The sequence below is a fragment of the Nitrospirota bacterium genome (assembly GCA_035873375.1).
Lineage (GTDB): Bacteria > Nitrospirota > Thermodesulfovibrionia > Thermodesulfovibrionales > JdFR-85 > BMS3Bbin07.
The window spans coordinates 1-57671 of sequence record JAYWMQ010000013.1 but is presented as its reverse complement, the minus strand read 5'-3'; the positions used below and the strand labels follow the sequence as shown (position 1 = coordinate 57671).

Sequence of the window (57671 nt, the reverse complement as noted above, 5' to 3'; positions counted from 1 at the left end):
GTCGGATAGGCAGAGCCGATCTCTATCTTGATCTGCTCGGAAGATCTTTCGCCGATCATAAGGTTGTATCTTCTTTTTATATAAGCCAGGATCGTTTCATCCATCCTGTCTCCACCAACCCTTACCACCTTGCTGTAAACAATTCCGTCAAGGGAGATTACGGCAACATCAGTGGTTCCGCCTCCAAGATCGACAATCATGTTGCCTGTAGGCTCGCCCACAGGCAGGCCTACGCCAATTGCAGCAGCCATGGGTTCTGATATGAGATAGACCTCCCTTGCACCGGAGGCCTGGGATGCATCTTTAACTGCCCTCTGTTCGACCTGTGTTATCCCTGAGGGCACTCCAATGATGACCCTTGGGGAGACAAAGCTCTTCCTGTTATGCACCTTTGTTATAAAGTACTTGAGCATTTCCCCTGTGGCATCAAAGTCTGCAATCACACCGTCTTTCATCGGCCTTATCGTAGTTATGTTTGCCGGGGTTTTGCCAAGCATTCTCTTTGCCTCAATTCCAACGGCAATCGTCTTCTTATTGTCTTTCCTTATTACAACCACCGATGGTTCGTTACAGACAATTCCGCCTTTCTTTACATAGACCAGGGTGTTGGCTGTCCCAAGATCTATGGCAAGGTCGTTTGAAAATAATCCAAGTATTTTCTGTATAAACATCTATCCTCCTGTTGCGGAAGCTTTAATTATCCCCCTGAATTCATTTCAGGGTCTCGCAACCTTTTTAGTAATTTTAGTGAGCATCTTGCAGCAAGCAGCTATTTTTCACTGTCTGCTACATGTTCCTTGTTGGCTGATACTTCTATAACATTGGTTTTCGCAATCTCGTCGCCAAGACGTCTGTTTGTATCACTTCCGAAAAGCACGATAAATTCAAAGGCCAGCACGCAGAGAAAGAGAAGCCAACCTATCAAGGGTATTCTCCATAACAAAAACCCGAAGGCGATAGTCATGTTTCTCAGTATGGATTCCTTGACAGTACAAGGCCCTCCGTCCACCCTGACCACACTTAACCCAAGGAGCATTTTGCCGGGACTTCTGCCGTTAAAGAAACCATCGGCTACCAGAATGTATACAATTCCTGCAAAAAAACCGGTCTTCTGTAATATCTCAACAGCTATAGTTGCCACTATAAGGTCTATTACCTTTGCAACTACACGGGAGAGAAGTCCTGCAGGGGTTACCATTTAAAATACTACCAGATAGGTATTAAGATTTTCAAGGAAGGGGATGCCCTCGCCTGCTTTCCGGCGTGATATCAATGCTTTCGGGCCGCACCCTTTTTCTCAAAGGGTGCGGCCTGTTTTTAAATAAGGTTATATGAGAGCAGAGTCTCCCGCAAACTTTTTTTGTTTGCCTCTGAGATTTCGCACAGCGGGAGGCGGAGATCCCCTCCTATCCTGCCCATCATTGAGAGGGCGGTTTTAACAGGTATGGGGTTGGTTTCCAGGAACATCGCAGCATTGAGTGGTTCGAGCTTGAAATGGAGCTTTCGGGCATCGTCATAAAGCCCCTTTTCATAGCTTGCACACATCCGGGAAACCATCCCGGGCATCACGTTGGCAGTGACGGAAATCACGCCCCTGCCGCCGAGGGCAAGAAGGGGAAACGTGGTGAAGTCATCTCCTGAAAGAACGGTAATCCTGTCGCCACACCGCCTCATAACCTCACTCACCTGCCTCATATCACCGGAGGCTTCCTTTATGGCGACAATGTTTTTAATTTCGGCAAGCCTTGCAACCGTTTGAGGCAGTATGTTAACAGCCGTGCGTCCAGGCACATTATAAAGCACAAGCGGAAGGTCAACAGCCTCTGCCACTGCCCTGTAATGTCTGTATAGCCCCTCCTGGGTGGGCTTGTTGTAGTAGGGTGCGACAAGCAGGGCTGCATCCGCCCCGAGTTTCCTGGCCTCCTGCGTCATTGTAATCGTCTCATCAGTGGAATTGGCACCGGTACCTGCAATGACCGGGACCCTTTTGTTTACCGCCTCTATGGTACTCTTTATCACCCTGTAATGTTCCTCATAGGTCAGGGTTGCCGACTCTCCTGTAGTGCCGCAGGGCACTATACCGTTTGTGCCCTCTGATATATGCCACTCGATCAGCTCTGACAGGGCCTTTTCATCCACACCCCCATCACTGAAAGGGGTAACCAGGGCTACTATTGAACCTTTAAGCATGACGTCCTCCTTAAGAACTTTATCCCCGCCCTTTCCGTCTGTCCGGAAAGGGCAATCTGAAAAGAGTCTATATATTTACCGGAAACATGTGCCAGAGACCGGCCCTGTAAGTAGAGCCCGCCTTTTCTATCCACTTGACAAGCCCATAGCCCGGCATCTTTTCGTTTCCCCTCTCCCTTATTGTTATCGCATGACCTTTCTGCAAGGGATAGGTAGTTATCATACCAAACCCCTGCTCTGAAATATCCACAATTGAGCCCTTTGCCTCAACCCTTGTGGCATCTCTTCCCCCCACCTCTGTTACAGCAAACTTGATATTAAGGCTCGTTGGTTGTCTGGAAACACTTCTCTTTTCTGTTATCATTTTTCTCACCCATCGACTTCAATATTGATAGATCCATCAAATACAGTAACGGCAGGACCTGCCATGTAGATATGTCCATCCTCGGCCCATTCAATAAAAAGGTCTCCACCCAGGAGGTGAACCGTCACGGCTCTTCCTGTAATCCCGATTAATGATGTTGCAACAGCAGCAGCAGAGGCACCGGTTCCGCAGGCCATTGTCTCACCCGCACCCCTTTCCCAAACCCTCATCTTTATCTCTTTATCATTGAGTATCTCTACAAACTCCACGTTTGTCTTGCGGGGGAATATCTGATGGTTTTCAATCATCGGGCCGTAATAGCTTACAGGAAAGGTTCCTACATCATCAACGACTATAACGCAATGGGGATTACCCATGGAAAGGCATGTGATATCAAAAACCTGCCCCTCAACCTCAAAGGGATATTTTATAAAGACGGCTTTTTCCGGCAGGACGGCACTGTCTGTTTCCTGGATATCTATCGGTATCTTTTCCGGCGAAAACTCCGGCATTCCCATATCAACCCTGACCAATCCATCGCACATCTCCGGCTTGATAATGCCCGCCGGCGTCTCTATCTCAAGCACCTTTCTTTCACTCAAACCCCTGTCCCAGATGTACTTGGCGAGACAGCGGATGCCGTTGCCGCACATCTCAACTTCCGAACCGTCGGCATTGAATATTCTCATCCTGAAATCGGCCTCCTGAGATGGACAGAGCAGGAGAAGCTGGTCTGCACCGATGGTAAACCTTCTGTTGCACAGATGTGCTGCCAGCATAGAGAGTTCATCAGTGCCGAGATTGGCCAGGGACGACTCTTTAATAGCGTTAACGACAATAAAGTCATTTCCAAGGCCGTGCATCTTTGTGAATTCGATTTTCATAATATCAAAAAGTTATAAACATGCCTAATTTTTAATTTTTCACTTGTCCAGAAAATCAGGTATCATCTCACCACGGACAAGGTCCCTGTATGTCTCCCTCTTTCTTATAATATGATGTTCACCGTCCTTTACAAGCACCTCTGCCGGTCTTGGACGGCTGTTGTAATTGGAGCTCATCGAAAACCCATAGGCCCCGGCACTCATAACAGCAAGACAGTCCCCGTGCTCAACCCTGTTGATTTCCCTCTCCCTTGCAAGAAAATCCCCTGATTCGCATACAGGGCCGACAATATCTGCAGTGATCAGTTTGCGCCTGTTCTTCCTGACAGGGACGATATGATGATATGCGTCGTACAGGGTGGGCCTCATAAGGTCGTTCATCCCTGCATCCACTATCACAAACTCCCTGTCCTCACCCCTCTTCAGGTAAAGCACCCTTGTGAGGAGTATACCTGCGTTCCCTGCGATTGAACGTCCGGGTTCCATAACTATTGTTATGTCCAGTCCCTTCAGAAGCGGCAGGAGTTTTTGGGCAAGCTCCTTTGGGTGGGGTGGGGATTCGTCCTTATATTGTATGCCAAGCCCGCCACCTATGTCCAGATATCGCAAATTGATTCCCTCTGCCTTCAGGCTCTCAATGAGGACCAGTATCCTCTGGAGTGCATCTACAAAGGGGGTTACCTTTGTTATCTGTGAGCCGATATGCTTATGAACCCCTATCAGCTCAATATTTTCAAGTCCCTTTGCCAGTCTGTAGTACTCGAGGGCATTTTCTATCGGGATGCCAAACTTGTGCATTCTAAGCCCTGTTGATATATATGGATGTGTTTCAGGGTCAATATCAGGATTTATTCTCAGAGCTATCGGAGCAGTGACATTCATCCGGCCTGCTATATCGTTAATCCTTTCAAGCTCCTGCTCGGATTCCACATTAAACATCAATATCCTCTTGCTGAGGGCATATCGAATCTCGTCATCGGTCTTTCCCACCCCTGCATAAACAATCTTCTCCGGGGGTATCCCCACCCGTAAGGCCCTGTAAAGCTCCCCTCCGGAGACAATATCAGCGCCACCACCATGATTTGCAATCAGACGGAGGATGGCACTGTTGGAATTGGCCTTCATTGCAAAGCATATTATATGTGGAATTTCCCTGAAGGCGTCATTATATGCCTTCAGGTGCCGGGTCAGGGTTTTATGGCTATAAACATAAAGGGGGGTGCCATACTCTTCAATAAGGCTCCTGACCGGAACATCTTCGGCGTAGAGCTCTCCTTTTAGATATCTGAAATAATACATACTCCTCCCATAAATACGCTTGATATTAAATCCTATATTTTTAACACAGGGGGCCACTTAAAGTCAAAGTTTTACAGTGGCGAAACCGGAAACGGAAACGTCTCATCCGGTAAAAAGAGGACGCTTTTTTATTGCCTGACGGACACAATATTTCGTATTGACTATTTACTCTCAAGTATGCTATTCTTTATATAGAGTTTCTGAAGTTTTTGTAACGCGTAAGACCACAAAGACTTTTAGCTTAGTGGTCTTTTTTTATTTAGATGCGGAGTAATTCTGAGACTTTAGTTTTTAAGTAAGGAGGTACGTAGAGAAATGGCTAATGGAACAGTAAAATGGTTCAACGAGTCCAAGGGTTTTGGTTTTATCACAAGTGAAGACGGCAGCGATGTGTTCGTCCACTATTCCTCAATCCAGGACGATGGGTTTAAGTCACTTGCCGAGGGCGAGTCGGTCAGCTTCGATATCGAAGAGGGTCCAAAGGGTCCCAAAGCAGTAAATGTGGTTAGACAGTAATCGACTCTGTAATTGACCAAAGAAAGTCCCTCTGTTTAACATTTTTTCAACAAAGGTTAACAAAGGGACTTTCTATAAATTCTCTTCTTTTTTAAACCCAACCAACAGCAAAAACCGATCCTTTCCTTCTTTGCTCTCTTTTTTTATAGTATTTTAGTTTCTTCCAATCCCCTGAATTTCCCATGCTGCGATTCCGGTGCCTGTGACTGTCAAGACAAGGCAACTCCGGATAGCCACGCCGATGGATTTCTCGCCAAAGTCACAGTGGCCCATAGCAGGGAAACGGGGTTACGGATTATCGACAATATCAGCTTAAATAAAACAACCTGAAAAAAAATTTCCTGACAAAAACTGACAGGATCAGAACGTTGATTGACAATATTTATGTATTCTTATACAATAAGTGCAATGGAAAAGACATTATATGAGTTACAGGCAGAGGTCTGTAAGACACTTGCAAGTCCAAAAAGGCTTGAGATAATAAATGCCCTGAAAGAGGGGGAAAAGAGCGTTGGTGAGCTTGTAGATATCCTCGGAGTGCCCAAGGCAAATGTTTCGCAGCACCTTGCAGTAATGAGACATAAGGGTATCCTCAAATCAAGGAGGGCAGGGGTCAATATCTATTACAGCATAGCCAACGAGAAAGTTGTCAAGGCATGCACACTCATGAAAGAGGTGCTCACTGAACAGCTCAGGGAGAGAAACAGGATATTAGCAAAGCTCTAACATCCGCTCTTTCAATCTCTTTATCCTGTCCCTGAGAATGGCTGCCTTTTCAAAATCGAGCCTCTTTGCAGCCTCTTTCATCTCTTCCTCAAGTCTCCTGATGGTCTTCTCATCAGAGACATACTCCTCTACCGGTTCCTCCACTGAGGGCACTGCCCGGTAATCCGCCTCGTATATGGAACTCAGGACATCCTTTATGTTGCTCTTTACAGTCTCAGGGGTTATGCCCATCCGCCTGTTATACTCCAGCTGTATCTTCCTCCGCCGCTCTGTCTCCTCAAGGGCCTTTTTCATGGAATTGGTAATCCTGTCGGCGTAGAGAATAACCTCACCATTGACATTCCTTGCAGCCCGTCCTGCTATCTGTATTAGAGACCTCTCGGAGCGAAGAAACCCCTCCTTGTCTGCATCAAAGACAGCCACAAGGGAGACCTCGGGAAGGTCAAGCCCCTCCCTTAGCAGATTGACACCTATGAGAACATCAAACTTTCCCATCCTCAAATCCCTTAAAATCTTCACCCTCTCAAGGGTATCTATGTCAGAGTGGAGATACCTTGCCCTCACGCCAAGCTCTGTATAATAATCGGTAAGGTCCTCCGCCATCTTCTTTGTAAGGGTTGTAACAAGTACCCGCTCATCTTTTTCCGCCCTCTTTTTGATCTCGTCCAGGAGGTCTTCAACCTGCCCTGCAACAGGCCTGACAGTCATCCGGGGGTCAATGAGACCGGTTGGCCTTATAATCTGCTCCACCACCCTTCCCCCTGATTTTTCAAGTTCATACGGCCCCGGAGTGGCGGATACATAGATGGCCTGGTTGACCCTCTGCTCAAACTCCTGAAATGTAAGTGGACGGTTGTCAAGGGCGGAGGGCAACCGGAACCCGTGCTCTACAAGGGTCTGTTTTCTTGAACGGTCGCCCGCATGCATTCCCCCGATCTGGGGAATGGTAACATGTGACTCGTCTACTACAAGCAGATAGTCATCAGGGAAATAATCTATCAGGGTATATGGGGGTTCTCCGGGGGCACGGCCGCTGAGGTGGCGGGAATAATTCTCGATACCATGACAGTAGCCGAATTCCCTCAGCAGCTCGAGGTCAAACCGTGTGCGCTGCTCAATCCTCTGGGCCTCGATGTTCTTTCCGTGTTTCAGAAAGTATTCGATCCTCTCCTCAAGTTCCTCTTCTATTGACTTGAGGGCCGGTTCAAGCCTCTCTCCCGGCGTTATCCAGTGGCTGTTAGGATAGAGCGTCACCTTTGTCAGTCTCTTTATCCTCTCACCTGTAAGGGTGTCGAATTCATAAACGGCGTCTATCTCATCACCAAAGAACTCGATCCTTATTCCCCTGTACTGCGAAAAAGAGGGATAGACCTCCACTATGTCACCCCTCACCCTGATGTTTCCCCTTTTGAACTCCGTCTCGGACCTCTCGTAGAGCATCTCCACGAGCCTCCTGATTACGGCATCCCTTTCCGTCCTCATCCCCTCCTCAACCACCAGGTGCATGGCCATATAATCCTCCGGTGACCCGATACCGTAAATGCACGATACAGAGGCAACGACTATCGTATCCCTCCTCTCGAGCACAGCCCTTGTTGCAGAGTGACGCATCCTGTCGATATCGTCATTTATCATGGAGTCCTTCTCTATGTATGTATCCGACTGCGGGATATATGCCTCAGGCTGGTAATAGTCATAAAAACTGACAAAGAACTCAACTGCATTTTCCGGGAAGAGCTCCCTGAACTCGCCATAGAGTTGTGCAGTAAGTGTCTTGTTATGGACAACCACCAGTGTGGGCCTGTTAAGGTTTGCAACAACATTTGCTATCGTGAACGTTTTCCCGGAGCCTGTGACGCCAAGGAGGACCTGGTGTTCAAACCCCTTCAAAGCCCCCTCTGTAAGCTCTTCTATCGCGGTTGGCTGGTCACCTTTTGGGGTGAAGTCTGTTTTCAGTAAAAACTTATCCATCTTTTTAGTATAATATAAATCAGCCTAAGTCCAAAAAACTCACAACAGATTCCGGATCCTGATTGAAAAATAACATGCGATATATAATCCTTGGTACTGCCGGACATATAGACCACGGCAAGAGCGCCCTTGTGAAGGCCCTTACAGGTGTTGATCCAGACCGCCTGAAAGAGGAGAAAGAGCGCGGTATAACCATTGAACTTGGTTTTGCCGACATACATTATCCCGACGGCCTCTGTGTGGGCATAGTGGATGTGCCGGGACATGAGCGGCTTGTCAGGAATATGCTTGCCGGTGCAGGCGGTATTGATATCGTACTTTTAGTGATTGCTGGTGATGAGGGTGTTATGCCCCAGAGCAGGGAACACCTTGCGATATGTAACCTCCTCAACATAAAGTCAGGCATTATTGTAATAACCAAGACCGACCTTGTAGAGGATGACTGGCTTGAGCTTGTCAAAGAGGAGGTAAGGGACTTTGTTAAGGGCACCTTTCTTGAGAGCGCCGAGATATTCGGGGTATCATCAAAAACCGGCGAAAACATAGACATCCTCAAGGAGAAGATACACCGGATTGCCCTTCAGGTGAGCCCCAAATCAACCGGCGGCCTGTTCCGGCTTCCCATAGACAGGATATTTACCCTCAAGGGGTTTGGGACCGTGGTTACAGGAACCGCACTCTCAGGGTCACTCTCCTCAGATGCCCAGGTGGAGATACTGCCGGCCGGTATAAAGAGCAAGGTCAGGGGACTTCAGAGTCATGGTGAGTCAATTGAAAAGGCTTATGCAGGTCAGAGGGTTGCCATCAATCTGCAGGGGGTCCAGAAGGAAGAACTGAAGAGGGGGGCACTGGTTGTGGAGCCGGACAGGTTCATATCCACCAATGCAATAGATGCAGAACTGATCCTTCTTAAAGATGCCCCTGTCCTGAAGAATAAATCGAGGGTGCATTTTCACCTCTCCACCTCAGAGGCCATTGGCAGGGTTATACTCTATGACCGCAACGAACTGAAACCCGGGGAGACCTCCTTTTGCCAGATAAGGCTGGAAGAGCCGGTGGTTGCTGTCTCGGGTGACAGGTTTATAATCAGGCGCTTCTCACCTGTTGTTACAATAGGCGGAGGGGTTATCCTTGATTCACAGGCAAGAAAGAGACGGAAGAAAGATGGACTTGATGACCTTAAGGTATACAGGGACGGCAATATTGGAGAGAAGATCGCCACAAAGGTGAGGAGATCGGGTGTCAGGGGCATGACCCGTCATTTACTGCAGGGGTGGATAAATGCCGACACAGCAGATATCGATAACGCGATAGAGAAACTGAAAGAAGAGGGAGTGCTCGTCCAGTTTGAAGACAGACTGATCCACAGGGATATTTTTCAGGGTCTCAGGGAGAGGATTACAGATACGCTAAAAAAGTTCCATAAAAACAATCCCCTGAAGCCGGGGATGTCCAAGGAAGTTCTCAGGTCCCTCTTCGGCCTTGAACAAAGGACTTTTCAGGGGATACTTTCCATAATAGAAGAGATAGTTGTTGAGAAGGATACGGTGAGGCTTGCGGACTTTACAGTGGCGGTCACCGACCGTTTTATGGAGATAAAGAAGGACGTCCTCGAACTCCTGAAACGGGATGGTTTTCAGCCACTCACCAAAGAGGAACTGTCAAAGTATTTTGAGCTTAAGGGTAAGGAGATGGACGATATACTGAAGCTTATGGTACAGGAGGGCTCCATCGCAAGGATAACCGACTCGATATATCTCCTGAGGGAAAATTATGACAGGATGCTCCATCTCCTGAAAGAATATTACTCAGGGAAGGACACAATGAGTGTCGGAGAGTTTCGCGACCTCCTTGGCACTACAAGAAAGTATGCCCTTCCATTTCTGGAGTATCTGGATTCAAACAAGATTACTCTGAGGGTCGGGGATGTAAGGAAACTTCACCCTGCCTTTAAAAAGGGTTAACAAAATCGGTCGGATCAGTCAGATCGGTCGGATCTGACCGATAAAAACCGAAGTTTTCCGGAGGCGACAATTGAGCAAGACCAACAATCTGACCTGCCTGGTAATCAAGGGACTCCTGTCATGAGCAGACTCAGGAAGAGCGGCGGCTATCGGGACCTGCGTACCTTTCAGTCCGCCACCCTCATTTATGATGCCACCTACTGGTTTTGCGAGAAGTATCTCAATCCGCGTTCTCGCACGGTCGATCAGATGGTGCAGGCCGCCCGCAGTGGACGCCAGAACATTGCCGAAGGCTCCCGGGCTGCTGCGACCTCCAGTCAAACGGAGCTGCGTCTTGTTAATGTTGCCCGCGCCAGCCTTGAAGAATTGCTGCTCGACTACGAGGATTTCCTCAGACACCGTCGGCAGTTGCAATGGGACAGGGACGATCCCGAGGCACGGGCGGTTCGGCGAGTGGCGGGAGACCATCACTCAAATTGGCCGGATATGACTGATCATCAACGGGCTGCGGTGTATGCCGGGTGGCTTGAAGATGAAGACCCCTCTGTTCGCGCCAATGCGCTGATCTGCCTGATTCACCAGACGAACTACCTGCTCGACCAGCAGATAGCCGCACTTGAGAAACAGTTTGTTGAAGAAGGCGGCTATAGCGAACAACTGGCTGCCAAGCGATTACAGCATCGGGCTGATCAGAGCAATCAGACTGATCACTCTGATTTTCCGCCTTGTCCGCAGTGCGGAAAGCCCATGGTGCTGCGTACGGCAAAGAGCGGCCAAAACACCGGAAAACAGTTTCTCGGATGTTCCGGCTACCCTGACTGCAAAGGGGCGAAGAACCTGTGAGGAGATTTCGAATCAGATCAGTCGGATTGGTCTGATCTGACGGATCCGACCGATTAACGACAAAAAGAAAGAGGAAGTTTAAAAACTATGTCTGCAGTTGTCATAATACCGGCAAGATACGGTTCAACAAGGTTTCCGGGCAAGCTTTTATCGCCCCTGTCAGGCAAGCCGGTTATCCGGCATGTCTGTGAGCGGGCAATGACTGCCACGCTTGCGGATCGCGTAATAGTGGCAACAGACAGTGATAAAATCTATCAGACCGTCCGCTCTTTTGGGGGTGATGCTGTCATGACATCTTCTGAACATCCGTCAGGTACGGACAGGATAGCCGAGGCCGCAAGAGGGGCTGATTATGATATAATTGTGAATGTCCAGGGGGATGAACCCCTTATAAGGGGAGAGATGATCGATAGTGTAATCAGTCTCCTTGAGGACAGCCGGGCAGATATGGGAACGCTTGTAAAGAGGATAGAGGATACTGATGAGGTTTTTGACCCTAATGTGGTTAAGGCCGTTTTTGACACTCAGGGTTTTGCCCTCTATTTCTCCAGGGCCCCGATTCCGTTTTACAGGGAAGAGTTGCGGGTTGCGGGTTGCGGGTTGCGGGTTAAGGAAAAAGAAACCTTGAACCTTGAACCCGGAACCCTGAACCTGGAGTTCTATAAGCATATCGGTATCTACAGCTACCGCAGGGACGTGCTCTTGAATTTGACGGGGCTTTCACAATCCGCACTTGAGAAGGCTGAAAGACTTGAGCAGTTGAGGGCGTTGGAGAACGGGTATAAGATAAAGGTTGGTATTACCGCGCACGAGACCATCGGGGTGGATACAAGGGAGGATATAGAGAAGGTTGAGAGATGGTTGGGAGAGCGCGGGAAATAGAGATTGAAGGGCAAATTCGTGACTGAATACTTTAATAATCCGGGAGAAAGGGTGGTGAAATGGCAAAGTATATCTTTGTAACAGGCGGAGTTGTATCCTCTCTTGGTAAGGGGATTGCATCCGCTGCCATAGGGGCCTTATTGGAGGCAAGGGGACTACGGGTTACACTTCAGAAACTTGACCCCTATATAAATGTTGACCCCGGCACACTCAGCCCCTTTCAGCATGGGGAGGTGTTTGTTACGGATGACGGTGCGGAGACAGACCTTGACCTCGGACACTACGAGAGGTTCACACACATAAGGACCAAACAGGCCAACAATGCCACCACCGGACGGATTTACCACAATGTGATAACCAAGGAGAGAAGGGGTGATTATCTTGGTGATACGGTACAGGTAATACCTCATATAACGGATGAGATCAAGAATGCCATTAAGGCTGTCAGTGATGATTACGATGTTGTTATCGTGGAGATTGGCGGTACCATCGGCGACATAGAGAGTCTGCCCTTTCTGGAGGCCATCAGGCAGATGCGGTATGACGTGGACAGGGAGAATGTGCTCTATGTTCATCTGACCCTCATTCCCTATATACCGAGCGCAGGGGAGCTGAAGACAAAACCTACGCAGCACAGTGTGAGGGAATTAAGGGAGATAGGTATTCAGCCTGATGCGCTCCTGTGCCGCTGTGACAGACCCCTGCCACCGGGGATCAAGAAGAAGATTGCCCTCTACTGTAATGTCGATGTGGATGCTGTAATTGCTGCAATTGATGTAGAGACCATTTATGAAGTACCCCTTGCACTCCATGAGGAAGACCTTGATACACTTATAGCAAACAAGTTTGGTTTTGAGACAAAGAAGCCGGATCTGGGTAGATGGCAGGAGGTAGTCAGGAGGATAAAAGAACCCAGAAACGAGGTAACCATAGCCATTGTAGGCAAATATATAGGGCTTAAAGACTCCTATAAAAGCCTCCTGGAGGCACTTATACACGGCGGTATTGCCAATGATGCAAGGATTATCTTTCAGTGGGTCGATTCCGAAGAGTTGGAGGTTCATGGTCCTGAAAGGTTTCTATCCGAGGTTGACGGTGTCCTGGTGCCCGGCGGGTTCGGCTACAGGGGGATTGAAGGCAAGATTTCGGCGATAAGGTATGCAAGGGAAAAGAAGATACCCTACTTGGGAATATGCCTGGGGATGCAGTGTGCAGTGATAGAGTTTGCAAGGAATGTCTGTGGCCTTGAAAAGGCAAACAGCTCGGAGTTTGATATAAATACGCCGGACCCCGTGATCTATCTTATGGAAAAATGGTATGACTTCAGAAAGGGTAAGGTCGAGGAGAGGTCTATTGAGAGCCAGAAGGGAGGCACCATGCGGCTTGGAGCCTATCCATGCGTGCTCACAGAGAACTCACATGCTCACAATGCCTACAAGGTTAAGGAGATATCAGAAAGACACAGGCACAGGTATGAGTTCAATAACGCCTATCGGGGTGTATTTGCACGGAATGGACTGAGGGTAAGTGGAGCGAGTCCTGACGGCGAACTTGTAGAGATCGTTGAGCTTGAGGACCACCCATGGTTTCTTGGGTGTCAGTTTCATCCCGAGTTCAAGTCCCGCCCTACAGAACCTCATCCCCTCTTCAAGTCCTTCATAGAGGCCTCCCTCAGGGAGAAGAGGTCCCTGTTTCCATATCTGGGAGATGAATCCTTAACCGATATACATGTCTCTACAGAGCATGATGACGACGATGAAGCCGGATAAGAAGGGGTTGACAGGGGAGGGCCTCCTTGTCATTGCAGGCCCATGCGTGATAGAGACGGAGGATATCGTCCTTGAGACTGCTCAAAGGCTCAGGGATATCTGCCGAAGGCTGCAACTGCCGTTCATATTCAAGAGTTCTTATGACAAGGCAAACAGGACGTCCGTAAAATCCTTTCGCGGCCCTGGAATCGACCGGGGGCTGAGGATACTTGAAACTGTAAGGGACAAGCTTTCAGTGCCGGTGCTTACTGATGTGCATTCCCCTTCAGAGGCAGTACGTGCTGCCGAGGTTGTGGATATCATTCAGATACCCGCCCTGCTGTGCCGTCAGACAGACCTCATTATAGCTGCCTCAGAGACCGGAAAGGGTGTGAATATCAAGAAGGGACAGTTCCTTTCTCCCTGGGATGTCGAAAATGTCATTGATAAATTCACATCTACCGGCAATACCAACCTGATGATAACCGAGAGGGGAACCTCTTTTGGATATAATAACCTGGTTGTTGACTTCAGGGCATTCCCTGTAATGAGGTCTTTTGGTTACCCTGTAATTTTTGATGTTACTCACAGTCTGCAGCTTCCCGGGGGGCAGGGTACATGCTCGGGCGGACAGCGGGAGTTTGCCGAGCCGCTTGCAAGGGCTGCGGTTGCAGCCGGTGTTGACGGGCTCTTTATGGAGGTGCACCCGGATCCTGACAGGGCCTCCTGCGACGGGCCGAACATGATACCCCTTAAAGAAATGGAGGGTTTTTTGGAAAGATTAAGGGAGATATTCCGGGTGACAAAGGACTTATGAACATCCTTGAAGAGGCAAAAAAGGTATTAAGCATTGAGGCCCTGGCTATCTCTGCCATGATAGAGAGGCTGGACAGTAATTTTGAGGAGGCCGTAGAGGCCATCTGCAGCAGCAGCGGAAGGACTGTTGTGACGGGTATGGGCAAGTCCGGCATAATCAGCAAGAAAATAGCTGCAACTCTCTCATCTACCGGGACCCCAGCCGTCTTTCTCCATCCTGCCGAGGCATGTCATGGAGACCTCGGGATGGTGACTGACGAGGATATTATAATCGCCCTTTCAAACAGTGGCGAGACCGAGGAGATAATAAGGCTCATTCCGTATTTGAAACGCTTTGGCGTCACCCTTATATCCCTGACAAAGCCGGGCTCCACCCTTGCCAGGGCGTCCGAGTTTGTGCTCGATACATCCGTCAGGGAAGAGGCCTGCCCAATGGATATTGTTCCCACGGCATCAACTACTGCAGCGCTTGCAATGGGCGATGCCCTTGCAGTGGCGCTTATAATGAGGCGTGGTTTCAGGGAAGAGGACTTTGCCATGTTTCATCCCAACGGCTCACTCGGCAAAAAACTGCTTATAAAGGTTGAAGACCTTATGCATACAGGAGACGGTGTCCCTGTGGTTGGCCTGGATACCCCCATGACGGATACCACACTTGTGATGTCCTCAAAACGGCTTGGCATGACCATTGTCTGCAATGAGGAAGGAAGGGTGGCAGGTGTAATAACGGACGGTGACCTCAGGCGCGGGCTGCATAGATGGGGGGCAGGGCTTTTCGGGATGAGGGCTGCTGAGGTAATGACCCGGAATCCGAGAATGATTTCCCGGGATACGCTTGCTGCAAAGGCACTCTCACTGATGCAGCAGCACTCCATAACGGCCCTGATAGTGCCGGAGGAGGAGAGCAGGCCGGCAGGTGTAATCCACCTCCATGATATCCTGAAGAAGGGGATTGTGTGAGGGATAATTTACAGCAGAGGCTGAAACAAACTTTTATGAAAAAAGGAGACCGAACAGATGGGGCCGATTGATTCAACATCCAGGGATAATCCCGGTGCTCAGCCTGATGCAGCAGACGTTATCCTGGAGGCTGCAAGGAAGATAAAGCTCCTCATCCTTGATGTGGACGGTGTCCTTACTGACGGGGGGATAATCCTTGATAACGAGGGTAATGAGCTCAAGTCCTTTCATGTCCGGGACGGGCACGGGATAAAGCTGCTTATACGCAAGGGGGTGGATGTGGCGATTATTACAGGCCGTCGTTCAAGGGTGGTTGAGCGCAGGGCCCATGAACTGGGTGTCAGGGAGATATACCAGAAGTGTTTTAACAAGGTAATCGCCTATGAAGAGATAAAGAAAAAATTCTCCCTGCAGGACGAAGAGGTCGCATATATCGGCGATGATGTGGTAGATATCCCCCTGCTCAGGAGGGTGGGATTACCTGTAACCGTGGCTGATGCATCTGAGGATGTGAGGGCTTTTTCAATGATAGTAACCGGAAACAGTGGGGGCAGGGGGGCGGTGAGAGAGATTACCGACCTTATTCTTAAGGCAAAAGGGTTTTGGGAAGGGATAATCAATGACTACATTAAGACTTAACGTCCCGACCATACTGACATTCAGCCGCATAGTCTCCATACCTTTCTTTCTTGTGCTTGCGCCCAACTATCCGGTCTGGGGGGCCTTGATCTTCGGTCTGGCGTCCCTGACGGATTTCCTCGACGGTTACATTGCAAGGAAGACCGGGCAGATTACCAAATTCGGTATTATCATGGACCCCATAGCAGACAAGTTCCTTGTAATCTCGGCACTGATACTCCTTGTTGACCTTGGAAGCCTTTCGGCCTTTGTGGCCATAGTGATTATCGTCAGGGAGTTCCTGGTGACCGGACTCAGGGTGGTTGCCCTGTCAAAAAATATCGTCATACCGGCTGAGATGGGTGGAAAGCTGAAGACAACAGCCCAGATTATTGCCATTCTGTGTCTGGTGTTGAAGGACAGCCTGTTCGGCATAAACCTTTATGCTCCCGGCGTTGTCCTTATCTGGGTTTCCCTTGTGCTTGCAGTCTTTTCAGGATTTCAATATACTGTTTCCTTCTGGAAGGCGGTAAAATGATCGTTGTATTACTGATAGTCGCATATATTGCCGGAACCATTCCCTTTGGTCTTATCATTGCAAAAGCCCGGGGTGTTGACATCAGACGGGTTGGCAGCGGCAATACAGGGGCTACCAATGTCCTGAGGACAGTCGGTAAAAAGGAGGCGGTTTTTGCCCTGACAGGGGACCTAATGAAGGGGGCCTTTGCAGTTGCCCTGATGAAGGTCTCGGGATACGGCGACCCATACACCGGGCTTGCAGGGTTATTTGCCGTAATAGGGCATGACTATCCGCTGTTTTTCAGGTTCCGTGGTGGAAAGGGTGTTGCAACTTCGATAGGGGCGCTCCTCGTATACGCACCGTATGTTGGGCTGTTAACTGTATTGATATGGCTTGCCGTGGTATTTATATCCCGCTACTCCTCCCTTGGTGCACTTACTGCCTTTACACTTTTGCCCCTGAACATGATTGTTTTTAAAAAGGGAGTGACCGGTTTGTTCCTTTCAGTTCTCTTTGTCATGCTCATTTACATAAAACATCGGGAGAATATCAGGAGGCTTATGCAAGGCAAAGAGCCCAGGGTTGGACAAAAAAAAAATAATTAATGATATAATGATATTATTATGAAATAATGTAAGGTTTTCTGGCTTACGGTAAGTCAAAATCTACCCGGGGGTATGTGCTTGAAGAAAACGGCTATTCTTTTTCTGAGCCTTTTACTTTTTTTAACCCAGCTCTTTTTTACTCGGATAGTTGGGGCGGAACTTCCAACAAAGGAAGCTCTGGTAACACCTGAGACTTACTCGTATCTTCTATTGGAGAAAGCCGGAAAGAAGTCCGGGGCTGAATCCATTAAACTGATTGAAGAGGCGATCAGGGTGTCTCCGAATGACCCTGCCGCATATTTTGAGCTTTTCGATAAAACCCTTTCCTTGCATCCGCAGAAGTTCTTTCATTCCCTGAACCATCTCTTTAAGGGCATAGCCGCTTACCCCAGGAGTTTCTGGTGGTTTTTCAACCTTACGGGCATATTATCAGGAGCGCTCCTGACTGCCATTATACTTGTCCCCATCATTATTGCCTTAACGAGGTTGCCGCTTGATGTACCGCTCATGGCACATGAAATACAGGAAAATACCAGGACATCTGCTTATCTCCTTGTGCTGATTCCTTCTCTGCTCGGGCCATACTATTTTCTTGCCTCTCTATGTTTTCTATCCTTCCTGCACCTGAAGGGAAGACCGAGATATGCGGGGTATCTCCTGCTTCTTGTGCTCATGTTAGCGCCCCTGCCAACTGCCTATCTGAATATTTACCTTTCTGCAAGTTCTTCTCCGGAGATAAAGGCTGCTGTTGCAGTTAACGAAGGCAGGAGTAACATCTATGCAATTGAGACACTCAAGGATAAGGAAGAGGTGCCTCTGAAATTTTCTTATGCCCTTGCGCTCCAGAGAGAGGGAAGGATCAGGGCTGCTGCCGAGGAATACAGACAGCTTATCTCCTTAAAAAAGGACCCCAGGTTTTACATTAATCTCGGGAATTGCTATGCGGTAATGAAGCGGCTGGACAAGGCTGTGGATATGTATAAGACTTCCATAAGCATTAAACCTTTCCCCTCGGCCTATTACAATCTGAGCATGCTGGCAAGGGAAAAGCTGGATTTCGCTGCCGGAGACAGATACTTCCAGCAGGCCTCGAATATGGACTTTGACAGGATTGCACAATTCAGGGAATTACGTAACGACACTAAAACGCTTGCCCTTATGGGAGAGGGACTATCTACAAATGAACTGCTTTCGTTTGCATTGGGGCAGGGATTGAAAGACGTGAATATCTTTTCTCTGAATGGGCCTTTGGTATTGATGGCCTTTTCACTTTTATTAATAGCTATCCTCTTCCTGTCCGGGGATTCAACTGCAATGGCAACGAGGTGTCAAAAGTGCGGAAAACTCTACTGTGCTGCCTGTGAAAGACGTATGCCAAGGGTGGGGATGTGTACTGAATGTTTCCGGTCGATGATATCCTTTGAATCAAACCCGGCTGAAAGGGTTGATACCATTGTAAAGACTCATAATTATCTTAAAAAGAGACGCAGGATACTTAATATCCTCGCCTTTACAATTCCGGGGATAACGCTGCTTTACGTTGGCAGGGTCTTCAGCGGCATCTTTTTTTCCTTTATCTTTCTCTTCTCTGCTTCAGCGCTGATCTTCTCTGAATTCTTCAGGTTTAATATATATCCATACAGTCATAGCTGGCTTACTTTTGCCTTTTCCCTGATTCTGATATTATCTTATCTGTCATGTAACCTTTATACAATCAGGAGGCTGAAAAAAGGATGGCTTTAACAGGCTCAATAAAGGAGTTCGGTCTTGCGGATATCCTGCAGCTAATCTATTTCCAGAAAAAAACAGGAATCCTTGAGATTGAAGGTCCGGTGGATACCATAAAGATATACTTCCACGAAGGCAATATTGTTGCCGCAAGGTCAGCCAAGAGACCCGAGGAGAATCGTATCGGTAATATACTGATAAAAAAGGGCATCCTCAAGGAAGAAAAGTTGAAGGATTTACTCCAGAGACAGGCTCAGAGTGGAACAAGACTCGGAAGTCTCCTCATTCAGGAGAATCTTGTACCAAAAGAAATTCTTGTAGATATAATCACCCACCAGATTACAGATCAGATCGTACAGATGTTTACATGGAAGAAAGGGACTTATGAGTTCACTCCCCAGGGGGTGCCGATAGATAAGAACCTTGGCATTTCCCTTGATACGCAGCACCTGCTCATGGAGGGGTTGAGGATTGTAGATGAGTGGTCAATCATCGAGGGCACACTCACTCTTGACACTGTTTTTGAGAAGGTGGACAAGGCAGTGGAAGCAGAACTCTCGGAAGAAGAAGAGGAGGCCCTGAATCTCGTAGATGGAGAGAACGATGTAAGCACCATAATTGAACTTTCGGGAAAGGATGATTTCAGTATCTCCAAGACCCTTGTTTCATTGCTGGAAAAAGGTCTGATTTCCCCCATTGAAGAGGCGAAGGAGGTTGCAGTAGAACCTGCAAAAAAGAGAAACCTGTCGGCTGTGATGACTTACCTTATTCCGTTGCTTATAATCCTTGGCTTTGCCGTCTCATTTGCACCCGCTACAGTCAGGAACCTTCCATTGGTTGACAGGCTTGAGGCCTCCAATAAATTAGAGTTCATCCGGTTGTCAGTTGAATCATACAGGATAAAAACAGGATACTATCCCGAGAATATCCCGGTTGACAATGCAACGGATCCATGGGGAAACCCGTATGTCTATCTGCTTACGGGCAATGGATACAAACTCTTCAGTGCAGGTCCGGACGGAAAACCGGATACAGGTGATGATATATTTTGAGATGAAGCAGGACAAAACTTAGTCATCCGCAGATTACGCAGATTTCTCAGATTAAACTTGAAATACTCGAAACTAAAATAAAAACATTGAAAGATGTCACCCTGAATTTATTTCAGGGTCTCTTTTTTAGAATTCTGAAACAATATTGATCTTATTTTAAATCTGAGAAATCTGCGTAATCTGCGGATAAAAAATCTTAAACATGAAAAAGGCAGTCATACTTCTAAGCGGCGGGATAGACTCCTCCACAACCCTTGCGATTGCAAGGTCTGAGGGATATGAGTGTTATACCCTCACTTTCGATTACAGCCAGAGACACCGCAGGGAGATCGAGTCTGCCAAAAAGGTGGCAGAAGCCCTTGATGTAAAAAAGCACCTTGTAACCCGTTTTGACCTCCGGGAGATAGGGGGCTCGGCCCTGACCAGTGAGATCGAGGTGCCAAAGCACAAGGCCGAGGCCGCAGGTCGGAAGTTAGAGTTCAACCAATCGTCAATCCCCATCACCTATGTCCCTGCCCGAAATACCATATTCCTCTCCTTTGCCCTTGGCTGGGCGGAGGTGCTTGAGGCAGGGGATATTTTTATTGGCGCCAATGCCGTGGACTACAGCGGCTATCCTGACTGCAGACCCGAATATCTCCATGCCTTTGAGGCGATGGCAAACCTTGCAACCAAGGCCTCTGTTGAGGGTAAAATTAAATTCCGTATCCTGGCCCCGCTGTTGTATCTGACCAAAGGGGAGATAATCAGGCGGGGTACGGAGCTCGGGTTTGATTATGCCCTCACCTGGAGCTGCTATGACCCTGCACCTGACGGCAGACCGTGCCTGAGATGTGACAGCTGCAAATTCAGGGAGAAGGGATTTTCAGAGGCAGGGCTCAAAGACCCGCTCCTCTTGCGGGAATGACAAATGACCGTGATTTATACACAGAATCAGGGCTGCACTATGGATATCCGGGACAGGTCGTAAACTATGATTTCAGCCCTTCCGTTATACAGCTTTATAGTCCCTTTTACATCAACTACCTTGCCGAGAAAGAGATTTACAGGATCAAGGGCTGCGTAGTCCGGGGATTTCATTATCATTACAGTGAAGTTTTTATCGAGTCTGTAATCATTCTCACTATTAAGAAATACCCTGTCACCGATATCGTGGGCCTTTCTGACAAGGAAACGTACGGTCTTCTGCTGTCCAATAAAATTTCCTGCATCACCTGGACAGAGCAGGCCGTCTCTTCCACAGGTCTCTGAGAGGGCAAGTCTTTTTCTCCTTGTCTCTTCCCACCTGAGCTGTTTTTCCCTGTTCCAGAGTCCCACCCCTTTGCGCCGCGCAATCTCCTGGTATCTCCTGAAATCTTCCAGGTACTGAAACGGGTATCTTGTATATGCAAAGGCATAGCCCTGCAACAGGAGCTCCTTGTTGATAAAGGTGTCATCCACCCAGGCATAACGGAGAAGGCGATTGTATTTGCCCCGTTTGATTGTGCGGTCCCTGTCCCTCTTAAGACATACCCTCTTCCCTTTGATAAGGGCCTTCAGTTTTCCGGATGCCTCCTTGCCAAACCACGCTACATCAACCCGCGGGTCAACTGTCTCAGGGGTGTCAATTCCGATAAGCCTTACCCGCTCATTGTTTTCGATGACAAACGTATCTCCGTCAATAACCTTTTTGACGTAAACGTACTCGCAACCTGAGCCGGCAGCATTTGAGGGGGTTGTCCATGAAAATGTAATCAGCCACAGGGCGAGCAGGGTCAACAGTAAATATCCGGTATTTCTCTTGCTCATTATACCAGGAGCCCCTAAACTACGAGACCCTGAAATAAATTCAGGGTGACAATTAAAAACTTCTGCATCACGTCCTGAGCAACGGATAACCCAAACTCTTTACTCAGACCCTCCAGCAGAGCTTTTTCTCCCTTGCGGACTCAACCTCTTTACGCCTCTCCTCAAATCCTTTTTTGCCCATCATGCCGTAGGTGAGGTTTTTCCCCTCTTCAACCCCCGGCTGATTAAAGGGATTAACGCCGAGGAGAAATCCTGTGAGGGACGTAACAATCTCAAAGTAGATAAAGAGCTGTCCCAGGTGATAGGCGTCGATGGCAGGCATGTTTACGGTAAGGTTTGGTCTTCCAGCCTTTGCCAGTGCAAGCTCTGAAGACTCCTCTTCAGCCTTTATGAGTTCAGAGAGGGAGTGTCCACAGAGGTAATTAAGACCCTCCATATCCTCAAATATGTGCGGTGTCTTTATATCCACACCGTAATCTTCTATCCTGACGAAGATAACCACCTTGTCTTCAGGGCCTTCCACCCAGAGCTGTAACTGGGAGTGCTGATCAGTGGTTCCAACAGAGGGATAGGGAGTCAGTCCCATGCCAAGCTTGCCGAGACTCTCTGCCCATAGCTGACAGAACCATTCTGAAAATGGCTTCAGTCCATCGGCGTAGGGGATGATAACATCTATATTCCTTCCTGCTTCAGTCTTCAAAAGGTAAAGGATGAACGACATGAGGAGGGCTGGATTTTTCCACAGGTCCTCCTCCAGGCACTTCTCCCTCATATCCCGTGCTCCCTTAAGGAGCGCTCTTGAATCCACCCCGATAACCTCTGCGAGCAGGAGACCCACTGCGCTCAATACCGAATACCTGCCTCCAACACCAGGGGGGATGGGGAGTGATTCCAGCCCGTAACGTTTTACTATTTCCCTAAGATTGCCCTTTTCAGGATCAGTAGTAGCCACAAACCTCCCGGATATCTTTTTGCCGAGGACCTTTTCCATCTCTTCCCAGAGTATCATAAAGGAGGCTACGGTCTCGGCAGTGCTGCCGGATTTCGTAATTACGTTTACAGTCGTCTTTTTGAGGTCTGTTATGGAGAGGATGCCTGAAAGGGTTCTGGGGTCGACATTGTCGTAGATAAAGACCTTTGGGGTTTTTCTGAGGTTGTGGAATGGACTCAGGGCCTCAAGGATGGACTTTGGTCCCAGGGCTGAGCCGCCTATCCCGAGTAAAAGAAAAAACTCCGAGTCGTCCTTTATCCTGAGTGCAATTTCCTTTATCTTTTCCGTATCTCCGTCAGGTAGGTCAAGAAAGGCAAGCTCCGGCCACTTTCTCTGCACCAGCTGCCCAAGGGCATCCTGCCCCTTGCTTCTTAGAGCCTCGATTTCTCTTTCAGACAGACCCTTTTCCCCTATAACCTCTTCCATTACATTTGCAAAATTAAGCGAGATCATGAGTTCCTCCCCAAAAAGATGATAGTGTCTCCCGAAGCCCGACCGGGACAGAGCAATATATTATTAAGCATTATATCATACATTAAGGGCATTGGTCGTAATAATACAACATGGGCTGTTATCAATAACTTCCTGGAGGGCTGCCTCTACACTTCTTAAAAAGGGGGATTAAGTGTTATTATTTACTTCAAATAATTATTGCGGGGTTTTTTGGATGGATGCCCCGGCTTTTATAAACCTTACAGTCTGAATGTCAGGAGGGGTTAGTATGATCGAGGATATCATGCAGCGGACTTTTTTCAGCAACACCATATCGGATTATCTCGTCAGTCTTGCGATTCTCGTTGTCGGTGTTCTTGTAGTCATGGTCTTGAAGCGTATTATTATAAAGCGGCTCAAGGTCTGGGCTGACAAGACCACCACCACCCTGGATGATTTTTTTGTACGGATTGTCGATAGCAAACTGGTTCCGGTCTTCTATTTCGGTGTGATTTATCTATCCATACACACCCTGACCCTGGGGCTCTCATTCACCAAGGCCTTTGATATCGTTATAGCGGTCCTTCTCACCATCTTCAGCGTCCGTTTCATAGTGGCAATAGTAAATTACGCGATAGAGAGCGTATGGCTCAAAAAGGAAGAGGATACAACCAGGAAGTACAGTGTCAAGGGATTACTCCCGGTAATAAACGTAATCATCTGGGGAATTGCCATCACTTTCCTCCTGGATAACCTGGGATTTAAGATCTCCACGGTAATTGCAGGACTGGGGATTGGTGGTGTAGCGGTTGCTCTGGCAGCTCAGACGGTTTTGGGCGACCTCTTCAGTTACTTTGCCATACTGTTTGACCGGCCGTTCAAGATAGGTGACTTTATTATTGTTGGAGATTACCTGGGAACCATCGAACATGTGGGAATCAAGACTACCCGGATCCGGAGTCTCAGCGGAGAGCAGGTAATCTTTTCCAATACAGACCTTACCAATTCCCGTGTGCGTAACTACAAGAGGATGAACAAGCGCCGCGTGGTTTTCAGTCTGGGAGTCACCTATCAAACGGGCCTGCAGGAGGTGAAGGAGATCCCCAAGGTTATTTCCGGGATTATAAAGAATATCGACCTTACTGCCTTTGACCGTGCTCACTTCTCTTCTTTTGGAGACTTCAGTCTCAACTTCGAGGTAGTCTATAATGTTCTCAGCAGTGACTACAACAAGTATATGGATATCCAGCAGGAGATTAATTTTCAGATCAAGGAAGAGTTTGAGAAACGCGGAATCGAGTTTGCATATCCGACACAGACATTATTTATAACTAAAGCGTGAGCTGAAAAGGGCAATCTTTAAGGAGAGATACGATGCGTTATATTGCTTTCTTTCTGATGTTTGTCTTGTTCTGTCCCGCTGTCACCGTTGCCGGGGTGGACAGTAAGGATATTTCAGTGCCTGCTGAAAACAGGCTGCTCGTCAGGAGGGCAAGCAAAGATATCAGGCTGATCGGTTATACCAGGAAGGAACGATCCATGACCGTATCCTCAGAGGTCCCGGGAAGGGTTTTCAGTGTCAATTATGATGTGGGGCAAGCAGTCGGCAAGAAACCCTTTATAGAGATAGAGCCAACCTTTATTGATCTTGAGATAGAAAAAACAGAGCAGTTTATAAAAAAGCTGGATATAGCCCTGAAAAGGATGCAGGTGAGGGTTGCCTATCTTGAAAAGGAATTCCTCAGGGTTGATACCCTTTACAGGAGGGAGAGGGCTACAGGGGTCAAGAGGGACGCTGCTGCCCAGGAGCTTGAACAGGCAAGGCTTGAACTTGATTCAACGGTTCAGGAGAGGGCAGTCCAGAAAACTGTATTAAGAGAGCTGTCGGAGCGGAAGCTCCGTCACAACATCTATGCACCCGGGGGATGGATTGTCACGAAACGGATGGTCGAGCCTGGAGAAGTTATTCAGCCGGGGACTCCTCTTGCTGAGGTCTCCGACTACAGCGGGCTTGTTGTGCCATTCTCCTTATCAAGTGAGGAGCTTTCAGCCATCGAGTCCCTTACTGAAGAGTTTGATGCTGAACTTGAAGGGGTGCCGGTTAAGGCGTCTCTCAAGTGGATCAACCCAGAGTTTGATGAAAAGACAAGGAAGCTGAATGTAGAGTTGGTAATCCGGGATTTCCGTGGTCAGGGAAGGGGCGGGCTCATGTTTGTTCTGCCACTCCAGATTCGCTCAGAAGGCCTTTTTATCCCCAAACCCGCTGTTACCAGCCGTTACGAAAACCCCACAGTGACTGTAAAGGAGACGGGTGAGGTCGTAAAGCTCACGCCCCTTGGCGAATTTGGTGATTACCTGAGAGTGGCGGCAGACGAACGCCTTGTCCCGGGCACTGAACTCTTTGCTGCAGGGCAGAGATGAAGAGGGTAGTCCGCTATACAATTAGACAGGCTGTCTTCCTCAATATCGTATTTGTTCTCTTTATTGTGGCGGGAATCTTCAGCCTTTTTACCACACCTGTGGAGAATATGCCCCCCGTTGATATGGGGAGGGTTTTTATAACCACGGTCTATTACGGTGCCTCGGCTGATGACGTGGAAAGCCTGGTCACCAGCAGGATAGAAGACGCCCTGGACGGGATTAAAAACGTTGAGTATATCCAGTCGAGGTCACTGCGGAACTATTCCACCGTAGAGGTAAAGTTCATTGACGACACTGATTACAGGGCCCTCTATGATGAATTGAGGTTCAGGGTATTGAACATCAGGAACGAGTTGCCCCCTGAGGTTGATGAACCCCTCTTCCTGTATGCCGACACCCAGATGTGGATGCCGGTTGTTGCCGTAAACATAGTGGGGGATATCCCGAACAGGAGCCTGAAACTCCTGGCAGGGGAGCTCAAGGCAGGCATCCTCGGTATTCCGGGTGTGCGGGAGGTTACACTTTCAGGGGAATACGAAAAGGAGTTCCATGTCTCCCTGGACCCTGAAAAACTGCGCAGGTCCGGCATTACATTTGACCAGGTTGCAGATGCAGTCGGGTCGGCCAACACAAAGATTCCAACAGGGAGGTTCAGGGAAGGCAGCACCGAGTTTATGCTTGAGGCGGGCAGCAGGCTTTCCTCCCAGCAGGAGGTACTGGATGTAGTTGTGCGACGTGACGGAGATGCAAACTTCCTCCGCGTGGGAGACCTTGTAACAAGTGCTGCGATAAGCTACAGGGATCCGGATGTGATTTCCTCTACCAACGGCCTCAATACCTTGAGGCTCCTCGTCAAAAAGGAGGACAGCGGCAACTCGATCAGGATCGCCGAGGCGGTCAAGGACCTCTCCCGGCGTTTTGAAAAGACCCATGCCAGGGACGATGTCACCATTGAGTTTACAAATGACTCCACCATCGAGATAAAGGACTCGGTCAGGACCCTCAGCGGCAACATGCTGTTTGGCATGGTCCTTGTAACCATAGTGCTCTGGATTACCCTGGGGTTCAGAAATGCCATGCTGACTGCAATCGGCATTCCCTTCTCCTTTCTCTGCGCAATCATACTTATTAAAGTAACCGGTCAATCCATCAACACGATAAGCCTTTTCTCTTTCGTCCTCGTCTCCGGTATTATCGTTGACGATGCAGTAATCATTCTGGAGAATGTCTACCGCCATATGCAGATGGGCAAACCCCAGAAAGAGGCTGTGATAGACGGTGTCTCGGAGGTGATGCTGCCGGTCATCAGTTCGTCACTCACAACCATACTCGCCTTTGTCCCCATGCTGATCATGACCGGCAGTACAGGGGATTTCTTCAGCGTAATACCAAAGGCCGTATCCTACGCCCTTGCCGCCTCACTCTTTGAGGCGCTTTTTATCCTGCCCATACATATACTCGACTGGGGCCCGAAAAGAATAGTGCGCCCTGCAGCAGATAATAAAGGCAATTCCCATCACCTCACCTCAGCTATATTTACCCCCCTCTGGGGGCTCTACCGGAGGATTCTCGATATACTCCTTGAGCACAAGGCTGCAACCATGGTGACTGTTTCGGGGATTTTTCTGCTTGCACTCCTGATCCTCGGCCTTTCCGTCACAGGTATTGTACCCCTCATCAATGTGAAGTTTTTCCCCGGCAGTTACTTCAGGTACCACCTTGCCGTCATCATGCCCGCGGGCACGTCCATAGAGAGGACGGATGCCGTAGTGAGGGATCTGTCGCGGTTTATCGTGTCAATGGGCAGTAAACAGGCCCTTGCAACATCAGGGGCTGCCGGGTTCTACGAGGATGAGGACTATTCACTCCATTCAGGCCATCGCTACGGGCAGGTGGTAGTGACCCTGCCGGAGGAGAAAGAGAGGGATTTTCCCGAAAATCCCGGTAACGACCTGATGCTCCATCTTGATTTTATCCGGGAAAAGGTGAACGATTTTATTGACCGGAAATACGGCGATCCCGGACTGAAACCATACCTGAAGGTCTTCCCTGAAAACACGGGTCCGCCAACCGGAAAGGCCGTTAACATCAGGATCTCCGGTAATACCATGGGCGAAGTGATAAGGGCTGCAGACGCCTTGAAACAATACCTTGGATCGGGTGAGGAGTTTTCAGGCCTGCAGGGCCTTGAGGACAACAGGGCAACGAACCAGAGGGTTGTCAAATACATTCCCAGACAGGAGGCCGTCTTTGAATACGGCCTCACTCCCCGGGCTGCAACTTCTCTTGTGGCAGGCGCGTTAAACGGCAGATACGCAGGCGAGTTCAGGAGCAGGGGCGAGGAGGTGGACCTCCTGGTGCGGCTTGCAAGGGCGGATGACCCTGGCAACAGCAGGGGGACCGGCATCTCCGAGCCAGCCGACATATTGGCCGTGCCTGTAATTGAGAACAGCTCCTCACCTGTGCTTCTCAGAGACCTCGTTGAGATGAAGTACCTGAACGAACCCACTATAAGGACCAGATACAACGGAAAACCGACCATCACCATCTCTTCGGATATCAAGTCAGGGGCAAACCTCTCCACAAGCAGGGTGCAGGTGCTTGTCAAGAGATTCTTCGAAAACATTGCCGGAGAGCATCCGGGGGTCACCATAAGTTTCGGCGGTGAATTTGAGTCCACAAAGCGGGCATACACCTCACTGGTCTTTGCTTTTTTCATCGCCCTGCTCTGTATCTACATGGTGCTCTCCTCCCAGTTCAAGGATTATTTCCAGCCAATGATCATCATCTCTGCCGTTGCCTTTGCCCTTATAGGCGTTGTGTTCGGGATGTTCATTACCAGGTCGACCTTCACGATCGGGAGCTTTCTTGCCGTTGTCGGCCTGGCAGGTGTTGCAGTTAACGACTCCCTCATACTCATAGATTTTATGAACAGGAGGCGGAGGGCCGGTACTCCGCTGCGGGAGGCCGTAATAGAGGCGTGCAGTGTAAGGATGCGTCCTGTGCTGATCACTACAGTCACCACCATGCTGGGGCTCCTGCCGATGGCGATAGGCATTCCGAGCAAGTCTGTTGCGTGGGCGCCCATGGCCACTGCATTCGTAACGGGGCTATCGAGCGCTACACTGCTTACACTGCTTATTGTCCCGGTTGAGTATGAACTTTCCGAGACCCTCAGGCTCTTTCTGCGGAGGGTCTCCGGGAGGCATGACAAGGAGGTGCAGACTTGAAGATTAAATTTCTTGTATTACTGCTGATACTCCTTCTTCCCTCTGTTGCCCGCACTATAACACTTGAAGAGGCCCTGAAACTTGCCCTTGAAGATTCAGAGGCCGTCAGGATTACTGTCCAGTCATCGGAGGCCTTAAGGGCTGATGCCAGGAGAGGGGTTGCCTTTGTCAAACCTCAGGCAAGAATCGGGGCAAGGTATTTACGGAATTACAGTACCGTCGAATGGTTCCCCGGCTTTGAGACACCCCACTGGCTTAAGTCCGCCTCAATAGAGGCAAGTCAGGTGCTCTGGACAGGCGGCAGGGTATTGAGGAGTCTGGATCTTAAGGAAAACCTCTACAGGCTATCGGAATTCAGTGAAAAGTCCGGGAAGAGAGAGATCCGGAGACAGGTCAGGATAGCCTTTCACAGCGTCCTCTTTCAGAAAGCCCTTCTTGATATTCTGGAAGACAGGACAGCACAGAGAGAAGAGGAGCTCAGGGATGCAGAAGACCTCAGGAATGCCGGCATGGTGACTTCTCTTGATGTGCGCCAGGCAAAGCTGAATCTCAATAATGCCATGGAAGAGCTGCAGACCGGAGAAGAATCTTACAACAGGGCACTTATTGACTTTAATATCTCAATCGGCAGGTCGGGCTGGGAAGAACTCCTCGTTCCCCGCGGCAGGCTTGACAGCATAAGGGGGGTTGAAACACGCCTGAAGAGACTCGAGGATGCCTTCAAGCAGGATCACCTGCTTGATATAAGACTCGCTAGGGCCGATCTTTTAACTTCCCGGCTCCGGTACGAGATTGCAAGGAGGGGGCACCTGCCGGAACTTCAGCTTGTGACTGCTGCCAGGTCGAGCAACGAATATATAGGTCAGATGGATCAGGAATGGAATATAGGGATACAGCTCACTTGGAATGTCCTTGACGGCGGTCTTGTCAGCAGCAACAAGGCCGCCACTATGGCAGAGATGCGTGTTGCAGACAATAAACTAAAGAAGACCAGAAAAGAGCTGGCCGGTCTTGTCAGGGACTTGAAGGTCAGCGTTGCATCAGTTGACAGAAGGATAGAACTGCAGCGGGAGTCAGTGGCCCTGTCAGGAGAAAACTATGAAGATGCCAGGGGGCAATACCGTGCAGGAACAATAACGCTCACCCGACTCGGTGAGCTCAACCTTGCCTATGCAGAGGCCCGGTTCAGGCTCTCAAGGCTCTTCTACCTCAAGCGCGAACTCTTGATCCGGGCGGATGCCTTGCTGGAGTGAGAGAGATGTTCCCGGCTGAAAACCGTTGCATTTAGTTTATAATAGGATGCTATGAAATTCAGTGTCATTGCATCCGACGGCAACTCACGGGCAGGGATAATCGAGACGGAGAGGGGGCTTGTCCTCACGCCCCAGTTTATGCCTGTAGGCACCCTGGGTACTGTAAAGTCCATCTCCCCTGAGGAGCTTGGGGGTGCAGGTGCAGAGGTGATGCTCTGTAACACCTATCACCTTTACCTGAGGCCGGGACACGAGACCATAAAAAGACTCGGCGGGGTTCAGAAGTTCATAAGCTGGCCGGGGCCTGTACTTACAGACAGCGGGGGGTTTCAGGTATACAGCCTATCGAGGCTGAGGAATATCACGCGGGACGGGGTGGAGTTCCGTTCACATATAGACGGCTCCCTGCATTTCATAGGCCCTGAGAAGGCGATGGAGATACAGCAGGCGCTTGGAGCCGATATAATCATGGCCTTTGATGAATGCACCCCCTACCCCAGCACATATGATTATGCCCTGAATTCCCTGAGACTGACCACAGCGTGGGCAAAGAGGTGCAGGTCTGCTCATCCCGCAGGCTCTTCCCAGGCCCTTTTCGGCATTTTTCAGGGCAGCACTTACAGGGACCTCCGCTTAAAAAGCCTTGAGGATATAGTTGAGATAGGGTTTGATGGGTATGCTGCGGGGGGGTTGAGTGTTGGAGAGCCCAAGGAATTAATGTATGAGATAATTCATGCTACGGGGCCTGTAATGCCTGCTGTGAAGCCGAGGTATCTTATGGGTATTGGCGACCTCCTTGATGTGCTTGAGGCCGTAGAGGCCGGCTATGATATTTTTGATTGTGTGATGCCCACAAGGAATGCAAGGAATGGAACGCTATTTACCTCAACAGGGAGGATCAGCATCAAGAGGGCCGAGTTCAAGGAGGACCCTTCCCCACTTGACCCGGAGTGTTCCTGTTATACATGCCGGAATTTCTCGCGTGCATATCTCAGGCACATGTATCTGTCAAGGGAGATACTTTCCATGAGGTTGAACACCATACACAACCTGAGTTTTTACCTGAGATTCTTCAGGCTGATGAGGGATTCCATTGTGATGGGGAAGTTTGCAGAATTTAAACGAAAATGGAGAGATACCCTTGAAAGGAATTTCGTAACTCTTCAGTCTCAGACGCTCAGAACTTCTTGATTTTATATTTGTTTATCTTGTTTCTTACCGTATTTCGGTTGAGTCCAAGGAGTTTTGATGCCTGGAGCTGATTCCCCTCTGTCTTTTCCATGGCGAGTGTCAACAGCGCCCTTTCAACCTCTGAGATTACCGTGTCATAAAGGGCGATACCTCCCACTTTCTGTATCTGGGATAAGTAGCCCTTGAGTTTGTGCCTCAAAAACTCCTCAACCGTACAGTGATAGAGCCTTCGGCTCTCCTTCCTGAGTCTTTTAAGTTCAAATGCCCTCTCCACTACAGCCCTGAGCTCATCACAGTCTACAGGCTTCATGGTATAGGAAAAGGCGCTATCCATTATTGCATCGATTCCTGCCCTCCTTTTACCATCTTCAATCATGACTATGGAGAGGAGGTCTGTGTTCAGGTCATTGAGACTCCGAAGGCAATCAAGACAATCACCATCGGATAATCGGCTGTCAATCAGGACAATCTGTGAATCCCTTGATACCTTGACTCCCGAGGCAATGTCTTTTTTCACCTTTACATCGATATCAGACTGCCTGAACGTCGTCTTTACAATATCGGTTGTTGATGGGTCCGAGCTTATCAGTAAGATCTCTTCTTTAGATATTGACAAAGGGTCCTCTATTTTTATAAGATAAAAAGTATCTAAACTTATAGACTAAGGAGGTTTTTTTCAAATGCCGGTATATGAATATACATGTATAAAATGCAAAGAGACTTTTACTCTCTTACAGAGGATCGGAACTACAGAAAAGGATACCATATGCCCCCGTTGCGGTTCAAGTGAAATAAAAAAACTTGTCACATCTTTTTCCTGTTCTGCCTCCGGAGATGGCTTGCCGGGGCTGAGCTCAGGCTTTTCAGGCGGGACCTGAGGCCCTTCTTCATGCTGAGCAGTTGCTCAGCTTTTTCCCTGCAGGTTCCGGTTCAGGCAGCAGTATCCTGACAGCCGTTCCCTTACCCTCCTCGCTCTCTATCTTCATCTCCCAGCCATGAGCCCTTACAAGGTGTTTTACAATTGCAAGGCCAAGCCCTGTCCCCCCAAGCTCTCTTGAACGTGAAGGGTCAACCCTGAAAAATCTTTCACCAAGCCTTGACAGATGCCTCTTTGGAATCCCCATGCCTGTATCCTCAACCGAGATTATGTATCCCGTGGCCTGCCTCCTGGCCTTTACAGCCACACGGCCTGCCTCTGTAAACTTTACGGCATTGTCTATGAGGTTTGTAAGTATCTGTGTCAGCCGGTGGGGGTCGGCCTCAATCTCTGTGCACCCCTTCTGCATATCCTTTTCAAGGGATATCCCCTTTCCACGGCAAAGTGTTTCAAAACCTTTAAAGACATCGTCAACCAGGGGCTCAAGCGGGAGTGACCTTTTTTCAAGAGGCATTGCACCAAATTCAATCCGTGAGAGTTTTATAAGGTCTCCTATTAAACGGTCCATTCTTTCAGTATGGGATTTTATGGTATTAAGAAACCTTAGTGCATCATTCCTGTCTTCTATTGCACCGTCAAGCAGGGTTTCTGTAAATCCCCTTATGGCGGTTATTGGGGTCTTGAGTTCATGCGAGACATTTGCAACAAAATCCCTTCTTGTCTCGTCCGTTCTTTTACCTTCTGTAATATCCCTGAACACGATCATTGCCCCTGTATACTCCCTGCTTGCCGAAGAATGTGACTTGTTTTCAGTGATACTGTTGCCAAAAAAGGGGATGGCCTTTATCAGGAGATATTTATCAATGGGTTCGATGAAGGCCTCTTTTTTCAAAGACCTGTCCGTCCTGATTATCCCGATTAACTCGGTAAGCTCAGGCACCCTTATTACCTCGTTCAGGCCCCTGCCCCTGAGGTTTGACGACTTAACATTAAAAAGGGCTTCAAAGGCAGGATTAACAAACCTGACCACATCGTTGTTATCAAGAAGGACAATGCCATCGGGAAGATTCTTCAGCGTGGATTCCAACCTGTGGCTCTGTTCATTTGCTTCGTGTATCTTTTCTTCAAAACTCTCTGCTATCCTGTTCAGACCTGATACAATCCCGGAAAACTTTTCTCCCTTTTTAAGAAAGAGGCGTTTTTTGAGATTTCCTTCCGATAGCTCCTGAATGAAACCGGTGATTTCCTTAATCTTTCTGTTTAAGTATATGTCTCTTATCAGGAGATAGAGGATAAGTAACAGTGCCAGGGGAAGAATGATTTCATGCAATATGTTATATATGGCTACACCTCTTCAGCAAAATAGTAACCAACTCCTCTTCTCGTAAGGATATATGCCGGAGTTGACGGGTTGTCCTCCACTCGTTCCCGCAGCCTCCTTATATGAACATCAACAGTCCTTGGCTCTACATAGGCATCGTCGCCCCAGACCGCATCAAGCAGTGAATCCCGGCTAAAAACCCTCCCGGGCCTCTCGGCAAGATAGAGAAGCAGCTTGAATTCCCTGATGCTGAGGGAGAGGGGCAGGCCATTTTTTTTCACAGTGTATTTCTCTCTGTCAATCTCCAGGTTGCCGATTTTCAGCACACCCTTGCCGTCTCCGCCATCTCTTTTTAATCCGGAACGTCTGAGGACTGCGTTTACCCGTGCCACCATCTCTCTCGGACTGAAGGGTTTTGTAATATAGTCATCGGCCCCAAGCTCAAGCCCCAATATCCTGTCAATCTCTTCTCCCTTTGCAGTCAACATTATGATAGGCATATCCGACAGTGCGGGGTCTTTCTTCAGAATCCTGCACAACTCCAGACCGTCCATCTCCGGAAGCATCAGGTCAAGGATGACAATGTCAAATTTCCCCTCCCGGATCTTCTTTAACGCCTCTGTTCCACTACGGGCGCTGTCTGTGACGAACCCCTCTTTCCTGAGATTATATACTACAAGGTCAATGATATCCGGTTCATCGTCAACTATAATTACACGTTTGTTGTTAGACATTGCCAGCCCCTCTTTTCAATAAATGCTTTTTCACATTAATTAAACGTATTTTACCATAATAAATATATAAACAACAGGAAGTTGACCAATCAGCCAAGTGGCATTTTATTATAACAGGCATGTATAATAGGGTTTATATCAGCCACCGGGCAATACCGACAACAGAAGCTCTTAAGCATGCCTGACATAAAAAACTGTTGACACTTTTGATAAAGTTGGTTATTGTTATATAAGAACTAATATTTGTGAAAGGAGAATTGATATGAAAGCAACTTTTATTTTCCTGATTATATCACTTTCACTGCTCATGCCTTTACGCATTATGGCCGGAGAGAGTGAGTATGTGGAGTACACTGTTAAAAAGGGTGATACCCTCTGGGACATTACAGGAGGCAAGTTCGAAGACCCATTCCTGTGGCCGAATGTCTGGAAGGAGAACCCAACGGTGAAAAACCCCGACCTTATCTTCCCCGGACAGCATCTGAGGCTTCCGCGTTACATGTTGCAGAAACAGATCAACATCAGGCTTCCTGAAGAAAAAGAGGTCAGAAAGGAACAACCTGTGCCTGTGGAAAAGATTGAGGAGAAGGCCATTACGATTGCACCACGGCAACCCTTTGTGGTTGATGCGGACATGATCGCTGCAAGCGGCTATATTGACAAGGTAATTCCAGGGGTGGGGAAAATTGTTGCAACTCCGGATGAACGGACACTTATCGGAAAGGATGATCTTGTATATATAAAACTATATAATAATGCCGTGCCGGAGAATGGAAAGAAGTTTTATGCCGAACGTTCACTGGGAGTGATAAGGCATCCATCAACCGGTGAAGTACTCGGCAACCTGATTGAATTAACCGGGGTTATTGAGGTGACAGGTCGGGAAGCGGGATTCACCAAGGCGAAGGTGATAAAGTCCTTTATAGAAATCCAGAAAGGAGACCCTATCGATAATTACTATCCCATCGAATCCTTTCCGCTTGTTAAAGGAAAGTCTCCGGCTGTGAGCGGAACAGTTGTTGCTGCCAGGGACCTGAGGCTTATCAGTGGTAACTACGATATTGTGTATATTGACCGTGGTTCAGTTGATGGGGTTGTCCCGGGAAGTACTTTCACCCTTGTCTCGGCTGAAAAGCCAAACAGGCCGATAGGCAAGATTCAGGTGATAAGTACGAGACAGAAAAGCGCTACTGCCATTGTTACAAAGAGCAAAACTGCTATTACGAGAGGGGATTATTTTTAGACTTCGTTAATAAAAAAGTTCTCTCTCTTTTCCCTGCCTATTGTTGACTGGGGACCGTGACCAGGCAGAACTACAGTATCCTCGGGCAGGGACATGAGACGTTTAAAAGACTCTTTCAGCAGGTTAATGTCTCCGCCGGGGAAATCCGTTCTCCCTACGGAACCCGCAAAGAGTGTATCCCCGGTTATCACGATTCCATTGCCATAGAGGCATATCCCTCCGGGGCTGTGCCCGGGTGTATGTATTACCCTGAAGACAAGATTCCCTGTCTTGATCTCGTCACCTTCTGAAATAAAAATGTCCGGGGGAGGCAGGGGGTCTACGTCATAGCCCCAAAGGGCGGCCATATCCCGTGCTGCCTCGTAAATTTCAGACTCTTTTTTGTGAATAACTATCTGTGCTCCGGTATTTTCCCTGAGTTCAGGTATGGCGCCTACGTGATCAAAGTGTGTGTGCGTACAGACAATGTGCCTTACCTTCAGGTTATCAGCTGTTATTAAATCCAGAATCCTGTCAGGTTCATCTCCCGGGTCTACAACAATTGCCTCCCTGTTTTCAGCATCATAAACAATATAACAGTTTACCTCAAGCTGTCCGACTACTATGGTTTTTATCTCCAAACCCATCGTTATATCACTCCTGTCTTGTGAGTATGTGGTATTTTATCCGAAACCGATATTTACAAAAGAGGTTGTCTGTGTTTAGCAGTACCCGGAGGTGACTGCTAAAAAAAGAAAGGCAGGATAAGTTATCCCGCCTTTCCGTGGATCTGAATAATTGTAAGTCTTTGTAAAGAAAGAGCCTGTAAAGATTTAGAAGAAGCTGTTCTGGCTCATGAGAATACCCAGTGATACCAGCAGGGCATAAATTGCCAATGATTCAATCATGGCAAGACCTATGATGAGTATCATCATAATCTTTCCTGACGCCCCTGGGTTTCTTGCTACACCCTCACATGCCTTACTCAAACCGATTCCCTGGCCTATTCCGGTCCCAAGGGCAGCGATACCAATACCGAGAGCAGCTCCCAGCACAGCAAAGGCCTTGGCATTAGAACCCGCCACAACGGCTGCTGCTGCCTCTTCTGCAAAAGCAAGCGGGGCAAGTAAACAGACTATGGCGAGAGTAAGAAAAATCACGGCAGTTTGTTTTTTCATCGGTCCAACCTCCTTTCATAAAGACTAATATTAATGTGCCTCTTCTACGGCACCGGCAAGATACATGATACTTAGTAACACAAAGACAAAGGCCTGAACAAGTCCGACAATCACGCCCAGTCCGAGAACGAGTACAGGTATTCCAATGGGAGTTAATACGGCAAGAACTGCAAGCAGGATATGTTTTGCCATCATATTACCGAAGAGCCTGACAGACAGGGTTACGGGCCTGACCAAGTGTCCGATGACTTCAATAAAGAACATCATTATCATCAGGGGCAGTGCAAAGATGGAACGCATCGGTCCGAGAAAGTGTTTGATATATTTAAACCCGTGAACCTTCACCCCATAGTAATGTGTGGCAAGAAAAACCGGAATGGCACATGAAGCCGTAGTGTTTATATTGGCTGTCGGGGAGTCGAATCCAGGGATCAGGCCCATGTAATTACAGACCAGTATGTATATGCCGAGTGTCCCGATCAAGGGAAAGAAGGTTGCTGTCCAGTGCTCCCCGATGGTCTCCTCACAAAGGTTGTAGATGGCATCAATTACCATTTCAATAAAGTTCTGAAACCCGGACGGTACAAGCTTTATAGAGGCCCTGACGAGGATTGCCATCAGGATGAGTATGCCCATTGCAAGCCAGGAATATGTTACATATGGGGGGACCCCCGGAATGTTTATCAGATAACCGCCACCTTCCACCTTTGCCTCCTTTTGAGACCACGTTTCAATAGTCTGCCTGTTTTCTTTCAGTGTTGAAAAGTGGTGTTATATTACTAATCTTGCAGGAAAATGTCAAGATCCCGGCGTTTTATTTTTTTAATAGCCCTATTGATTGCCTCAATAGGGGGGTTCAGTGTCAGGTCAAATTTATACCCCTACAAAGAGGTCGAGCTGCTGGAGGTGTTCTCCGGGAAAGCTGATCGGGTACTCGTTGGTAAAGCAGGCATAGCAGAAATCATCAGGGCTGGGTATCACGCTTCTGAGTCCCTCAATCGAAAGATAGGACAGGGTGTCGGAGGTTATATACTTTTTTATCTCTTCAACCATATGAGTGGCTGCAATCAATTCATTCCTTGTGGGGGTGTCGATACCGTAGAAGCAGGGCCCTACAGTGGCCGGAGAGCTTATCCTCATATGCACCTCCCTGGCCCCTCCCACCTCTCTCAGCATCTTGACGATTTTTTTACTCGTTGTGCCCCTGACAATGGAATCATCCACCACTATCACCCTCTTGCCTTTCAGTATCTCCCTCACGGGGTTCAGCTTGATCTTCACCCCGAAGTGTCTTATGGTCTTTTTCGGCTCAATAAAGGTCCGTCCTATATAGTGGTTACGGATAAGCCCGAGGTCAAACGGTATTCCCGATTCCTCGGCATACCCGATGGCAGCGGGCATGCCGCTGTCCGGAACAGGAATTACAAGGTCGGCATCTATATGAGCTTCAATGGCCAGTTGCCTGCCAAGTTTTTTTCTTATGGCATTTACATTTACGCCATCAAAGATGCAGCTGTCCGGTCTTGCAAAATATATGAATTCAAAGACACAATGAGCCTTGCGGGAAGAGTGAAGCGCCTTTATTGAGTTAAGGCCGTGTTCATTGATAACGAGCATCTCACCGGGCTCTATATCCCTTATGTATTCAGCGCCGATGAGATCAAGGGCGCATGTTTCCGATGCAACGACATAGGCGCCATCGAATTTTCCGAGGGACAAGGGCCTCACCCCGTAAGGGTCCCGTATGGCTATCAGCTCGTTTTCTCTCATTACGAGCAGGCTGAAGGCGCCGGAGACATGCTGAAGGGCCTGGATGAGCCGCTGCTTAAAAGAGTCCCCACGGCTGTGGGCAGTCAGGTGAACAACTACCTCACTGTCTGAGGAAGACTGAAATATTGCCCCCTCTTCTTCAAGCCTCCCTCTGAGTTGAGCGGCATTGACAAGGTTTCCATTGTGAGCGATTGCTATGGTACCGAGAGAGAAGTTGGCAACCAGGGGCTGAACATTCTTTATAGAACTGCTTCCAGATGTTGAGTAGCGGTTATGGCCGATAGCGATATATCCGGGAAGCCTTTTTAACCGCTTTTCAGTAAAGATGTCTGCAATAAGCCCCATGGATTTTTCGATATGGAGATGTTTTCCGTCAGAGGAACATATACCTGCGCCTTCCTGTCCCCTGTGCTGAAGGGCATAGAGGCCGAGATATGCAAGGTTGGACGCCTCGGGATGGCCGTATACACCAAAAACCCCGCACTCTTCCTTGATATCATGTATGTATTTATTTATAGCAGGCACTTTCAAGACAGGAATCTTTTAACCAGGCCAGGCATCCGGGTTGAGCGCTGCACAAAGCGCAGCATATTTTCGGTTGATAACATACACATCACAATATACATCCCTGATATCAGACTTTATCATAAAACTTTAACATTTTCAGCACCAAAACAGCAAAAACTCCTAAATACCCCCTTGACAGAAAAAGAGAAAGTGGTAAAATTGATATATGCATATCGACTCTTACACTTTTGGCAGAATCGTGATCGATGGAAAGAGCTACACATCTGATGTGCTCGTTTTTCCTGAAAGGGTTGTCTCGCCATGGTGGCGCAGTCAAGGTCATCTCCTGCAGATGGAAGACCTTACCGAGGTGCTCAGGGAGAGGCCGGAGGTCTTGATTGTTGGGAAGGGCTTTTCCGGTCTGATGAAGGTCCCGCAGGGGCTGATAGATGAACTTGGAAGTATGGGAATAAAAGTAATCGCTGAAAGGACCAACCGCGCAGTAACGATTTTCAATGATTGCAAGGGGAGTCGTGTGGCTGCAGCGCTTCATCTGACATGCTGAGTGCAGACGTGCTAAACGCGTTGCCGGCAATTACCATTGATGACTCAGTTTATCCCTCAGCGTCTCAATATCCGCCGTTATCTCTACATCAGGGATAGAATCAAGGAAAGCCCTGCCATACGCCTTCCTCTTTATCCTGGTATCCAGCACCGCCACAATCCCCTTGTCCGTGGCTGTCCGGACAAGCCTGCCAAAGCCCTGCTTGAAAGTGATAATAGCCTGGGGTACCTGGTATTTATGGAAGGGGTCTTCGCCCCTTGCGGAGATTGCCTCCATCCGTGCCTCTACAACAGGGTCTGTGGGCACTGCAAACGGGAGCTTTGTAATCACCACGCACTGAAGGTCGTTACCAGGTATGTCTATGCCCTGCCAGAACGTGTATGTCCCGAAAAGCACGGTGTTATCCAGGGCCTTGAATGCCTCAATAAGGCTGTAGCTGTCGGCATCCCCCTGCCTCAGCACCCTGAGCCCCTTGAGCTTAATCCTCTTCAGCACCTGCTCAATCATGCCGTAACTCGTAAAGAGCACGAGGGTCCTTCCCCCTGTGACAGCCAGTATCTTTTCTATCTCCCCGGTAATCCCCGGGATATAGTCATCAGCCCTCGGGTCTGTATTATTTTCAGGGATGTAGAGAAGGACATTCTTCTTGTAGTTAAACGGAGAGGACAGGGATAACGTCTCAGTCCCCTCAAGACCGAGCCTTCCGGAGATATAGGAGAAAGAACCCCTCACGGAAAGGGTTGCCGAGGTGATGATAACAGGACTGATTACATCAAAGAGGTGCTCCCTCAGGATGCTGCCGGTCTCAACAGGAGTTGCAACCAGCCTTGTCCTCCTGCCATCCACTTCCGCCCAGTATACGTACCTCTCCAGCTCCTGATTAACCGTTATCTGCAGGGACTGAATAAATGCCCTGCATCTCTCCTCTATTGCCTTCAAATCCCGCTTCTCTTCCTCGGATACCGTGGTATCGGCGAGGTTGCCGATCTCTTCTCTCAGTGCATCAAGGTGCTCTGTGATGATATCCATAAACTGACCCTTCCGCCGGACACGGATCGATTTCCGTCCGTCAAGCCACTCAGAGACATTCAGAAAGAAACGTTCACCCTGCTGCCTCACCCTCTCTGTCAGGGCTGCAATCTCTGATAACCTCCCTGCATCAAGACTGCGGAGCCTGAGGAGGATTCCCTTTCTTCGGGAACTGTGTATGGAATTAAGCAGATAGTAGAGGCGTGTATTTGACGCCTCTACGCCGAGATAATCCGATGCCACCCGCTCAATCTCGTGCCCCTCGTCAAAGACAACCGCCTGAAATTCAGGCAGCACATTCCACCCTGATGCCATATTGGCAAAGAAGAGGTGGTGGTTTGTCACAAGTATCTGACTCTTTCTCTCCACAACCTTTGCCTTCTGATAAAAGCATTTATTGTAAAAGCGGCAGTCCCTGCCGTGGCAGAGGTCCGACTCCCTGCTCACCTTTGACCATATCTTAAGTGGAAGGGCAATCTCCATATGCAGCCCGGTTTCAGTATCACCTGCCCATGAAAGCAGCTCGGAGAGACCTGCCTCCTCTCCGGCCTCAAAGAGTCCGTGCTGCCTGCTGATACTGAGCCTTCTCAGGCAGAGGTAGTTTTCGCTGCCGAGGCAGAGCGTGAATCTCAGTTCAGGGAAGAGGTGTTCTTTTAAAAAGGGCAGGTCATTCTCCACAAGCTGCCGCTGCAGGGTTTTTGTATAGGTGGAGACAACAACCCGCTGTGTCTCTTCACTCTTGAAATGCTTGATAATCGGGATGAGATAGGCGAGGCTCTTGCCGACACCTGTGCCTGCCTCTACAATAAGGTGTCTGTCCTCCATGAGGGCATTCATGATTGCCCCGGCCATTTCGAGCTGCTGCGGACGGTCTTCATAATTCACAAAACAGGAGGCAATCGGCCCGGTGCCGTGAAAGCAGGTTTTTATATCAGCCAACTCAACAGACATCTGAAATTATATCATAATTTTCATAATTCACCGTCTTGTAATCTTCTTTCAGTCCTGCCTTGCAGGCTTTTTAATAAATACCCTATAATGGACAAAGAGCACCAGGAACATATCAACCTGTATATAAAAAAGGAGTGGATATTGTCGGAAAAGATTCCACCGGAGATCAGGCAGGAGATGGAGAGGCTTGTCAGGGAGCTCAACTACCACTGCTACCGGTATTATGTCCTTGATTCCCCTGTCATCTCTGATGAGGAGTATGACCGTCTCTTCCTTCGTCTGAAGGAGCTTGAAGAGAAATACGACTATATACTGCCCGACTCCCCCACCCAACGGGTTGGCGCCCCACCCCTTGACAAGTTTGAGAAGGTAAAGCATACCGAGCCCATGCTCTCTCTTGACAATGCTTTTTCACATGAGGAGGTAAGAGAGTTTGACGGCAGGGTCAAGAGGTTTCTCGGCACTGATGATGAAATTGAATACACGGTTGAACCGAAATATGACGGTCTTGCAATTGAGTTGACTTACAGGGACGGACTCCTGTTGAGGGCCTCCACAAGGGGTGACGGTTATGTAGGGGAGGATGTTACACAGAATATCCGCACCATAAAGTCCGTGCCCCTGAAGATAGAAGAGGTCAAGAATATTCCTCAGGAGATCGATATCCGCGGGGAGGTCTATATGGATATCGAGGAGTTTGAGGCACTGAACCGGGAGAGGGAAGAGAAGGGGGAATCCCCCTTTGCCAATCCCAGAAATGCAGCTGCTGGTTCGGTACGGCAGCTCGACCCGTCGATAACAGCCTCGCGAAGGCTCCACCTTGCGTGTTACGGAGCTGGAGCGGTAAAGGGGATGGAGTTCAGGAGTCAGTGGGAGTTTATCAAATGGCTTGAGAAGGCCCGGTTTCCGGTTCCTGTTATAGTAAGGCTTGCAAAAGGGGTTGATGAGGTTGTAGAGGTCATCAGGGAGATAGAAGAGGAGAGGAGAAGGTTTCCTTTTGAGACCGATGGTGCTGTTGTCAAGGTGAATGACTTTAAGCTGCAGCGTACTCTGGGTGTCAAGACCCGGGAGCCGCGCTGGGCCATTGCCTATAAATTTCCGGCCCATCAGGGGACAACCAGGATAAGGGATATAATCCCGAGTGTCGGCAGGACAGGGGTGATAACACCCGTTGCACTTCTTGAGCCCGTAAGGATCGGCGGTGTGACCGTCTCCCGTTCCACCCTGCATAACTGGGATGAGATTAAGAGAAAGGACATAAGGGTGGGGGATACCGTGGTGGTTGAACGGGCGGGGGATGTCATCCCCCATGTCGTGATGGTAATAAAGGAGAAGCGGACAGGAAAGGAAAGGCCTTTTGCCATTCCTGAAAAGTGCCCTGTGTGCGGCGCGAAAGTTGTGAGGGAAGAAGGTGAGGTTGCCTTCAGGTGTGTTGGTATCAACTGTCCTGCACAGGTTCAGGAGCGGATAAAACACTTTGCATCAAGGGCTGCCATGGATATTGAGGGTCTTGGTGAAAAGAATGTGGAACTTCTTTACTCAAGGGGACTCATCAGGCATTTCGTGGACATATACAGACTGAAAAAGGAGGACCTCCTTAAGCTGCCGAGGTTTGCCGAAAAATCAGCCCAAAACCTCATAGACGCGATTCAGCGGAGCAAAAAGACCACACTTGCCAGATTCCTCTATGCCCTCGGCATACTTCATGTTGGCGAATATGCAGCAAAGCTTCTTGCCAGACACTTTAAGAACCTTGAAGACCTGTACAATGTAAGCCCTGAGAGGATTGCCGGTATAAAGCAGTTGGGTGAGAAGATTGCACGCTCGGTCTCGGACTTCTTCAGCGACCCCGGGAACCTGCAGACGCTTGAAACCCTCAAATCCCTGGGTCTCGAGATAACAAACCCTGATTTTGAGGGCAAAAAGAAGAAAAAGCAGCCGCTTGAAGGCCTTGTTTTCGTGATTACCGGCACCCTGCCCAGGCCGAGAAAAGAAGTGGAGGACATGATTGAAGACCTTGGCGGTCATGTCTCCTCAGCAGTCTCAAAGAGCACCGATTACCTTGTTGTCGGGGAGTCCCCGGGTTCAAAACTCCAGAAGGCTCAGGACCTTGGAGTCAGGACTATAAGCTTTGATGAGCTGCTGGAAATGACGGAGAGCTGATATTTGCACGGATTTCTTCAAATGACGCTGATTATTCTGAGGTTAAAAGGGGGTGATAAGTGTGACAGTGTGAGCGGTGGACAGTCTTGTAAATGGGGTGTTTAGCATGCTTTTATTTTTAACCTTTAATCATTTGGGGAGGGGACATGAAGAGAGTAAAATTTTTTGCGTTTATATTTATACTGTCGGCTGCCTTGGTCGGGTGCGCACCTGATCTGGTGGTAAAAAATCTGGATGTAACCTGGAATGCAGTAGATAAAAAAGCAAGTGCGGAGATTGCCAATATCGGTAACAAGGACGCTGGAACCTTTATGGTCTATTTTAACGGTGATGAGGATCCTGTATCCCCAAACTATAGACCACAGGTAAGGTATAACATTCCAGGTCTTGCAAAAGGGGCTGCTATAACGCTGGATGCAGACTTCGCTCCACTTGCACATCCCGATAATGACTACCTGAGGAATGTTTACAAGATCACGGTACTGGTTGACCCAAAGGGGATGGTGAAGGAGTCAAATGAAAATAATAATGTCAAGGAAGTTCTGCTCCCCAGGATAGCGTGTATCAACTTCGGTCCACCGCCACCTGCCGGCACCCTATACGGCAGTCCGGCAGGCAATGTGCCGGGTGATGTTGTGATGGTGGCACCTAACGGTATAGAGATGTTTGTCTATGATTTCCGTTGGATGGGGGGAGGCGGTACATTCAATTTAGCACGCATCGAGATGCCTCCTGTACCCTTCGGCACAGGACAGACGATCAACACCAACAACATTAACCTTGAGTTTGATTTCAGCGGTGTAGGATTTCCTGTTTCAAGGGTAGAGCTTCAATACCTTGATCTGGGCGGCTTTGAGAATCTTGGAGTTAACGGGCAGCCCGTACCGATCTATGCCGGCGAGCTTTCAGCAGCACCATCGCCAATCGCCGGGGTCAACGTTTCTGTGACATCAACCCCTGTGCCTGGCGGGAAGACAGGAACCCTTGTTCTCACAGGCGCTGTCCAGAAACTCCGGATCGGCGGCCAGGAATTCTGGATCGATAATGTCTGCGCCAAAGAGTAGTTCCGAAGAGGCATCTGTTTAGATCAAGTAATTAAAAATATTGATCAGCAGCACCATGAAGTTGTACAGAATTCCCCTAAAACCCCTGTTACCAAAAGGGGGTTTTAGGGGAAACAAAAAGGTCGGGGAATAATAATACTGAACCATGAATACAATCTCACTTCAATCGGGCAGCAAGGGTAACTGTTTTTATGTTGAGACCTGCGGGATAAAGCTTCTTTTTGATGCAGGAATCAGCGGCATACAGGCAGAACAGAGACTCGCCGCACACGGACGCGATATCCGGCAGGTCGATGCCGTGATAATATCCCATGACCACAGTGATCATATCTGCCATGCCGGTGTGTACCAGCGGAAGTATGGTCTGCCCCTTTATGTCACGCCAAAGACCCTGAAAGCTGCAACTGAAAAGCGCGGGCTTGGCAGGCTAAAGGATATCCGTTACTTTCAGTCAGACGGGATGCTTCAGTTTGGAAACGTGTCTGTCCAGGCGATTCCTACGCCGCATGATGGTGTGGATGGTGCTGCATTTGTCGTCATCTCGAACAATAAGCGTCTCGGTATCCTTGCCGATCTCGGACACCTCTTTGAAGGGCTTGACCGTGTTGTTGCATCCCTTGATGCGGTCTTTATTGAAAGCAATTATGACCCTGCCATGCTTGCAAGCGGCCCCTATCCTGCATTCCTGAAGACGCGAATAAAGGGGCCGGGCGGCCACCTCTCAAATATTGAGGCCGCTGAACTGCTTTGTAACTCGTATACAGAGCGTCTGAAATGGGCCTGTCTGGTGCATCTTTCGGAGAATAACAATGTCCCTGACCTGGCACTTCAGACACACCGCAGGATTGTAGACCCGAACCTCACCCTCTATACTGCCAGTCGATACATGGCAACAGAGGTCTTGTCTGTCTGAAGTTCAAAACTCAAGATAGTAATGAAAATTGAGGAGTTATAAATCCTGCAATTTTATCAACATTATTTTTTTGCCCTTCAATAGTTATGCATAGTATGTCCCTCAGGTAGCTCTCCGTTATATTTTATTAGCAAAACATGAAACATCAAATTATGCAGTTAAGTATTAGTTATAAGAAATTATTATTTCGTACCAGTCTGGGCCCACTGAATTATTATCGTCGAACTCAATTGTGGCTGTGTAATCATTATTTTGATTAGGTTGCTCAACAATCGTAACTTCCCCCCTCCCTGCAATAACATTAAGAGATATCATCGTTGCATCAGCGCGCAATGGTGTTGCTAATGCGTCTATCTTGGATGAATCACAATCGCAATCAGTAAGAATTCCTTCAGGCCATACTGGATACCATTTTTCTTCGTTTAAAAAAGTTGGTTGCTCTTCTCCCCAAAGGCCAGGAGGTTCCCAGTCAATGTGGTGCCACCAAATCAAACTTCCACTTAACATAAGTTGGCTTCGACCATCAATTTGCGCTTTGACGGTGAGAGGGAAAGAGACTTTATTAAATGTTGTACCACCACCGCCACCGCCATCATCACCACCACCACAAGCGAAGATAAAAAAAGAAAAACCAATTACAACTAAGGCTTGTAGAAATTTAATCATGTTTCCTCCTTATTGATAAAGCATAACGTTGCAAATAACTGGTGGACGAAAGTGGCGGAATTTTTGCGTCTTTTTGCAAAAATTGCGACGCTTTTGTCCATCCATGTTGATTTGCTTTGTTAGAAGGCGTCGTTCGCAACTTTAAAAGTGGGTGACCGTTAATGTTCCTCAACTCGGAAATACTTAATTCGTTTTACCTCCAGACCAGAAGCACGAAATAACTTGACTAACTCACAGTAATTTGAAATTTCACCGATATGCTCTTGAGCTATCGATTTGAGCGCATTCATGCGTATGAATGCATGGCCTCCCCCTTGACCGTGTACAATCCCAACTTTCGAGTCTCTGAATTCACCCATAAGGTTAGGAATAAACATCTGTTGCTCTGGCCAAATATGATGAGTGGGTTCAAGAAAGTTAAGGACTTCAGTATCGACGGAATCTAAATTTGCTAATAAATACTTAACTCCCCTATCAGAAATCTGGCCTGCGAAATTTTCATCGCCAAATAAATTGCTGAGAAATCCCATATACACCTCCTTTTCTATTCTTGTTCAGCCTTCTAACGCCGCTGATGAGGAGTGCCCAAAGGGCATCTGTTCCATCCGCTGGTTGTAAGGCGCGGAGCGCAGAGCAAACAGTGGATACTCCGAGTGTAGCACCTTGTTATATTGCGTTTTCAACTGCTATAGTTCAATATTAACGGGGTCTGCGTATAATTTCCCAGCATTCCAAAGTTCAACAGGGTTTATTATTTCTCTGATTTTTGGTTCTTTTTTTCCTGCATTGGAAATTAACAAAATTTTATACATGCCTCCCTTATTTGCGTTATGTAAGTTTTTCGCCCAACCCCACTGTGTACCAGATATTAGAAATAGTTGTGGTGCCTTGTCAGTTTTGCTTTTGACTTCATAGTAGGCAATATCTTCACCATTCTCTCTTATTACAAAATCGTAGCCCTTTCCGACATTCCCGCTTTCATTTAGCCAAACCACTTCGTTCTTTGAATACTTTTTTACTAAGTATCTATTGGCGATAGATTCTCCCCAAGCACCTATTGCTTTACTATCTTTTGGTTTGTCAGAATTGCTACCATTTGCCCTTTCTTTCTCACCATTATCATTATCTGTATCATCAATACCAGCATTTACTTTTGCATCTTGGCCAGATAAATCTTCTTGTATGTGCCTTTTAAAATCGGATTCGTCTTCAATGATGTTTGCATCATCAGGATCTGTTTCTGGTATCCAGTTATCGTCCTCATCCTTCTCTTCTTCAGCATCATTAGGATCTTTCTTGATTTTTCGAAGAAGTTCAAAATCTTCTATGGATACAACTTTTTTACCAGTTTTTTCTTCGAATTCTACAATTTCATCCAGCTTAAATCCGAGTGCTTTAACGAGCCTTTCGATATTATTATCTTCTTTTTGATAATCATCGCTCAGATCATCAAACGCTACTTGATCAATAGGTAAAAATATTAATTTGCCTTCCTTGTCATATAGCCACGGACTTTTAATTAACGCATCCATAGCCTTTGATGTCTTCTCTTCACCCTTATTATATGGGTGATTTTGGTTGGATGTTGTTTCTATATAACCCTTCAGCTTATTGGTATTTTTAAGCAATACCGACCACAAGAATAGAGACTTTTCAGCAGTTATGCTTTTCAGGGTAAATTCTAACCCATGTATACCAAAGCCTGGATTAAACCCATTAACACTTCTTTCGTACCAACCATAATTACTAACCCTAATGTCGTTGATACCAGACATTTTTATATCATATCGAACACCTAGGCTTTCTATAAACTTCCTGCTATTTTCTGTTAACTGAATCCCCACCTCGAGGAAATAAATATTGTCATCTAGATTACCCTCATACCAAGCTAATAACTTATCCGTGCAAAAATACACATCATCGGCTTTTTGATAAAAGATTGACTTGCTTTGATTTATGCACCGTACAAATTGCGATTGCTTTAGTAAATCCGCAACCTCTTTTTTTCGGTACTCATCAGACTGCATCCAAATTGTTAGTACTCGCTCGAAGTCATCTATATATTCATCCTTTCCAATATAGCTACTTTGGTATTTCGGGATAATGAACTCTTTAATCTCAGCTATATTATTTGGCTCTTTGAGTCCAAGACTTTTCAAGAACTCAATGGATTCTTCACTCTCTACAATAGCTCTCTTAACAGTTTTGAACTTTGACGTTCCCTTGGACGGTAGATATACTTGCAAATCACCAAAATCATCTTCTGGACAGATATGAGAATCATCTTCCAAGCGAATAATTGGGCGTTTTCGTAGAACCCCCTTTTTCTGATAGCTGCCTCCGACTCTATATAAGGCTTTGTTTTTTGTTATATTTGAATAGAAGTTTATAACCCATTCGTCCCGCTTTGTTTTTATAAACTCCTCAGTTATTTCTGTACAGAATTTTTGCATAGTAATTTCAGGAATATTCAATATCCCCGTCAAATAATCCCTTAATTCTCTTGTTTTGTCATACGTGATAGCCGTACTAAGCCAGGTTTTTCTTTCAAATAATTCAGAACAATCCGAACTACCCAATAGGGTCGTTAGTTCTTTTTCTCTTGCTAATAAAGTGTTTCCTGCATTTGCATACCCATTATCCGAAGTTGGTAATAGTAGATTGGTTGTTAATGCGTCTTTAACTTTCTGGAATGCTGAACTATACAATGAATGTTCATTTTCTGAATCGATAGGTAGCAAAGTCAAGAAACCAACATCCAATAATCCGTTATTTTTAATTGATTGTATGCTCTCAGCTATCAGCATTGATAATTCATTTGTAATAATCTGATTTTGACTGTCATCGAAAGGAATTGACTCTCTGCTAGGAGTGGTTTTATAAGGCGCGTGAACTAAGAACTTTAACCCTGTTCTTTCATTTGTAGGAAAAAACACAAATAATTTGGAATTATGTACTGGAACGACGGTGTCACCATCATCAATATTTAACGGATAAGCAACTACTATATTTAGTTTGGCACCGTCTATTTCTATGATTTTTTTAAATATCAGATAATCTCTCAGGCTGTCTTGTTCATTAACCTGAGAGATCAGGCTATCCTTATCTTCCTTGATTTCAGCCAAATAATGGCCCTTATCTGATTCCGTACTCCACTGAACCTCTTGAATGTTCCTCAAAAACAATAATGATTCAGACTCTAACGCTTGTAATCGTTTGGATATTTGTTTGTAAGCATCTTCGGGTGATGTAATAAGATGGTCAAATGGGAGGTATATGACTGTATATTGTTCTTTAATGTCTAAAGATTTTATTGTTTCTGGAACGATAAAATCTACAATTCTAAAATGATAATTTCCAGAATGAATACTTGGCGTTTTAGTTATTGCAAAAACAGATTTAAATCCAACTCCGAAAGTACCAATTGAATTAACATCGTCTTTTTTCGGTGATGATCCTACGGTTGTTATCGAATCAACATCTTTAGAATCGAATAATTTAGTACCATTGTGAGTTACTTCAAGGGACTCAGAAGTTAAGTTAAAGATGACTTCTGATGCCCCTGCATCATCCGCATTTTGTAAAAGCTCATAGATAAAATGGGATTGGTCTGAATATAGGCCAGCAATTATTTCATGGGAATTATCGTTATTATCACGACACGAACGAATATGCTCGCGTCTTTTTTTTGTTAAGTTTGATAATTCCATATTGGTTTAAACCATTTGATGATAAGTTGTACTATTTTGAGCAATATAACGCCTACATCACCTATGCAGACCATGAAGAATATGAACAAGGTGAAAGACAATTTGAAAAACATAAACTATTGCAACAAAAAAAGTAACGCTGGTCTGCATTAGGTGCATGTCGTTGTTATGTGTTTTTGTCGATTTCCTTTTCCTTCTTCATCAGTATTCTGCCACCTTTTTCATTATAATCACTCGCATATAATTCTTTTAGTGTTTTCTCTGGAAAGAACGATAGTAACGTATTTGCAGCATTTTCAATTAACTGCCAATCCTCATCACCTATTTCAACAGGCCTCAGGGGATTTGCATAACGCAGATAATAAAACTGATTAATTTTCTTTAATATATCTTCTTCATCCTTTTCTAACTTATATCCTGATTTTTTTGCTATTTTGTATAACCTTTTTAAATCATGTATTGCCGGGAACTCACCTGTTTTGCTGAGAAGAATCGATTTCAAAATCAACTCCAGTCCCAAGTGTGATAAATATCCTCCTGAATCAAAACATATAGGACTCCGGTTAAACAACAAATTTGCTGACCTCAGGTGATCTATTGCAAACTTTAATAAATCATCTGGCTTAAATCCGTCACTCGTTTTAAAGACTCTCATCTTTTTAAATAATCTACACATAACAAATGATTGTGCAATTTCTGTATACCACCTGAGTTTACCCGATTAAAATGATATTTGACAAGTTTTTTACTGGTTATTTATAATGAACTAACTGTATAGCATGATATTTGTAATGATATACTGAAACAGACCAATTGTTCAATGATAATTATACATCCAGGATTACTGCTACCTTTTTTCATCCTTTATTTTTAATCCTCAAAGTCCCCTCACAACAACGCCTTCCTCAACGATTCCCACAAGGGAAAAGCAGTAAGTCAACGTAGTCAATAACGTTACCTACCTGACCGATGGGCATCTTGCACCCGTCTACCGCAAACATCTTCCCCCCTATCAACTCCATCTCATCGCAGACCATTAACACTTCCAGAAAAAGACGGATGATCTCCTCATCCAGTGTCGAGATAAAGTCCGCTATTGTCGTAAAATGTGGCTGTGTATCCGCTGACAATGCCATGAATATGACGTTCTCCCGGCAGCACTGCGCTATCTTCCTGCTTGACGTTATCCCGCGTGAATATGCATACAGTATTATCTTCAACAGTATTGCAGGATCGTATGCTGGTGCTCCGGGTTCATCGTTCCGATAGCGCAGGTCAAAAACTGAAAGGTCTATTTCGTTGTCGATTAAATAATGAAGGGTATACTCAAATGTCCCAGGCATGATCTGCTTGTCAAAATATATCGGTATGAATTTCCCCTGCGAATAGTCATACTCTTTGTATCTCGCCATCCCTTCCTCCTAAGCGGTGTCTTTGTTTCTATTGCTATGAATATGGCGATATTATAGCCCTTTTAAGACTTTTTCTACAGCCTCAACGTGGTGATAAGCTGGCCCGGGCACAGATTATAATAAACCACAAGTTCAGGAAAAACCGCCGGGGGTTACCGGGTCGGCTTTAGCACTTTGTTAAGTTGTTTATTCGTCGAACCATTTTTCTAAAACATTACTACCATGTGGAGTGATAGAAAATCTTGCTGTTGCATCTTCAATTTTGCCGTACCCCATTTGTGCTTCTTCCTTTTTCATGTAATCGAGTTCACAAAGATGGTAGAGCATATAGGGAAATGCGACAACACCAAAATTGTTACGATGCGCAATTTTCATTGCGTTTAAGCCAAAAGTTGTAATGGTTTTATGGATTAAGTTTCTCTTTCTATTCTCTATTTCTTCTTTTGTTGGTTCTGAGTGATTTGGATCATGATAAGGCGAGTGGCAATTATGACAAAGAACGATCAGATTGTCGTATGTGTTGTTAACTCTATTTTCATCAATATGGTGAACAGTTAACAAATTAGTGCCTTTAGTGCTACATAATGCACATGAGTTGTCCGTTTCGTAATATAGTATTTCTGGTGTTTTAAAGTTTTTCATAAACTTAACATGAATATCTCTGATGCTCAATCTTTATAGCGTTGCAAGCAATCAATATGATTTGCATTTCTCAAACTAAACAAAATCAAAAAGGGTCCTGCGGTTGAGCATTCAAGAGCATGTTTTTTGTTAAAGAAGATCTATCATATTCAATTTATAATCCATATATTTTTTATGGGGTTTCAATCCAATATATTCATTGTATGACTTAAAATTCCATTTCTCATTATGTTCGTAAACATCATAAATAAGTTCATATCGGAAATCACAAGGGTTTGCTATCCAGATAGCAATATTGCATAGATTGATAAATTCAAATGCCCGCTCCTGCAGTGACCTTGGGTATTTCCCTTTCCAATCAGGATCAGGTGTCCCATAGGAATCAGCATCATATGTTACTTCTATAGCGTAGTTGGCATAATTAATTAATCGATCCCGTTTGCTATAATCAAGATACTTAGTCATTGTATCTTCTTTGAGCCATTCTGGTAATGATATTAAACGTACACCATTTCCAAGTTCAAAAGGGATGTCTATTTTTTTCTCTATATCTGAATAAAGAATTGGAGCTATTGTGCACCATTTAGCCATTTATCCATCCTTAGATTTATAACCAGTTAGTATAGAATTTCTGTATATCTTCAAAGTTTACCCGATTAAAATGATATTTGACAAGTTTTTTGCTGGTTATTTATAAATAACTAACTGTATATCATGATATTTGTAATGATATACAGAAATAGACCAATTATTCAATGATAGTTATACTATGCTTACTTATATTTGAGTAGTTTGAGAGTGCTCACCCCTCAAAGAAAAATTGACAGCACAACCAATAATAAAGCAATACTGCAGGGACTTGGTATTCTTTGGTAAGATATGGAAGAAGACATTTTTGTCATTTTGTATTGAGCCCCTTGACTGCAAACAACCAGGCAGGGCTTTGCTTGTAATATGTACCTACCAGACCCTTCCTCCAATGGCAACCCCGGTTAAACCACTTGGAGAGACTTCGGTGTTTTTTGAAAAACACCCCTTGTTTTCGTCTGACTACATTGTTACATTATCCGGAAGGGAAGTAAAGGTAAAATTCACATCATGGTGGTTTTTGATTAATTACCTCTGAAATCAGTCTGTTAAGGCTGGCTCCCCCGGGTTTATTTTAGGGGGTGACATATTGAGGAGTTTTTCAGCAACATGACAGAAGAAAACAGCTTCAACCGCTTGTAGCAAGCCCCCGTTTACTACAAACAACCAGTCATAGCATTGATATTGTGCTACCTAACCAGACCCCTCCCCAAATGGCACCCCCGGTTAAACCAATGTGTATAGACTTCGGTACCTTCCTAAAATATCAGATACTTTGGTCTAACTACATTGTTACATACTCTGAAAGGGAAGTAAAGGTAAAATTCACATCCCCTGCTGACTGTCTGATCTCTGCTCAGGGGATAACCTTGTTTAATTGATATTCCACAATTCCTGTGGCCCCCTCACTTTTGAGTTTGGGGATAAGGTCCCTTAAAAGCCTTTCCTCTATCACCACGTCAATATCATACCAGTCTTTGGCAGTAAGTACCGAGATAGTGGGAGAGTGCATGGCCGGCAGGAGAGAGAGTATCTTTTTGAGGGACTTTTCAGGGAGATTCATCTTCAGCCCTACCCGCTCTGCGGCCTCGAGGGCCCCTCTAAGGAGCATAATCAGGTTCTCCATCTTCTGCTTCTTCCAGGGCTCTTTCCATGCCTTTTTGTTGGAGATAAAACGCGTGCTTGATACCAGAATGGTCTCTATCACCCTGAGATTATTGGCCCTGAGGGAGGTTCCTGTTTCTGTTAGCTCGACTATGGCGTCTGCAAGATGCGGGGGTTTGACCTCTGTTGCGCCCCAGGAGAAATCCACGGTTGCCTTTATATTCCTGGATTTGAGGTAGCGCTTGGTGAAGGCAACCAGTTCAGTGGCTATCCTCTTGCCGTTAAGGTCTTCGACTGTCTTTATCTTTGAATCCGCAGGCACGGCGATAACCCATTTTACGGGTCTCAGGCCCTCCTTGGCATATTTAAGCTCGGCTATCTCTTTCACATCAGCGTTCTGTTCAAGTATCCAGTCATATCCTGTGAGGCCGCAATCGAGGATTCCGTAGTCCACATACCTTGCCATCTCCTGAGCCCTTATAAGCATTGGCTGTATCTTCGGGTCATCGATTGCAGGATAGTAGGAGCGATGTGAGACGGTGATATGATAGCCTGCCTTTCTGAAAAGTTTCAGTGTTGCCTCCTGAAGGCTTCCCTTGGGAAGTCCGAGTTTCAGTATATTCTTTGCCGGCATCTGAGTCTCCTTCCTGAGTTTTTAATACAGATTATGTATTTGCCACGAAGGCTTTGTTTAGTAGCTGACGCGGGAATCTATTATATCAAAATACCCGCATCATCTACAAAAAGTTGTAACCATGGAACCGGATATCCTGATCGAAATCAAAAATGGAGCGGAGTGATTTGAATTATTAGCGGATATGTACAGAGGTTATGCGTCTATCAAAATAACGTCTTGCAAGCCTTTTAATTACATTCCTTGAGCCCGGAAAGACCATAAGGAACCCGATTATATCAGTAATGAATCCAGGGGTAAGGAGGAGTACGCCTGCTATCAGGATCATCACGCCGTCTATCAACTCTTCAGCAGGGAAGATGCCTTCCATCAGGTTTTTCTGTATGCGGTACATAACGCCCAGCCCCTCCAGTTTGACCATGTAGGCGCCTATGGCGGCAGTCAGCAATACTATGATTATTGTGTTTAAGGTGCCGATAATAGAACCAACCTTTATTAAAAGGGAAAGCTCAACAACAGGGACAACAATAAATATCACCAATAATTTAAAGAACATTATTTAATTATACACGATTTGAGATAAAGTCTCTATCTTGTATCCCTCCTCCTTGAGGTATCTCCCTGTATGGGAGTCGCTGCAGAATATGAGTTTTTCCGGGGGGCCTTCAAACACGATGTTGCCACCCTCCGGTCCCCCCTCAGGGCCAAGGTCTATCACCCAGTCCGCCACACTGACTACATCCAGGTTGTGCTCAATTACAACCACGGTATTGCCCTCATCAACAAGACGCCTCAGTACCTTTAAGAGTGCAAGGACGTCCCTGTAGTGCAGCCCTACAGTTGGCTCATCGAGTATGTACAGGAGACCTGTTTTCTTTTTTGTACTGCCAAGTTCAGCGCATATCTTGAGCCGCTGGGCTTCACCGCCCGACAGGGTTGTGGCTGACTGTCCAAGTCTGAGATAGCCAAGGGCAATCTCCTGCATGATTGCAAGTTTTGAGCGTATAAACTCCTCTGTGAAGAAAAACTGCACTGCCTCATCTACCGTCATCTCAAGGACATCATGGATGTTTTTCCCCCGGTAGGTTATCTTTAATGCCTCAGGCCCGTAACGTCTGCCGTCGCACTCTTCACACTTGACAAACAGGTCTTCAAAAAAATACATCTCAAGCCTTTCAAACCCCTCCCCCTTACACCTTTCGCATCTACCACCGGAGACATTGAAGGAGAAAAATCCCGGCGTATATCCATGGGCCCTTGAGTATGGTTGTGCTGCAAACAGTTTTCTTATATAGTCAAAAACCTTGAGGTAGGTTGCAGGGTTTGAGCGCGGGGTCTTTCCGATAGGCGCCTGGTCAATAAGGCGCACCCCCTTCAGGTGTTCAGCTCCCTTGATGGAATCAAGGGGGAGGGGATGCTCGCGGGAGTGTCTGAAATGGCGTGCCAGTGCCCGGTAAAGGGTCTCCACAATGAGTGAGCTCTTTCCTGAACCGGAAACCCCGGTTACTACGGTGAAACTGTCCAGAGGAATTTTAAGGTCTATGCCCTTGAGATTATTTCCCCGGGCCCCTTTCAGGGTAAAGCGTTTTTTGACCCTGAGTGATTTAATCCCCCTCTTCCAGAGGGTCTGGAGTCTCTCCCTGTCAAGCCCTTTCAGGTATCGTGCAGTTACGGTATCGGTATTTAAAAAAGCATCCCTTGGCCCTGAATAGACGATCTCTCCACCCTTCCGTCCTCCACCGGGACCAAGTTCAACCACCCAGTCTGAAGAGTTGATGACCTTTCTGTCATGCTCCACTACTATTACCGTGTTGCCCAGAGAGGTTATCTCCCTGATAATGGTTATAATCCTGTCCGTGTCCCTTGCATGGAGTCCGACTGTGGGTTCATCAAGGACGTAGAGGGTGCCTGTAAGGTATGAGGCTATCTGGTTTGCAAGGTTTACCCGCTGGTATTCTCCTCCGGAGAGTGTTTTGCCAAGCCTGTTCAGGGTAAGATAATAGAGCCCCACTCTCTTCAGGAACTCAAGCTTCATCCGCACCTGTCTCAGAACCTCTCTGGAGATGTCCAGTTCATGTGAGGTGAGCCCGATGCTGCTGAAAAAAGACAGGAGATTCCCGATCGGCATCTCACCAAGCCCGGCAATATCCTGTCCTGCAATCCTGTAGACGAGTGATTCCTTTCTGAGTCGTTTGCCCTTGCAGGAAGGACAGGTCTCCGGAGAGCGGTAACGGCTTAGAAAAACCCTGACGTGTAGTTTATAGCGTTTGGTTTCAAGGTCCTCAAAAAAATCGTCTATCCCGTAAAAATGTCTGCTGCCCCTGAATATTTTTTCCTTTTCTTCATCTGTAAGGTCTGAAAATGGTTTGTGGAGGTCAATGCCTTCCTTTTTTGCCCCACTGAGTATCTGCTCCTTCCACCACCTGGCAGCAGGCTTCTCCCATGGCTCTATTGCCCCCTCTGTAATTGAAAGTGATGGGTCAGGAACTATAAGGGTCTCATCATATTTCAGAATATTGCCGAATCCCTTGCATTCCGGGCAGGCACCAACCGGGTGGTTGAATGAGAATAACAGCGGCGTTGGCTCCGGCACCTCTGTACCACAGGAGTCGCAGACGGTTTCTGCAGAAAACCTCAGGGGCATGATGTTAAGGGCGCCATTGCCCTGCCTGAAGAGGTAGAGTGTAACCCTGCCGCAACCTTCCCTGTAAGCAAGCTCAAGAGAGTCTGTTAATCTCGGGCTGTTCTTGATTACTACCCTGTCAACAACCACTGCCGGTTTGTCGATTAGCGTTTGCGAGTCACGGATTGCGGGTTTTTGAACATCGGAATCAGACTTTTTTACTCCCAACTCTACTATCTCATGGCCGTTCCATATGCGTGAAAAACCTTTTTTCAATAGTTCTTCCGGGGGGGCGGATGTCTCAAAGGTTATCATTACCCTTTCATTGTTGTAATGTCCCAGGAGTTCCGTGATGATCTCATCAACGCTCCACCGCCTTATTTCTTTAGTGCACTCTGGACAATAGGGTCTTGCAATCCTTGCATAGAGAATACGGAAGAGGTCGTAAATCTCGGTAAGGGTTCCCACTGTTGAACGGGCCCCCTTGACAGGGTTTTTCTGCTCAAGGGCGATTGCAGGCCTTATGTTCCGGATGGAATCAACGTCCGGGCGGTCGAGCTTTTCAAGGAAAAGCCTTGCATAGGTGGAGAGTGATTCAATAAACCTCCACTGACCCTCGGCAAATATGGTATCAAATGCAAGCGAGGACTTTCCCGAACCTGAAAGGCCTGTTACTGCTATTATGCTGTTATGAGGGAGACGGAGGGAAATATTCCTGAGATTATTCTGCCGGGCCCCTTCTATTATCAGGTAACGCATGTATTTATTGTCTGTTGTTTTCTTGCTCTGCAGTTCTGGTACTCTGTTCTGTTTTGTTATAAAAGCCCATCAATTTTTTTTCTGATCTCAGGGGATGTCCAGTCATGTCCGCCAAGGAATTTCTCGACTATCTTGCCCTTTTTGTCAATCAGAAATGTTGTGGGAATTGAAAAGACATTGTATTTACGCGATACCTTTATGTCTGAGTCGTGAAGTACAACAAACGAGACAGGATGCTTCCTGATAA

The 57671-nt window shown here is 47.0% G+C and carries 53 protein-coding genes (1 of these 53 running past the window's edge); 25 read left to right on the top strand and 28 right to left on the bottom strand.

All coding sequences use genetic code 11. The features are described 5' to 3' along the window. The 6 genes from VST71_03705 to lysA form a co-directional block, all read right to left on the bottom strand. Window positions 1–671: the 5' portion of a rod shape-determining protein gene (locus tag VST71_03705; GenBank protein ID MEC4684824.1), read on the bottom strand. Its footprint begins 358 nt before the window's first position; the window shows 671 of its 1029 coding nt (coding positions 1–671); the start codon lies at window positions 669–671; its stop codon lies beyond the left edge, outside the window. A gap of 98 nt (window positions 672–769) precedes the next feature. Next, a complete protein-coding gene (locus VST71_03700) occupies window positions 770–1198 on the bottom strand; it encodes an RDD family protein (GenBank protein ID MEC4684823.1) in 429 nt (142 codons plus the stop codon). Window positions 1199–1317: 119 nt separating this feature from the next. Further along, window positions 1318–2190 (bottom strand): 4-hydroxy-tetrahydrodipicolinate synthase, encoded by an 873-nt coding sequence (gene dapA / locus VST71_03695; GenBank protein ID MEC4684822.1) that lies wholly within the window; start codon window positions 2188–2190, stop codon window positions 1318–1320. Window positions 2191–2257: 67 nt separating this feature from the next. Continuing rightward, window positions 2258–2554 (bottom strand): hypothetical protein, encoded by a 297-nt coding sequence (locus tag VST71_03690; GenBank protein MEC4684821.1) that lies wholly within the window; start codon window positions 2552–2554, stop codon window positions 2258–2260. 5 nt (window positions 2555–2559) lie between these two features. Next, the gene (dapF, locus tag VST71_03685) at window positions 2560–3432 is read right to left on the bottom strand and encodes a diaminopimelate epimerase (GenBank protein MEC4684820.1); all 873 of its coding nucleotides are present in this window, start codon (window positions 3430–3432) and stop codon (window positions 2560–2562) included. Window positions 3433–3477: 45 nt separating this feature from the next. Continuing rightward, window positions 3478–4737, bottom strand: coding sequence for a diaminopimelate decarboxylase (gene lysA, locus VST71_03680; GenBank protein ID MEC4684819.1), 1260 nt, complete (start codon window positions 4735–4737; stop codon window positions 3478–3480). 315 nt (window positions 4738–5052) lie between these two features. Here lysA and VST71_03675 point away from each other — a divergent pair, with 315 nt between their 5' ends. Together VST71_03675 and VST71_03670 are read left to right on the top strand one after the other, a co-directional pair. Next, entirely contained in the window at window positions 5053–5253 is a 201-nt protein-coding gene (locus VST71_03675) for a cold-shock protein (GenBank protein MEC4684818.1), read from the top strand. Between the two features lie 384 nt (window positions 5254–5637). After that, complete coding sequence (locus VST71_03670; protein ID MEC4684817.1) at window positions 5638–5979, top strand: metalloregulator ArsR/SmtB family transcription factor; 342 nt, start codon at window positions 5638–5640, stop codon at window positions 5977–5979. Here the strand turns inward: VST71_03670 and uvrB are convergent. Then, window positions 5965–7950: an excinuclease ABC subunit UvrB gene (uvrB, locus tag VST71_03665; GenBank protein MEC4684816.1), complete on the bottom strand. Its 1986-nt coding sequence runs from the start codon at window positions 7948–7950 to the stop codon at window positions 5965–5967. The two genes, VST71_03670 and uvrB, sit on opposite strands and share 15 nt — an antisense overlap. A gap of 74 nt (window positions 7951–8024) precedes the next feature. On the opposite strand from uvrB, the gene selB reads away from it, so the two are divergent. The 12 genes from selB to queC all read left to right on the top strand — a co-directional run bounded on the left by selB (window position 8025) and on the right by queC (window position 20593). Beyond that, window positions 8025–9914, top strand: a complete 1890-nt coding sequence (gene selB, locus VST71_03660) for a selenocysteine-specific translation elongation factor (GenBank protein ID MEC4684815.1) — start codon at window positions 8025–8027, stop codon at window positions 9912–9914. A 120-nt stretch (window positions 9915–10034) separates the two neighbouring features. After that, entirely contained in the window at window positions 10035–10757 is a 723-nt protein-coding gene (locus tag VST71_03655) for a four helix bundle suffix domain-containing protein (GenBank protein MEC4684814.1), read from the top strand. An 87-nt stretch (window positions 10758–10844) separates the two neighbouring features. Next, entirely contained in the window at window positions 10845–11639 is a 795-nt protein-coding gene (gene kdsB, locus VST71_03650) for a 3-deoxy-manno-octulosonate cytidylyltransferase (GenBank protein MEC4684813.1), read from the top strand. 59 nt (window positions 11640–11698) lie between these two features. Continuing rightward, entirely contained in the window at window positions 11699–13408 is a 1710-nt protein-coding gene (locus tag VST71_03645; GenBank protein MEC4684812.1) for a CTP synthase, read from the top strand. After that, a complete protein-coding gene (gene kdsA, locus VST71_03640; protein ID MEC4684811.1) occupies window positions 13386–14204 on the top strand; it encodes a 3-deoxy-8-phosphooctulonate synthase in 819 nt (272 codons plus the stop codon). The genes VST71_03645 and kdsA overlap by 23 nt, the downstream gene beginning before the upstream one ends. Further along, window positions 14201–15163: a KpsF/GutQ family sugar-phosphate isomerase gene (locus tag VST71_03635; protein ID MEC4684810.1), complete on the top strand. Its 963-nt coding sequence runs from the start codon at window positions 14201–14203 to the stop codon at window positions 15161–15163. The genes kdsA and VST71_03635 overlap by 4 nt, the downstream gene beginning before the upstream one ends. 57 nt (window positions 15164–15220) lie before the next feature. After that, window positions 15221–15802, top strand: a complete 582-nt coding sequence (gene kdsC, locus VST71_03630; GenBank protein MEC4684809.1) for a 3-deoxy-manno-octulosonate-8-phosphatase KdsC — start codon at window positions 15221–15223, stop codon at window positions 15800–15802. Further along, window positions 15783–16319, top strand: a complete 537-nt coding sequence (gene pgsA / locus VST71_03625) for a CDP-diacylglycerol--glycerol-3-phosphate 3-phosphatidyltransferase (protein MEC4684808.1) — start codon at window positions 15783–15785, stop codon at window positions 16317–16319. The genes kdsC and pgsA overlap by 20 nt, the downstream gene beginning before the upstream one ends. Continuing rightward, window positions 16316–16906, top strand: coding sequence for a glycerol-3-phosphate 1-O-acyltransferase PlsY (plsY, locus tag VST71_03620; GenBank protein MEC4684807.1), 591 nt, complete (start codon window positions 16316–16318; stop codon window positions 16904–16906). The genes pgsA and plsY overlap by 4 nt, the downstream gene beginning before the upstream one ends. A gap of 78 nt (window positions 16907–16984) precedes the next feature. Continuing rightward, a complete protein-coding gene (locus tag VST71_03615) occupies window positions 16985–18649 on the top strand; it encodes a hypothetical protein (GenBank protein ID MEC4684806.1) in 1665 nt (554 codons plus the stop codon). Further along, window positions 18640–19686, top strand: coding sequence for a DUF4388 domain-containing protein (locus tag VST71_03610; protein ID MEC4684805.1), 1047 nt, complete (start codon window positions 18640–18642; stop codon window positions 19684–19686). The genes VST71_03615 and VST71_03610 overlap by 10 nt, the downstream gene beginning before the upstream one ends. Window positions 19687–19888: 202 nt before the next feature. Further along, window positions 19889–20593 (top strand): 7-cyano-7-deazaguanine synthase QueC, encoded by a 705-nt coding sequence (gene queC, locus VST71_03605; protein ID MEC4684804.1) that lies wholly within the window; start codon window positions 19889–19891, stop codon window positions 20591–20593. A gap of 26 nt (window positions 20594–20619) precedes the next feature. Here the strand turns inward: queC and VST71_03600 are convergent, their stop codons facing one another. Further along, entirely contained in the window at window positions 20620–21474 is an 855-nt protein-coding gene (locus VST71_03600) for a thermonuclease family protein (GenBank protein MEC4684803.1), read from the bottom strand. Window positions 21475–21577: 103 nt separating this feature from the next. Then, entirely contained in the window at window positions 21578–22918 is a 1341-nt protein-coding gene (locus VST71_03595; GenBank protein ID MEC4684802.1) for a glucose-6-phosphate isomerase, read from the bottom strand. Window positions 22919–23186: 268 nt separating this feature from the next. Here VST71_03595 and VST71_03590 point away from each other — a divergent pair, with 268 nt between their 5' ends. From VST71_03590 to tgt, 5 genes are read left to right on the top strand one after another with little or no spacing between them, the layout of a single operon-like run. After that, complete coding sequence (locus VST71_03590) at window positions 23187–24239, top strand: mechanosensitive ion channel family protein (protein ID MEC4684801.1); 1053 nt, start codon at window positions 23187–23189, stop codon at window positions 24237–24239. A 32-nt stretch (window positions 24240–24271) separates the two neighbouring features. After that, complete coding sequence (locus VST71_03585) at window positions 24272–25318, top strand: HlyD family efflux transporter periplasmic adaptor subunit (protein MEC4684800.1); 1047 nt, start codon at window positions 24272–24274, stop codon at window positions 25316–25318. Continuing rightward, window positions 25315–28548, top strand: coding sequence for an efflux RND transporter permease subunit (locus VST71_03580; protein ID MEC4684799.1), 3234 nt, complete (start codon window positions 25315–25317; stop codon window positions 28546–28548). The genes VST71_03585 and VST71_03580 overlap by 4 nt, the downstream gene beginning before the upstream one ends. Continuing rightward, entirely contained in the window at window positions 28545–29801 is a 1257-nt protein-coding gene (locus tag VST71_03575; protein ID MEC4684798.1) for a TolC family protein, read from the top strand. Before VST71_03580 ends, VST71_03575 begins: the two co-directional genes overlap by 4 nt. A gap of 51 nt (window positions 29802–29852) precedes the next feature. Then, window positions 29853–30992 carry a tRNA guanosine(34) transglycosylase Tgt gene (gene tgt, locus VST71_03570; protein MEC4684797.1) on the top strand — a complete coding sequence of 380 codons (1140 nt, stop codon included), beginning with the start codon at window positions 29853–29855 and terminating at the stop codon, window positions 30990–30992. Here tgt and VST71_03565 read toward each other — a convergent pair. Next, a complete protein-coding gene (locus VST71_03565; GenBank protein MEC4684796.1) occupies window positions 30979–31608 on the bottom strand; it encodes a helix-turn-helix domain-containing protein in 630 nt (209 codons plus the stop codon). The genes tgt and VST71_03565 overlap by 14 nt on opposite strands. A gap of 64 nt (window positions 31609–31672) precedes the next feature. Between VST71_03565 and VST71_03560 the strand changes: the two genes are divergently transcribed. Beyond that, a complete protein-coding gene (locus VST71_03560) occupies window positions 31673–31870 on the top strand; it encodes a zinc ribbon domain-containing protein (protein ID MEC4684795.1) in 198 nt (65 codons plus the stop codon). A 9-nt stretch (window positions 31871–31879) separates the two neighbouring features. Here VST71_03560 and VST71_03555 read toward each other — a convergent pair whose 3' ends face one another. Both VST71_03555 and VST71_03550 read right to left on the bottom strand, forming a co-directional pair. Further along, on the bottom strand, window positions 31880–33199 hold the full coding sequence (locus VST71_03555; GenBank protein ID MEC4684794.1) for an ATP-binding protein: 1320 nt from the start codon (window positions 33197–33199) through the stop codon (window positions 31880–31882). A 14-nt stretch (window positions 33200–33213) separates the two neighbouring features. Then, window positions 33214–33924: a response regulator transcription factor gene (locus tag VST71_03550; protein ID MEC4684793.1), complete on the bottom strand. Its 711-nt coding sequence runs from the start codon at window positions 33922–33924 to the stop codon at window positions 33214–33216. Window positions 33925–34186: 262 nt separating this feature from the next. Between VST71_03550 and VST71_03545 the strand changes: the two genes are divergently transcribed. Further along, window positions 34187–35167 carry a LysM peptidoglycan-binding domain-containing protein gene (locus VST71_03545; GenBank protein MEC4684792.1) on the top strand — a complete coding sequence of 327 codons (981 nt, stop codon included), beginning with the start codon at window positions 34187–34189 and terminating at the stop codon, window positions 35165–35167. Here the strand turns inward: VST71_03545 and VST71_03540 are convergent. The 4 genes from VST71_03540 to purF form a co-directional block, all read right to left on the bottom strand. Beyond that, window positions 35164–35793 (bottom strand): MBL fold metallo-hydrolase, encoded by a 630-nt coding sequence (locus VST71_03540; protein MEC4684791.1) that lies wholly within the window; start codon window positions 35791–35793, stop codon window positions 35164–35166. The two genes, VST71_03545 and VST71_03540, sit on opposite strands and share 4 nt — an antisense overlap. 186 nt (window positions 35794–35979) lie before the next feature. Beyond that, on the bottom strand, window positions 35980–36324 hold the full coding sequence (atpE, locus tag VST71_03535) for an ATP synthase F0 subunit C (protein MEC4684790.1): 345 nt from the start codon (window positions 36322–36324) through the stop codon (window positions 35980–35982). Between the two features lie 30 nt (window positions 36325–36354). Continuing rightward, window positions 36355–37029, bottom strand: a complete 675-nt coding sequence (gene atpB / locus VST71_03530) for a F0F1 ATP synthase subunit A (protein MEC4684789.1) — start codon at window positions 37027–37029, stop codon at window positions 36355–36357. A gap of 168 nt (window positions 37030–37197) precedes the next feature. Further along, complete coding sequence (gene purF / locus VST71_03525) at window positions 37198–38619, bottom strand: amidophosphoribosyltransferase (GenBank protein ID MEC4684788.1); 1422 nt, start codon at window positions 38617–38619, stop codon at window positions 37198–37200. Between the two features lie 208 nt (window positions 38620–38827). Between purF and VST71_03520 the strand changes: the two genes are divergently transcribed. Next, the gene (locus VST71_03520; protein MEC4684787.1) at window positions 38828–39166 is read left to right on the top strand and encodes an MTH938/NDUFAF3 family protein; all 339 of its coding nucleotides are present in this window, start codon (window positions 38828–38830) and stop codon (window positions 39164–39166) included. Between the two features lie 30 nt (window positions 39167–39196). Here the strand turns inward: VST71_03520 and VST71_03515 are convergent, their stop codons facing one another. After that, window positions 39197–41134: a helicase C-terminal domain-containing protein gene (locus tag VST71_03515; protein ID MEC4684786.1), complete on the bottom strand. Its 1938-nt coding sequence runs from the start codon at window positions 41132–41134 to the stop codon at window positions 39197–39199. A gap of 165 nt (window positions 41135–41299) precedes the next feature. On the opposite strand from VST71_03515, the gene ligA reads away from it, so the two are divergent. From ligA to VST71_03500, 3 genes are all read left to right on the top strand, one after another. Further along, window positions 41300–43309, top strand: coding sequence for an NAD-dependent DNA ligase LigA (gene ligA / locus VST71_03510; GenBank protein ID MEC4684785.1), 2010 nt, complete (start codon window positions 41300–41302; stop codon window positions 43307–43309). Between the two features lie 146 nt (window positions 43310–43455). Next, window positions 43456–44373 (top strand): CARDB domain-containing protein, encoded by a 918-nt coding sequence (locus VST71_03505; GenBank protein ID MEC4684784.1) that lies wholly within the window; start codon window positions 43456–43458, stop codon window positions 44371–44373. 145 nt (window positions 44374–44518) lie between these two features. Beyond that, window positions 44519–45286, top strand: coding sequence for an MBL fold metallo-hydrolase (locus VST71_03500; GenBank protein ID MEC4684783.1), 768 nt, complete (start codon window positions 44519–44521; stop codon window positions 45284–45286). A 165-nt stretch (window positions 45287–45451) separates the two neighbouring features. Here VST71_03500 and VST71_03495 read toward each other — a convergent pair whose 3' ends face one another. The 11 genes from VST71_03495 to VST71_03445 form a co-directional block, all read right to left on the bottom strand. Further along, window positions 45452–45952 (bottom strand): hypothetical protein, encoded by a 501-nt coding sequence (locus VST71_03495; GenBank protein MEC4684782.1) that lies wholly within the window; start codon window positions 45950–45952, stop codon window positions 45452–45454. 158 nt (window positions 45953–46110) lie between these two features. Continuing rightward, on the bottom strand, window positions 46111–46482 hold the full coding sequence (locus tag VST71_03490; protein ID MEC4684781.1) for a hypothetical protein: 372 nt from the start codon (window positions 46480–46482) through the stop codon (window positions 46111–46113). A gap of 156 nt (window positions 46483–46638) precedes the next feature. Continuing rightward, window positions 46639–49662, bottom strand: coding sequence for a DUF3883 domain-containing protein (locus tag VST71_03485; GenBank protein MEC4684780.1), 3024 nt, complete (start codon window positions 49660–49662; stop codon window positions 46639–46641). 166 nt (window positions 49663–49828) lie between these two features. Further along, window positions 49829–50317: a HEPN domain-containing protein gene (locus VST71_03480; GenBank protein MEC4684779.1), complete on the bottom strand. Its 489-nt coding sequence runs from the start codon at window positions 50315–50317 to the stop codon at window positions 49829–49831. Window positions 50318–50567: 250 nt separating this feature from the next. Beyond that, the gene (locus VST71_03475; protein ID MEC4684778.1) at window positions 50568–51074 is read right to left on the bottom strand and encodes a transposase; all 507 of its coding nucleotides are present in this window, start codon (window positions 51072–51074) and stop codon (window positions 50568–50570) included. A 186-nt stretch (window positions 51075–51260) separates the two neighbouring features. Then, window positions 51261–51716: an HNH endonuclease gene (locus VST71_03470; GenBank protein ID MEC4684777.1), complete on the bottom strand. Its 456-nt coding sequence runs from the start codon at window positions 51714–51716 to the stop codon at window positions 51261–51263. A gap of 129 nt (window positions 51717–51845) precedes the next feature. Next, on the bottom strand, window positions 51846–52307 hold the full coding sequence (locus VST71_03465) for a hypothetical protein (GenBank protein MEC4684776.1): 462 nt from the start codon (window positions 52305–52307) through the stop codon (window positions 51846–51848). Between the two features lie 853 nt (window positions 52308–53160). After that, window positions 53161–54042: an ATP phosphoribosyltransferase gene (gene hisG, locus VST71_03460; GenBank protein ID MEC4684775.1), complete on the bottom strand. Its 882-nt coding sequence runs from the start codon at window positions 54040–54042 to the stop codon at window positions 53161–53163. A gap of 175 nt (window positions 54043–54217) precedes the next feature. Then, entirely contained in the window at window positions 54218–54598 is a 381-nt protein-coding gene (locus tag VST71_03455) for an FxsA family protein (GenBank protein MEC4684774.1), read from the bottom strand. Between the two features lie 3 nt (window positions 54599–54601). Next, complete coding sequence (uvrA, locus tag VST71_03450; GenBank protein MEC4684773.1) at window positions 54602–57424, bottom strand: excinuclease ABC subunit UvrA; 2823 nt, start codon at window positions 57422–57424, stop codon at window positions 54602–54604. A gap of 56 nt (window positions 57425–57480) precedes the next feature. Then, window positions 57481–57671: TlpA disulfide reductase family protein (locus VST71_03445; protein ID MEC4684772.1), on the bottom strand; the 191-nt coding region annotated here is incomplete at its 5' end.

What these genes read in the sequence shown, in the direction of transcription:
- VST71_03700 (MEC4684823.1), bottom strand. Translation starts at nt 1,198, where the DNA reads ATGGTAACCCCTGCAGGACTTCTCTCCCGTGTAGTTGCAAAGGTAATA.
- dapA (MEC4684822.1), bottom strand. Translation starts at nt 2,190, where the DNA reads ATGCTTAAAGGTTCAATAGTAGCCCTGGTTACCCCTTTCAGTGATGGG.
- VST71_03690 (MEC4684821.1), bottom strand. Translation starts at nt 2,554, where the DNA reads ATGATAACAGAAAAGAGAAGTGTTTCCAGACAACCAACGAGCCTTAAT.
- lysA (MEC4684819.1), bottom strand. Translation starts at nt 4,737, where the DNA reads ATGTATTATTTCAGATATCTAAAAGGAGAGCTCTACGCCGAAGATGTT.
- VST71_03675 (MEC4684818.1), top strand. Translation starts at nt 5,053, where the DNA reads ATGGCTAATGGAACAGTAAAATGGTTCAACGAGTCCAAGGGTTTTGGT.
- VST71_03670 (MEC4684817.1), top strand. Translation starts at nt 5,638, where the DNA reads ATGTATTCTTATACAATAAGTGCAATGGAAAAGACATTATATGAGTTA.
- uvrB (MEC4684816.1), bottom strand. Translation starts at nt 7,950, where the DNA reads ATGGATAAGTTTTTACTGAAAACAGACTTCACCCCAAAAGGTGACCAG.
- selB (MEC4684815.1), top strand. Translation starts at nt 8,025, where the DNA reads ATGCGATATATAATCCTTGGTACTGCCGGACATATAGACCACGGCAAG.
- VST71_03655 (MEC4684814.1), top strand. Translation starts at nt 10,035, where the DNA reads ATGAGCAGACTCAGGAAGAGCGGCGGCTATCGGGACCTGCGTACCTTT.
- kdsB (MEC4684813.1), top strand. Translation starts at nt 10,845, where the DNA reads ATGTCTGCAGTTGTCATAATACCGGCAAGATACGGTTCAACAAGGTTT.
- VST71_03645 (MEC4684812.1), top strand. Translation starts at nt 11,699, where the DNA reads ATGGCAAAGTATATCTTTGTAACAGGCGGAGTTGTATCCTCTCTTGGT.
- kdsA (MEC4684811.1), top strand. Translation starts at nt 13,386, where the DNA reads ATGACGACGATGAAGCCGGATAAGAAGGGGTTGACAGGGGAGGGCCTC.
- VST71_03635 (MEC4684810.1), top strand. Translation starts at nt 14,201, where the DNA reads ATGAACATCCTTGAAGAGGCAAAAAAGGTATTAAGCATTGAGGCCCTG.
- kdsC (MEC4684809.1), top strand. Translation starts at nt 15,221, where the DNA reads ATGGGGCCGATTGATTCAACATCCAGGGATAATCCCGGTGCTCAGCCT.
- pgsA (MEC4684808.1), top strand. Translation starts at nt 15,783, where the DNA reads ATGACTACATTAAGACTTAACGTCCCGACCATACTGACATTCAGCCGC.
- plsY (MEC4684807.1), top strand. Translation starts at nt 16,316, where the DNA reads ATGATCGTTGTATTACTGATAGTCGCATATATTGCCGGAACCATTCCC.
- VST71_03610 (MEC4684805.1), top strand. Translation starts at nt 18,640, where the DNA reads ATGGCTTTAACAGGCTCAATAAAGGAGTTCGGTCTTGCGGATATCCTG.
- queC (MEC4684804.1), top strand. Translation starts at nt 19,889, where the DNA reads ATGAAAAAGGCAGTCATACTTCTAAGCGGCGGGATAGACTCCTCCACA.
- VST71_03600 (MEC4684803.1), bottom strand. Translation starts at nt 21,474, where the DNA reads ATGAGCAAGAGAAATACCGGATATTTACTGTTGACCCTGCTCGCCCTG.
- VST71_03595 (MEC4684802.1), bottom strand. Translation starts at nt 22,918, where the DNA reads ATGATCTCGCTTAATTTTGCAAATGTAATGGAAGAGGTTATAGGGGAA.
- VST71_03590 (MEC4684801.1), top strand. Translation starts at nt 23,187, where the DNA reads ATGATCGAGGATATCATGCAGCGGACTTTTTTCAGCAACACCATATCG.
- VST71_03585 (MEC4684800.1), top strand. Translation starts at nt 24,272, where the DNA reads ATGCGTTATATTGCTTTCTTTCTGATGTTTGTCTTGTTCTGTCCCGCT.
- VST71_03580 (MEC4684799.1), top strand. Translation starts at nt 25,315, where the DNA reads ATGAAGAGGGTAGTCCGCTATACAATTAGACAGGCTGTCTTCCTCAAT.
- tgt (MEC4684797.1), top strand. Translation starts at nt 29,853, where the DNA reads ATGAAATTCAGTGTCATTGCATCCGACGGCAACTCACGGGCAGGGATA.
- VST71_03560 (MEC4684795.1), top strand. Translation starts at nt 31,673, where the DNA reads ATGCCGGTATATGAATATACATGTATAAAATGCAAAGAGACTTTTACT.
- VST71_03550 (MEC4684793.1), bottom strand. Translation starts at nt 33,924, where the DNA reads ATGTCTAACAACAAACGTGTAATTATAGTTGACGATGAACCGGATATC.
- VST71_03545 (MEC4684792.1), top strand. Translation starts at nt 34,187, where the DNA reads ATGAAAGCAACTTTTATTTTCCTGATTATATCACTTTCACTGCTCATG.
- VST71_03540 (MEC4684791.1), bottom strand. Translation starts at nt 35,793, where the DNA reads ATGGGTTTGGAGATAAAAACCATAGTAGTCGGACAGCTTGAGGTAAAC.
- atpE (MEC4684790.1), bottom strand. Translation starts at nt 36,324, where the DNA reads ATGAAAAAACAAACTGCCGTGATTTTTCTTACTCTCGCCATAGTCTGT.
- VST71_03520 (MEC4684787.1), top strand. Translation starts at nt 38,828, where the DNA reads ATGCATATCGACTCTTACACTTTTGGCAGAATCGTGATCGATGGAAAG.
- VST71_03505 (MEC4684784.1), top strand. Translation starts at nt 43,456, where the DNA reads ATGAAGAGAGTAAAATTTTTTGCGTTTATATTTATACTGTCGGCTGCC.
- VST71_03500 (MEC4684783.1), top strand. Translation starts at nt 44,519, where the DNA reads ATGAATACAATCTCACTTCAATCGGGCAGCAAGGGTAACTGTTTTTAT.
- VST71_03495 (MEC4684782.1), bottom strand. Translation starts at nt 45,952, where the DNA reads ATGATTAAATTTCTACAAGCCTTAGTTGTAATTGGTTTTTCTTTTTTT.
- VST71_03490 (MEC4684781.1), bottom strand. Translation starts at nt 46,482, where the DNA reads ATGGGATTTCTCAGCAATTTATTTGGCGATGAAAATTTCGCAGGCCAG.
- VST71_03485 (MEC4684780.1), bottom strand. Translation starts at nt 49,662, where the DNA reads ATGGAATTATCAAACTTAACAAAAAAAAGACGCGAGCATATTCGTTCG.
- VST71_03480 (MEC4684779.1), bottom strand. Translation starts at nt 50,317, where the DNA reads ATGAGAGTCTTTAAAACGAGTGACGGATTTAAGCCAGATGATTTATTA.
- VST71_03475 (MEC4684778.1), bottom strand. Translation starts at nt 51,074, where the DNA reads ATGGCGAGATACAAAGAGTATGACTATTCGCAGGGGAAATTCATACCG.
- VST71_03470 (MEC4684777.1), bottom strand. Translation starts at nt 51,716, where the DNA reads ATGAAAAACTTTAAAACACCAGAAATACTATATTACGAAACGGACAAC.
- VST71_03465 (MEC4684776.1), bottom strand. Translation starts at nt 52,307, where the DNA reads ATGGCTAAATGGTGCACAATAGCTCCAATTCTTTATTCAGATATAGAG.
- hisG (MEC4684775.1), bottom strand. Translation starts at nt 54,042, where the DNA reads ATGCCGGCAAAGAATATACTGAAACTCGGACTTCCCAAGGGAAGCCTT.
- VST71_03455 (MEC4684774.1), bottom strand. Translation starts at nt 54,598, where the DNA reads ATGTTCTTTAAATTATTGGTGATATTTATTGTTGTCCCTGTTGTTGAG.
- uvrA (MEC4684773.1), bottom strand. Translation starts at nt 57,424, where the DNA reads ATGCGTTACCTGATAATAGAAGGGGCCCGGCAGAATAATCTCAGGAAT.